Source organism: Dietzia cinnamea NBRC 102147 (assembly GCF_001571065.1).
GTDB lineage: Bacteria > Actinomycetota > Actinomycetes > Mycobacteriales > Mycobacteriaceae > Dietzia > Dietzia cinnamea.
In genome coordinates this window covers 1-57,671 of record NZ_BCSW01000004.1, presented here as the reverse complement: position 1 = coordinate 57,671, position 57,671 = coordinate 1, and the positions used below count along the sequence as shown (strand labels likewise).

44 protein-coding genes and 2 pseudogenes (1 of these 46 running past the window's edge) are annotated in these 57,671 nt (G+C 71.5%); 24 read left to right on the top strand and 22 right to left on the bottom strand.

What is annotated here, in order from left to right; all coding sequences use genetic code 11:
* Nucleotides 1–2,260 carry the 5' end (the start) of a glutamate synthase large subunit gene (gene gltB / locus DCI01S_RS02820; RefSeq protein WP_061227843.1) on the bottom strand. 2,342 nt of this gene lie to the left of the window's left edge, so the window shows 2,260 of its 4,602 coding nt (coding positions 1–2,260); it begins with the start codon at nucleotides 2,258–2,260; its stop codon lies off the left edge, out of view.
* Between the two features lie 263 nt (nucleotides 2,261–2,523).
* On the bottom strand, nucleotides 2,524–3,576 hold the full coding sequence (locus tag DCI01S_RS02815) for a hypothetical protein (protein WP_156482531.1): 1,053 nt from the start codon (nucleotides 3,574–3,576) through the stop codon (nucleotides 2,524–2,526).
* A gap of 128 nt (nucleotides 3,577–3,704) precedes the next feature.
* On the opposite strand from DCI01S_RS02815, the gene DCI01S_RS02810 reads away from it, so the two are divergent.
* Nucleotides 3,705–5,045, top strand: a complete 1,341-nt coding sequence (locus tag DCI01S_RS02810; protein ID WP_082767613.1) for a DUF4921 family protein — start codon at nucleotides 3,705–3,707, stop codon at nucleotides 5,043–5,045.
* A 42-nt stretch (nucleotides 5,046–5,087) separates the two neighbouring features.
* On the opposite strand, the gene DCI01S_RS02805 is transcribed toward DCI01S_RS02810, so the two are convergent.
* Together DCI01S_RS02805 and DCI01S_RS02800 are read right to left on the bottom strand one after the other, a co-directional pair.
* A complete protein-coding gene (locus tag DCI01S_RS02805; protein ID WP_244881629.1) occupies nucleotides 5,088–5,684 on the bottom strand; it encodes a thioredoxin domain-containing protein in 597 nt (198 codons plus the stop codon).
* Nucleotides 5,681–6,142: a hypothetical protein gene (locus DCI01S_RS02800; RefSeq protein WP_156482530.1), complete on the bottom strand. Its 462-nt coding sequence runs from the start codon at nucleotides 6,140–6,142 to the stop codon at nucleotides 5,681–5,683. The genes DCI01S_RS02805 and DCI01S_RS02800 overlap by 4 nt, the downstream gene beginning before the upstream one ends.
* 223 nt (nucleotides 6,143–6,365) lie before the next feature.
* Here DCI01S_RS02800 and DCI01S_RS02795 point away from each other — a divergent pair, with 223 nt between their 5' ends.
* The 3 genes from DCI01S_RS02795 to DCI01S_RS02785 all read left to right on the top strand — a co-directional run bounded on the left by DCI01S_RS02795 (nucleotide 6,366) and on the right by DCI01S_RS02785 (nucleotide 9,836).
* Nucleotides 6,366–6,944, top strand: coding sequence for a hypothetical protein (locus tag DCI01S_RS02795; protein ID WP_061227839.1), 579 nt, complete (start codon nucleotides 6,366–6,368; stop codon nucleotides 6,942–6,944).
* 122 nt (nucleotides 6,945–7,066) lie between these two features.
* Nucleotides 7,067–8,188: a glycerate kinase gene (locus DCI01S_RS02790; protein ID WP_061227838.1), complete on the top strand. Its 1,122-nt coding sequence runs from the start codon at nucleotides 7,067–7,069 to the stop codon at nucleotides 8,186–8,188.
* 70 nt (nucleotides 8,189–8,258) lie between these two features.
* The gene (locus tag DCI01S_RS02785; RefSeq protein WP_061227837.1) at nucleotides 8,259–9,836 is read left to right on the top strand and encodes an FMN-binding glutamate synthase family protein; all 1,578 of its coding nucleotides are present in this window, start codon (nucleotides 8,259–8,261) and stop codon (nucleotides 9,834–9,836) included.
* A gap of 58 nt (nucleotides 9,837–9,894) precedes the next feature.
* On the opposite strand, the gene DCI01S_RS02780 is transcribed toward DCI01S_RS02785, so the two are convergent.
* From DCI01S_RS02780 to DCI01S_RS02765, 4 genes and pseudogenes are all read right to left on the bottom strand, one after another.
* A complete protein-coding gene (locus DCI01S_RS02780; protein WP_061227836.1) occupies nucleotides 9,895–10,527 on the bottom strand; it encodes an HD domain-containing protein in 633 nt (210 codons plus the stop codon).
* Nucleotides 10,528–10,601: 74 nt separating this feature from the next.
* Nucleotides 10,602–11,150, bottom strand: coding sequence for a DUF779 domain-containing protein (locus tag DCI01S_RS02775; protein ID WP_082767612.1), 549 nt, complete (start codon nucleotides 11,148–11,150; stop codon nucleotides 10,602–10,604).
* Nucleotides 11,150–12,674 (bottom strand): annotated as a pseudogene (exaC, locus tag DCI01S_RS02770) (acetaldehyde dehydrogenase ExaC). The gene DCI01S_RS02775 and the pseudogene exaC overlap by 1 nt, the downstream one beginning before the upstream one ends.
* A 150-nt stretch (nucleotides 12,675–12,824) precedes the next feature.
* The gene (locus tag DCI01S_RS02765) at nucleotides 12,825–14,012 is read right to left on the bottom strand and encodes a GAF domain-containing protein (protein WP_156482529.1); all 1,188 of its coding nucleotides are present in this window, start codon (nucleotides 14,010–14,012) and stop codon (nucleotides 12,825–12,827) included.
* A 136-nt stretch (nucleotides 14,013–14,148) separates the two neighbouring features.
* On the opposite strand from DCI01S_RS02765, the gene DCI01S_RS02760 reads away from it, so the two are divergent.
* Complete coding sequence (locus tag DCI01S_RS02760) at nucleotides 14,149–15,939, top strand: AMP-dependent synthetase/ligase (RefSeq protein ID WP_061227834.1); 1,791 nt, start codon at nucleotides 14,149–14,151, stop codon at nucleotides 15,937–15,939.
* Nucleotides 15,940–16,000: 61 nt separating this feature from the next.
* Here DCI01S_RS02760 and DCI01S_RS02755 read toward each other — a convergent pair whose 3' ends face one another.
* Nucleotides 16,001–17,809 (bottom strand): AMP-dependent synthetase/ligase, encoded by a 1,809-nt coding sequence (locus DCI01S_RS02755; RefSeq protein WP_061227833.1) that lies wholly within the window; start codon nucleotides 17,807–17,809, stop codon nucleotides 16,001–16,003.
* 173 nt (nucleotides 17,810–17,982) lie between these two features.
* Between DCI01S_RS02755 and cysK the strand changes: the two genes are divergently transcribed.
* The 4 genes from cysK (at nucleotide 17,983) to fdhD (ending at nucleotide 21,722) form a co-directional block, all read left to right on the top strand.
* Entirely contained in the window at nucleotides 17,983–18,918 is a 936-nt protein-coding gene (gene cysK / locus DCI01S_RS02750; RefSeq protein WP_007629536.1) for a cysteine synthase A, read from the top strand.
* 23 nt (nucleotides 18,919–18,941) lie between these two features.
* On the top strand, nucleotides 18,942–19,526 hold the full coding sequence (gene epsC / locus DCI01S_RS02745) for a serine O-acetyltransferase EpsC (protein ID WP_109148625.1): 585 nt from the start codon (nucleotides 18,942–18,944) through the stop codon (nucleotides 19,524–19,526).
* 83 nt (nucleotides 19,527–19,609) lie between these two features.
* On the top strand, nucleotides 19,610–20,953 hold the full coding sequence (locus DCI01S_RS02740; RefSeq protein ID WP_061227831.1) for a glycosyltransferase 87 family protein: 1,344 nt from the start codon (nucleotides 19,610–19,612) through the stop codon (nucleotides 20,951–20,953).
* Nucleotides 20,901–21,722, top strand: coding sequence for a formate dehydrogenase accessory sulfurtransferase FdhD (gene fdhD / locus DCI01S_RS02735; RefSeq protein WP_082767611.1), 822 nt, complete (start codon nucleotides 20,901–20,903; stop codon nucleotides 21,720–21,722). Before DCI01S_RS02740 ends, fdhD begins: the two co-directional genes overlap by 53 nt.
* Here the strand turns inward: fdhD and DCI01S_RS02730 are convergent.
* On the bottom strand, nucleotides 21,667–23,325 hold the full coding sequence (locus DCI01S_RS02730) for an MFS transporter (protein ID WP_244881628.1): 1,659 nt from the start codon (nucleotides 23,323–23,325) through the stop codon (nucleotides 21,667–21,669). The two genes, fdhD and DCI01S_RS02730, sit on opposite strands and share 56 nt — an antisense overlap.
* Nucleotides 23,326–23,426: 101 nt before the next feature.
* Between DCI01S_RS02730 and DCI01S_RS02725 the strand changes: the two genes are divergently transcribed.
* Nucleotides 23,427–24,014 (top strand): TetR/AcrR family transcriptional regulator, encoded by a 588-nt coding sequence (locus DCI01S_RS02725; protein WP_109148624.1) that lies wholly within the window; start codon nucleotides 23,427–23,429, stop codon nucleotides 24,012–24,014.
* The gene (locus tag DCI01S_RS02720; protein ID WP_061227828.1) at nucleotides 24,011–25,876 is read left to right on the top strand and encodes an NTP transferase domain-containing protein; all 1,866 of its coding nucleotides are present in this window, start codon (nucleotides 24,011–24,013) and stop codon (nucleotides 25,874–25,876) included. The genes DCI01S_RS02725 and DCI01S_RS02720 overlap by 4 nt, the downstream gene beginning before the upstream one ends.
* A gap of 89 nt (nucleotides 25,877–25,965) precedes the next feature.
* Here the strand turns inward: DCI01S_RS02720 and DCI01S_RS17480 are convergent, their stop codons facing one another.
* On the bottom strand, nucleotides 25,966–26,103 hold the full coding sequence (locus DCI01S_RS17480; RefSeq protein WP_165928478.1) for a hypothetical protein: 138 nt from the start codon (nucleotides 26,101–26,103) through the stop codon (nucleotides 25,966–25,968).
* A 486-nt stretch (nucleotides 26,104–26,589) separates the two neighbouring features.
* On the opposite strand from DCI01S_RS17480, the gene DCI01S_RS02715 reads away from it, so the two are divergent.
* The 7 genes from DCI01S_RS02715 to narI all read left to right on the top strand — a co-directional run bounded on the left by DCI01S_RS02715 (nucleotide 26,590) and on the right by narI (nucleotide 37,014).
* Complete coding sequence (locus DCI01S_RS02715; RefSeq protein WP_007627491.1) at nucleotides 26,590–27,048, top strand: RrF2 family transcriptional regulator; 459 nt, start codon at nucleotides 26,590–26,592, stop codon at nucleotides 27,046–27,048.
* Nucleotides 27,049–27,180: 132 nt separating this feature from the next.
* The gene (locus DCI01S_RS02710) at nucleotides 27,181–28,461 is read left to right on the top strand and encodes a globin domain-containing protein (RefSeq protein WP_061227827.1); all 1,281 of its coding nucleotides are present in this window, start codon (nucleotides 27,181–27,183) and stop codon (nucleotides 28,459–28,461) included.
* A 329-nt stretch (nucleotides 28,462–28,790) separates the two neighbouring features.
* Nucleotides 28,791–30,113, top strand: coding sequence for an MFS transporter (locus tag DCI01S_RS02705; protein WP_082767610.1), 1,323 nt, complete (start codon nucleotides 28,791–28,793; stop codon nucleotides 30,111–30,113).
* On the top strand, nucleotides 30,110–33,880 hold the full coding sequence (locus DCI01S_RS02700) for a nitrate reductase subunit alpha (protein WP_061227826.1): 3,771 nt from the start codon (nucleotides 30,110–30,112) through the stop codon (nucleotides 33,878–33,880). Before DCI01S_RS02705 ends, DCI01S_RS02700 begins: the two co-directional genes overlap by 4 nt.
* Nucleotides 33,880–35,532: a nitrate reductase subunit beta gene (narH, locus tag DCI01S_RS02695; protein ID WP_061227825.1), complete on the top strand. Its 1,653-nt coding sequence runs from the start codon at nucleotides 33,880–33,882 to the stop codon at nucleotides 35,530–35,532. The genes DCI01S_RS02700 and narH overlap by 1 nt, the downstream gene beginning before the upstream one ends.
* Nucleotides 35,533–35,536: 4 nt before the next feature.
* Complete coding sequence (gene narJ, locus DCI01S_RS02690; RefSeq protein WP_007627481.1) at nucleotides 35,537–36,244, top strand: nitrate reductase molybdenum cofactor assembly chaperone; 708 nt, start codon at nucleotides 35,537–35,539, stop codon at nucleotides 36,242–36,244.
* Nucleotides 36,241–37,014: a respiratory nitrate reductase subunit gamma gene (gene narI / locus DCI01S_RS02685; RefSeq protein WP_061227824.1), complete on the top strand. Its 774-nt coding sequence runs from the start codon at nucleotides 36,241–36,243 to the stop codon at nucleotides 37,012–37,014. Before narJ ends, narI begins: the two co-directional genes overlap by 4 nt.
* Nucleotides 37,015–37,337: 323 nt before the next feature.
* Here narI and DCI01S_RS02680 read toward each other — a convergent pair whose 3' ends face one another.
* The 6 genes from DCI01S_RS02680 to DCI01S_RS02655 all read right to left on the bottom strand — a co-directional run bounded on the left by DCI01S_RS02680 (nucleotide 37,338) and on the right by DCI01S_RS02655 (nucleotide 44,714).
* Nucleotides 37,338–38,315: a VOC family protein gene (locus DCI01S_RS02680; RefSeq protein WP_244881627.1), complete on the bottom strand. Its 978-nt coding sequence runs from the start codon at nucleotides 38,313–38,315 to the stop codon at nucleotides 37,338–37,340.
* A gap of 71 nt (nucleotides 38,316–38,386) precedes the next feature.
* Nucleotides 38,387–41,038: a multicopper oxidase domain-containing protein gene (locus tag DCI01S_RS02675; protein ID WP_244881626.1), complete on the bottom strand. Its 2,652-nt coding sequence runs from the start codon at nucleotides 41,036–41,038 to the stop codon at nucleotides 38,387–38,389.
* Nucleotides 41,039–41,092: 54 nt separating this feature from the next.
* Nucleotides 41,093–41,899, bottom strand: a complete 807-nt coding sequence (locus DCI01S_RS02670) for a molybdate ABC transporter substrate-binding protein (RefSeq protein ID WP_061227821.1) — start codon at nucleotides 41,897–41,899, stop codon at nucleotides 41,093–41,095.
* Nucleotides 41,900–41,902: 3 nt separating this feature from the next.
* Complete coding sequence (locus DCI01S_RS02665; RefSeq protein ID WP_244881625.1) at nucleotides 41,903–42,184, bottom strand: ubiquitin family protein; 282 nt, start codon at nucleotides 42,182–42,184, stop codon at nucleotides 41,903–41,905.
* 31 nt (nucleotides 42,185–42,215) lie between these two features.
* The gene (gene moaA, locus DCI01S_RS02660; RefSeq protein ID WP_061227819.1) at nucleotides 42,216–43,286 is read right to left on the bottom strand and encodes a GTP 3',8-cyclase MoaA; all 1,071 of its coding nucleotides are present in this window, start codon (nucleotides 43,284–43,286) and stop codon (nucleotides 42,216–42,218) included.
* A gap of 54 nt (nucleotides 43,287–43,340) precedes the next feature.
* On the bottom strand, nucleotides 43,341–44,714 hold the full coding sequence (locus tag DCI01S_RS02655; protein WP_061227895.1) for a uracil-xanthine permease family protein: 1,374 nt from the start codon (nucleotides 44,712–44,714) through the stop codon (nucleotides 43,341–43,343).
* Nucleotides 44,715–44,853: 139 nt separating this feature from the next.
* Between DCI01S_RS02655 and DCI01S_RS02650 the strand changes: the two genes are divergently transcribed.
* The 3 genes from DCI01S_RS02650 (at nucleotide 44,854) to poxB (ending at nucleotide 48,734) form a co-directional block, all read left to right on the top strand.
* Nucleotides 44,854–46,119, top strand: coding sequence for a molybdopterin molybdotransferase MoeA (locus DCI01S_RS02650; protein ID WP_082767609.1), 1,266 nt, complete (start codon nucleotides 44,854–44,856; stop codon nucleotides 46,117–46,119).
* 116 nt (nucleotides 46,120–46,235) lie between these two features.
* The gene (locus DCI01S_RS02645) at nucleotides 46,236–46,847 is read left to right on the top strand and encodes a hypothetical protein (RefSeq protein ID WP_156482528.1); all 612 of its coding nucleotides are present in this window, start codon (nucleotides 46,236–46,238) and stop codon (nucleotides 46,845–46,847) included.
* A gap of 165 nt (nucleotides 46,848–47,012) precedes the next feature.
* Nucleotides 47,013–48,734, top strand: a complete 1,722-nt coding sequence (gene poxB / locus DCI01S_RS02640; protein WP_061227817.1) for a ubiquinone-dependent pyruvate dehydrogenase — start codon at nucleotides 47,013–47,015, stop codon at nucleotides 48,732–48,734.
* Nucleotides 48,735–48,837: 103 nt separating this feature from the next.
* Here poxB and DCI01S_RS02635 read toward each other — a convergent pair whose 3' ends face one another.
* From DCI01S_RS02635 to DCI01S_RS02625, 3 genes are read right to left on the bottom strand one after another with little or no spacing between them, the layout of a single operon-like run.
* A complete protein-coding gene (locus DCI01S_RS02635) occupies nucleotides 48,838–49,509 on the bottom strand; it encodes a TenA family protein (protein ID WP_061227816.1) in 672 nt (223 codons plus the stop codon).
* A gap of 12 nt (nucleotides 49,510–49,521) precedes the next feature.
* A complete protein-coding gene (locus tag DCI01S_RS02630; RefSeq protein WP_061227815.1) occupies nucleotides 49,522–50,127 on the bottom strand; it encodes a class I SAM-dependent methyltransferase in 606 nt (201 codons plus the stop codon).
* A complete protein-coding gene (locus tag DCI01S_RS02625; protein ID WP_061227814.1) occupies nucleotides 50,124–51,182 on the bottom strand; it encodes a helix-turn-helix transcriptional regulator in 1,059 nt (352 codons plus the stop codon). The genes DCI01S_RS02630 and DCI01S_RS02625 overlap by 4 nt, the downstream gene beginning before the upstream one ends.
* A 102-nt stretch (nucleotides 51,183–51,284) precedes the next feature.
* Here DCI01S_RS02625 and DCI01S_RS02620 point away from each other — a divergent pair, with 102 nt between their 5' ends.
* Entirely contained in the window at nucleotides 51,285–53,534 is a 2,250-nt protein-coding gene (locus tag DCI01S_RS02620) for a fatty acid desaturase (RefSeq protein ID WP_061227813.1), read from the top strand.
* A 1-nt stretch (nucleotide 53,535) separates the two neighbouring features.
* On the opposite strand, the gene DCI01S_RS02615 is transcribed toward DCI01S_RS02620, so the two are convergent.
* Complete coding sequence (locus DCI01S_RS02615) at nucleotides 53,536–54,624, bottom strand: NADH:flavin oxidoreductase/NADH oxidase (RefSeq protein ID WP_061227812.1); 1,089 nt, start codon at nucleotides 54,622–54,624, stop codon at nucleotides 53,536–53,538.
* A gap of 70 nt (nucleotides 54,625–54,694) precedes the next feature.
* Nucleotides 54,695–55,918 (bottom strand): annotated as a pseudogene (locus tag DCI01S_RS02610) (NAD(P)/FAD-dependent oxidoreductase).
* A 108-nt stretch (nucleotides 55,919–56,026) separates the two neighbouring features.
* On the opposite strand from DCI01S_RS02610, the gene moaCB reads away from it, so the two are divergent.
* Entirely contained in the window at nucleotides 56,027–57,076 is a 1,050-nt protein-coding gene (gene moaCB, locus DCI01S_RS02605; protein WP_061227893.1) for a bifunctional molybdenum cofactor biosynthesis protein MoaC/MoaB, read from the top strand.
* Nucleotides 57,076–57,600: a molybdenum cofactor biosynthesis protein MoaE gene (locus DCI01S_RS02600; protein WP_232303218.1), complete on the top strand. Its 525-nt coding sequence runs from the start codon at nucleotides 57,076–57,078 to the stop codon at nucleotides 57,598–57,600. Before moaCB ends, DCI01S_RS02600 begins: the two co-directional genes overlap by 1 nt.
* Nucleotides 57,601–57,671 lie beyond the last annotated feature (71 nt).

Here is a 57,671-nt window from a genome sequence, read left to right as displayed (position 1 = left end):
ACTGCGCGCCGGTGTACGAGGCGAGGGTGGAGATACCCATCTTGGACATCACCTTGAGAACGCCCTTGGCGGCGGCCTTCCGGTAGTTGTCGCAGGCCGCGGCGGTGTCGACCCCGATGAGGTCGCCGTTCTTGACCAGCTCGTCGATCGACTCGAACGCCATGTACGGGTTGATCGCGTTGGCGCCGTACCCGAACAGCACGGCCATGTGGTGGACCTCGCGGGCGTCACCGGACTCGACCACCAGGCTGACGCGGGTGCGGGTCTTCTCGCGCACCAGGTGGTGGTGCACCGCCGAGGTGAGGAGCAGCGAGGGGATGGGCGCGTTGCGCTCGTCGGACTCGCGATCGGAGAGCACGATGAGGGTCGCGCCGGCCTGGATGGCCTCGGATACCTCTCGGCGGATGCGCTCCAGCGCGATCCGCAGGCCGCGGCCGCCGTGGGCGACGTTGTAGAGCCCGCGGACGACCACCGACCGCAGGTTCGGGCGGGAATCCCCGGCCTCCAGCAGCGTGGCGAGGTCGGAGTTGCCGAGGATCGGGTTGGCGACCTTGACCTGACGGCATGAACCGGGACCCGGGTTGATGAGGTCACCCTCGGGACCGAGGGTCACACCGTAGCTGGTGACGAGTTCCTCGCGGATGGCGTCGAGCGGCGGGTTGGTCACCTGCGCGAAGCGCTGGGCGAAGTAGTCGAACAGCATCCGCGCACGCTGGGACAGCACCGGTAGCGGGGTGTCCGTGCCCATCGACCCGATCGCCTCGGCACCGCTCCCGGCCATCGGGGAGACGAGGATGCGCAGTTCCTCCTCGGTATATCCGAAGACGCGCTGACGCAACACCACACGCTCGTGAGCCATGTAGGGCTGCTCGACCCGGGGCAGGTCTTCGAGCCTGACCAGGCCCTCGTCGAGCCACTGCTTGTACGGGTGCTCGGCGGCCAGCTGCGACTTGATCTCCTCGTCGTCGATGATCCGCCCCTCGGCGGTGTCGACGAGGAACATGCGACCGGGCTGCAGGCGGGTCTTGGTGACGACCTTGTCCTGCGGGATGTCGAGCACACCCACCTCGGACGCCATCACGACGAGGCCGTCGTCGGTCACCCAGATGCGGGAGGGGCGCAGGCCGTTGCGGTCCAGTACGGCGCCGATCACGGTGCCGTCGGTGAACGTGATGGACGCCGGGCCGTCCCAGGCCTCCATGAGTGAGGCGTGGTACTCGTAGAAGGCCCGCTTGGCCGGGTCCATGGTCTCGTGGCGTTCCCACGCCTCGGGGACCATCATGAGCACGGCGTGCGGTAGGGGCCGGCCGGCCAGGGTCAGCAACTCCAGCGCCTCGTCGAAGCGCGCGGTGTCCGACCCTCCCGGGGTGCAGATCGGCAGCGCCGCGGGCAGGTCCTCGATGCGGTCGCTGGTCATGAGCGCCTCGCGGGCCCGCATCCAGTTCTCGTTGCCACGCGCGGTGTTGATCTCACCGTTGTGCGCGACGTAGCGGAACGGGTGGGCCAGCGGCCATGCGGGGAACGTGTTGGTGGAGAAGCGCGAGTGGACGATGCCCAACGCGGACTCGACGCGCTCGTCCTGCAGGTCCAGATAGAAGTCGGGGAGCTGCTTCTCGGTGAGCATGCCCTTGTAGACGAAGGTGCGCGGGCTCAGCGACGGGAAGTACACCGTCTCGGAACCCAGGTCGCCCTTGCCGGCGCCCTTCGAACCGAGCTCGTGCTCGCAACGCTTGCGCACCACGAAGCACTTACGCTCGAGCGCCAGGCCGGTCAGGAGCTCCCCGCCCGCGCCCGCGGCCTTGACGAAGATCTGGTTGATGGTGGGCTGCGCGTCACGTGAGATCGCGCCGACCGTCGAGTCGTCAACAGGGACCTCGCGCCAGCCGATCACGGTCACCCCCTGCTCGGCGGCGATCCGCTCGACCATCCGCATGGCGTCCATCGCCAGCATCCGGGATTGGGGGAGAAAACAAAGGCCGGTTGCATATGCACCGGCCTCAGGTAGTTCTACGTTCTGCTCCTCACGCATCACCTCGCGGAGGAACAAGTCCGGTACCTGGATCAACAAGCCCGTGCCGTCGCCGGTGTTGGCCTCGGCACCCACGGCGCCGCGGTGCTCGAGGTTCACCAGCGCGGCGATCGCCTTCTCGACGATGTCCCGGGACTGGCGTCCGTACATGTCCACCACGAACGCGACACCACACGAGTCGTGTTCGTATTCAGGGCGGTACAGGCTTCTGGGGCCGGGAGTCGTCATCATGTGTTCGCCTTCGCTTGTCGACGGGCGGACTCCGTGGTGGCTGGAGCACCCGTACTCAGAGGACCGAGGTCCTCCGGCCCGGAAATAATATGGGGAAGGGGGGCACATCACACAACTCGGAAAAGTCAAGCCTGCGACCTTGACGTGGGAAGGCGATTCCACCTTGTGAGATTTCTCTCAGCACAGTGCCCGTCGACCGCAAACGACACCGCAGTCCCCGCCCCCCGCGTGAGCGGCTGAGGCCGGGACTCCTCTCAGGCTCCTCACCGAATGAACGGCAGGGGTGGCAGCGACACCCCGTCCGGAAGGAACACCTGGTAATCACCCAGGGAGCCGGTGGTGACCACGACCGCGTTCACCCCGACCGGGACCCCCGCCACGTCGGCGCCCACGCCGGGTTCACCGCCGCGCCCATTGGGCACCGACGGCCCGGGCGCGGGGGGAGCCTCTCCCACGATCGCGCCGGCGGCGACCGGCGCCGGGGTTCCGGGGAGCGGCGGGAGGGCGATCCCCAGATTGGCCGCGGCCTGGACGATCATCGGCCCGGCCGCGACCGACCCACCGATCGCGGCGACAGGAACCAGGAGCGGGAGCGAGCCGACCGCCGAACCCCCCGGCAGGGATCCGAGTGGCAGTGATCCCGTCGCCGAGCCGAGCGGCGCGAGAGATGCCGTCAGCGACCCCAGGGGCGCGAGCGACCCCGCGGCGGATCCTGGCTCCAGAGAGCCGGAAGGAAGCGAACCCGACGACAGGGAACCCTCCCCGGAGCCCGCTCCCAACCCCATCTGCGAACCCATGGACACCATGACAAGCAGGCTCACCAACGACCCTGCCTCCATAGACCCCGGGGCCGCCGAGCCGGGCTCCGAGGACTCCGGATCCAGCGACCCCGGATCCAGTGAGCCCGGCTCGAGCGACCCCTCGGCCGAGCCTTCCGCCGAGTCCGGATCCAGCGAGCCGGGACCGGAGGGCCCGGGCGACGAGCCCGGATCCTGAGAACTCGGGCCCAGCGAGCCCGGGTCCAGTGAGCCCGGCTCGAGGGATCCCCCGACCGAGCCGATCGGCGGCAGGGACCCGGCGCCGAGCGAGTCCGGGCCCAGCGAGCCCGGGTCGAGCGAACCCGGGCTCAGCGACCCTGCGTCCACAGCGCCGTCCGAGCCGAGTGCGAGTTCGACGTCGAGGGCGAGCTCGGCGGCGAACTCGGCGGAGCCGGTCTGGGCGTGCGAGACGGCGGCCGCCCCGGCGATCGTCAGGGCGGCGGCGCCGCCCACGGCTGCCAGTCGCAGTGGCAGTGGCAGTGGGTGATGTGAACTCATGGACGCTCTCGATTCCCCCGTGGCTCCGCATCGCACGGAAGCCGCTGATGAGCTATAGCCCACCCTCACGATACTGTTATCCAGGTCACAGTTCCACCGCTAAATCAGATCCCTCTAGGCTCACGCGGGTGACCACCACCTCCCCACACGGCGGCCCGACCGCGCTGCTGCGGCGCATGGCCGACGGCACCGTCAAGCAGGTGAACCCCTTCACCGACACCCAGGTGTGGACGGTCCCCGGCCGGGCGCACCGACCGATCGAGCACGCGCCCGGCAGCGTCGTCGCGGTGGACCCGACCGAGCCGGAGGCGCACTGCGCGTTCTGCACGACGCGCCTGCGCGAGACCACCCCGGAGAAGGCGCGCCTCGTCCGCGAGGGGGACGCCTGGGCCGTCCTCGACGAGGTCCCGGCCGACCGGCTCGACGCCACCACGCCCGAGTTCCGCCTGATCGGCAACCTCTTCGAGATCGTCTCCCTCGACTACTGGAGGTCGGTGCACGGCTACCGGATCCCCGATCGCGCCGCCGCCCACCAGGCCGCCTATCTCGCGTCCCCGGCCGGCGCCGAGCACGTCCGGGCCCTGGTGCGCACCCGCATCGCCGCCGCACAGGGCGACCCGGCGGTCGCCGACGCCATGGACACCGCCGCCCTCGCAGAGCACTCGGAGAGCTTCTTCGGCGGCTGCCACGACGTGGTGGTCGCGCGCCGCCACCTCGTCGACGGCGCCACCTCCAGCGACCGCCACGCGTCGTCGGGGGAGCTGACGCCGGAGGAGCATGAGCAGTACGTCGCCTTCACGGTCCGTGCCATGCGGGGGCTGTACCGCGACAATCCGCATGCCGCGTACGTGTCGGTGTTCCAGAACTGGCTCGCGCCGGCCGGCGCGTCGTTCGCGCACCTGCACAAGCAGCTCGTGGCGATCGACGAGGTGCCCGCCAAGACCTCCCGGGAGATGGCGGCGCTCGCCCGCGAACCAAATCTCTACAACACGGCCGGCATCGATCACGCGGCGGCCGAGGGGCTGGTGCTGGCGGCCAACGAGCACGCCGTCGCGGTGGTCGGGGTCGGTCACCGCCACCCGGCCCTGGTGGTCTACTCCAGGTCGGCGGCCGGCCGGCCGTGGGAGCACTCGGCGGCCGAGCTGCGCGGGGTCTCCGATCTACTGCACGCCTGCCACGCCGCGACGGGTCCGCTGGTGCCGTCCAACGAGGAGTGGCACACCCTGCCGCCGGGCTCGGCGGGGGACGGCGCGGCGATGCCGTGGCGGATCGTGCTCAAGTGGCGCATCTCGACGCCGGCCGGGTTCGAGGGCGCGACCGGGATCCACGTCAACACGATCGACCCGTGGGGCCTGCGCGACCGGGTGGCCCCGCGCCTGGCGGGGCTCCGCGCGGACGGCCGCATCGCGGACATGGCGTTGGGGGCCGAGTGCGGGGACGTGCGGGGGGCGCTGCGCTACGCGCGGTGACGACGACGAGGTGCGCCCGGCCCGGCCGGCGGGCGTGGCCGGTCAGTGGCCGCGGGAGCCGGTCCTGCGGGGCGCCCCGATCGCGGGGGTGGTGGCGGGCGCGGCGACGGCGCAGATCTTCGTGATCGGGGTGATCGCCTGAGTGGGGGTGATCGGCGCGGCGGTCGCCTCACGGATCCCCGGCACGGATGCGGGGATCACCACGGGCGCCGTCAGGGTCGGATCGAGCACCACGGCGGTGGGCGTCTCCTCGGAGCCGCCGTTGATCGTGCAACACAGCTCGTGCGCGTCCTCGTCGCGCCAGATGTTGACCCAGTGGACCTTGAGGCCCTCGCGGCTGGCCCGGCGGCGCAGCGCCGCCGAGTAAGGGCAGCCCGGCCGCCACAGCACCACGACCGCGTGCCCGGCGGAGGCCAGGGCGCGCACGGCCTGCAACGACTCGTGCCCCGTGGCGCGCAGCGGCGAGTTCCACAGCGCCACGAACAGCGTCCCGACGAGGACCACGGCCGCCAGCAGCGCACCGTGGCCGAAGCCGACGAGTGTCCACGCGATCGCACAGCCCAGCGCCATGACGGCGGCGGGGCCGAACCAGCGGCCGGGGACGAGCTCCCGCCCGGCCCGTGCGAAGGGGTGGGTCACGCGCACGACCATACGCCCCTCGTTTCGGTGCGTGGGGCCCGCTTCCCCAGAATTGTGATCTGGCAACGACTCTGCTCGCAGGCCCGGGGCAGCGGTCCCGGTTCGCGTTCCGCCCACCGGCGGACGAGCATCTCGGCGTAGACCGCCCCGACCGCCTCCTCCGAATACCTGTCGCTCTTCCGGCCCGTCTGCTCCCGCACCACGTCAGCGCGCACCACGTCCGAGCGCCGCACCCTCGCGCGCAGCAGAGAGTCGCCTGTTCGGCGCGACGGCGCCGCGTCGTAGCCGGAGGCCTCCCGGTAGGCCGCGAGAAGGACGACGGCGAGATCCCAGCCCCCGACGCGAGCCGCCTGACCTTTGTGAGCCTCGTCACCCCAGAGGAAGATGAGCGCGCCGTGCGTCTCCACCACGACGGGCGGGCCCCGCGGCGGCGGACCGGCGGCTGCGGAAGCGTCCATGCGCCCGGCCCAGGCAGGCATGACGCGCGACACACCGATCGCGCAGATGCCGCGTGGGAAGCAAAAAGTGTCCCGGTGACCGAGTTGTTACCTCAAGGGACGCTCAGGTTGTCGACCTCTTGCGGAACTCCCGTGCGCTTGTAGGGTCGCCGACGCACCCCGCTCCGACCGGGGTGTCCGCGATGAGATTCATCGGGGTCGATGCAGATCGGAGAGTTCCTCTATGACGAACACCCACCGCAAGACCACCAACCGCACCACCGCGAAGATCGCCGCCGTCGGCGCGTTCGGCATCGGTGCCGCCATCGCGTTCCCGGGCCTCGCCGCCGCGGAGGACGCCGGCACCCCCACGGATCCCACCGCCAGCCTGGCCGAGGCCACCGGCGAGGACGGCAGCCTCGAGGGCGCCCTCGGCACGGACATCGGTGTCGATCTGGGCAGCCTGAGCTTCAACCTCAACCTCGACGCCGAGACGCCCAACCCGGGCTCGATCGAGTTCGGCAGCCTCGGGGTCTCCCCGAACACCGGCAGCGACGCCATCGACGGCGGCGGCCCTGCCGCGGACTCCGGCTCCGCCGGCGAGGCCGATGACACCGCCACCGATGAGACCACCCCCGGTTCGCTCGGCTCGGGCGATGAGTCCACGGACGACACCGCGGCCACCGACGACGAGTCCGGGACCGGCTCGCTGAGCGGCTCGCTCGCCGGCCTGAGCTCCGGCGCCGAGGATGACGCCGCCGACGAGACCGGCGAGGCCGGCGTCACCGCCGACGTCGGCCTCGCCGCCGGCTCGCTGGGCTGATAACCCCCGGCTGAGACACGCGGCGCAGCGGATGCGCCTTCCTGGCCCGGGATCGCGACCCTCCCCCGTCGCGACCCCGGGCCGTCGTGTGTCGCCGGACACTCATAGGGGATGATGCAGGCGTGACGATCGTCGTGGCCTGCGGGGCCTTCAAGGGCTCACTCACCGCTATCGAGGCGTGCCGTCACGCGGCGGAGGGCGCTCGGCGGGCGCACCCCGAGATCGACGTGGTCGAGCGCCCGGTCGCCGACGGCGGGGGCGGCAGCCTGGAGGTGATGGTCGCCGGCGGCGCGCGCCCCGTGCCCGTCACCGTGTCCGGGCCCACGGGCGAGACGGTGGAGACGTCCTTCGCCGCCATCGATCCGGACACCGCGTTCGTCGAGATGGCCGACGCCTGCGGCCTGCTCCGCCTGCCCGGCGGGGAGCCGCGTCCCCTGGAGGCGTCGAGCCGCGGGGTCGGCGAGGTCATGCTGGCCGCGCTCCGATCCGGCCGCGGCAACATCCACCTGGGCATCGGCGGCAGCGCCTCCACCGACGGCGGCACCGGGATGCTCTCCGCCCTGGGCGCGCGGTTCCTCGACGCCTCCGGTGCCGAGCTACCCGACGGCGGCGGCGCGTTGATCCACCTGGACCGCGTGGACCTCGACGGTCTCGACCCGGCCGTCCGGGCCGCCAGGATCCTCGTGGCCTGCGACGTCGACAACCCGCTGCTCGGCCCGCTGGGCGCGGCCCGCGTCTACGGCCCGCAGAAGGGCGCCACCGACGAACAGCTGGACGAGCTCGAGGCCGGCCTCGCCCGGCTCGTCGAGGTCCTGCGCGCCCAGGGGCTCGACGTGGACCCCGACGCCCCGGGCTCCGGCGCTGCCGGCGGTGTGGGCTTCGCCGCCCGCGAGCTGCTCGGCGCCTCCCTGGATCCCGGCTTCGAGGTGCTGGGCACGCTCACCGGCCTGGAGGACATGCTCTCCGCCGCCGACCTCGTGGTGACCGGCGAGGGGCGACTGGACGACCAGACCATGCACGGCAAGACCCCGATGGGCGTGGCCGCCCTCTGCCGGTCACACGCGGTGCCGGTGGTCGCGGTCTGCGGCCGCCTGGATCTCGAGGCCGACCGGGTCGCCGAGGCCGGGTTCGCCGCCGCCGCCGCCTTGACCGAACGCGAGCCGGACCTCGAGCGGTCGATCGCCAACGCGGGCCCGCTGCTCGAAGACGTCGCCGCCGACGTCATCTCGCGCATCCTGCCCTGACGCCGGCGGCGCCCGGTCGGCATGATGGGGGCAGCCCCCGGCCCACCACCCCGCCCCCTTGGAGGTCGACATGCGCAAATGGCTCCTCGGAGCGCCACTGGCCGCTCTCGCCGCGGTCGCGGCCACCGATCTGCGCCAGACCCGCTACCCGGTCCTGCGGACCTTCCCCGTCCTCGGCCACGCCCGGATGGCGCTGACCGCCATCGGCCCCGAGCTTCGGCAGTACATCGTCGCGGGAAACGACGAAGAACGCCCGTTCACCCGCGACCAGCGCGACTGGGTGTACGAGTCCGCCGAGGCCCGGGCGACCACGTTCGGCTTCGGCACGGACAACGACATCGAGTTCCTCGAGGGCTACCCGATCGTCAAACAGCGCACCTTCAGCGACGTCACGCTGTCAGCCGGGCCGCACGCCGGGCAGCAACTCCCGCTCCCTCCCGCCAAGGTGCTCGGCGCAGCCCGGGGTCGCGCCCGTGCGTACCGACCGGAGTCGCTGGTCAGCATCTCGGCGATGAGCTACGGTGCGCTCTCCGCCCCGGCGGTGGAGTCGCTCAACCGCGGCGCCGCCCTCTCGGGGGCCCTGCACAACACCGGTGAGGGCGGGCTGAGCCCGTACCACCAGAACGGCGCTGACCTGGTCTTCCAGATCGGAACCGCGTATTTCGGGGTCCGGGACGACGACGGCCGCTTCGACATCGACAAGCTGGTGGCCCTCGCCGAGAAGCACCCGATCCGGGCCATCGAGATCAAGCTCAGCCAGGGCGCCAAACCGGGGCTCGGCGGGCTCCTGCCGGCAGCCAAGATCACCGAGGAGGTCGCCGCGATCCGCGGGATCCCGCTGGGCGAGGACTGCGCGAGCCCCTCCCGCCACACCGCGTTCCACGACGTCGACTCGATGCTGGACCTGGTGGAGGAGATCGCGGACCGCACCGGACTACCCGTCGGCATCAAATCGGCGGTCGGCGACATGGGCTTCTGGGAGGATCTCGCCACCGCGATGGTCCCGCGCGACCGTGGCGTCGACTTCATCACGATCGACGGCGGAGAGGGCGGTACCGGAGCGGGCCCGCTCGTGTTCACCGATGCCGTGTCCCTGCCCTTCCGCCTGGGCTTCCCGCGCGTCTACTCGGTCTTCGCCGAGGCCGGGCTGGCCGACGACGTCATGTTCATCGGGTCCGGCAAGTTGGGTATCCCGGAGAACGCGGTGGTCGCGCTGGCGCTGGGAGTCGACATGATCAACGTGGCCCGCGAGCCGATGCTGTCGGTGGGGTGCATCCAGGCGCAGAAATGTCACACCGGCGGATGCCCTACGGGGGTCGCCACCCAGAATCCCTGGCTGGTCCGCGGTGTCGATCCCACGACGATGGCGGTGCGGTGTTCGAACTACATCCGGTCACTGCGCCGCGAGCTCGTCAAGGTCGCCGGCGCGGTCGGGGTCCCGCATCCCGGCCTCATCGGGCCGACCGACGTCGAGCTCGCCCGCGGGACCCGGGACGCGCACACGCTGGCCGACGTCTACGGGTACCGGGACGGCTGGGGACTGCCGGGCGAGGACGATGCCCGCGCCATCACCGAGTTCATGGTCGCCTCCGGCGTCGCGGAGTACACGGCCGCGGTCACGCCACCCGGCATCGGTCCGCGCGACTGACCGACCGTGCGCGACTGACACCGACCGCACCAGCGGCCGGCCGGGGTCGCGGCGCCGCTCAGCTCTCGGACACGCCCGCGCGCAGGAGCCCCAGCTCGCGGTTGAGGTTGGCGTGGGCCTTCTTCTCCCACAGATCGCGGCCCGCCCGCGTGAGGAACACCGAGCGACGGTCGAGCAACCCCTCCAACGCGCCGATCCGCCCGGCCACGAACCGCTCGCCCGGCACGTGGGCGTACTCGTGGCGGACGTCGCGGGCGTAGGTGTCATACGTGTCGGGGTCGGCGCCGAGCACGGCGAGGTCGGCGTCGGAGAGGACCGCGCCGTTGAGGTCCCCCGGCTCGACGCGGTGCCCGCCCATGAGGCGGACCAGCCGCGCGACCTCGGCGGCCGGAGCGGAGGGTTCGAGAACGCGCTCGGCCAGCGCCGCGGACTTCTCGGTGTTCTCCGAGCCGGCGGGGTCGAACACCGCGGCGTGTAGCCAGGCGGCCAGGCGGACCTCGGTGCCGTCGAACGACTCCCCGTCGGCCTCGAGCGCGTCGATCGCCCGCAGGTCGGCCCGCAGGTGCGTCTCGTTGTGGTACCGCCGCTGCGGCTCGTTCCAGCGTCGCAGCAGGTCAGCACGCAGCTCGGCGGTGAGGAACTCGACGGTGGCGTCGAGGGGGTCAGCGGAGGCCGTGCGGTCCGTGTCCATGGTCGGACTCTACCGCCGTGGCCGCTCCTGGCAGGCCGGATCGGCCGGTCCCGGCCGTGGACGCCGGCCCGCCCCTACGCCCCCGGGTCCGCCCCCGTCGCCGGCGGGAACTCCTCGAGGGCGGCGAGTTCGCGCTCGTCGAACGTGCGGGCCCGCGACAGGAACCGCTTCCCGGTCGGGTTCTCGAGACTGAACCCCGAGCCCCTGCCCGGGACCGCGTCCAGCACCAGTTGTGTGTGCTTCCAGGTGTCGAACTGTGGGCCCGAGATCCAGACGCGCACCCGGGTCGACGACGACGACGAGCTCAGGCGCGCCTCGTCTTCGTCTCCCGCCGGTACGTCCCGGGCGCCCGGCGCCAGGTCCACCTCCCCCACGAGGACATCCCGCTGACCCACGCGGAACTCCCCGTCCGGGTAGCACATGGGCGCCGAACCGTCGCAGCACCCGCCGGACTGGTGGAACATCACCGGCCCGTGGCGCTCGACCAGCTCGCGGATCAGCTGCGCGGCCGGCTCGGTGACCACGACGCGCGCCGGCAGCGCGGCCGGCGCCCCCTCGGGCGGGAGGGCCCGTGCCGCGATGCGCACGCTCCCGCCCGAGGGCAATCCGCACACGTCGTCCATCAGAAGAAGCCCTGCGGCTTACCCGAGTAGCTCACGAGCAGGCACTTGGTCTGCTGGTAGTGGTCGAGCATCATCCGGTGGTTCTCGCGCCCGATGCCGGACTGCTTGTACCCGCCGAACGCCGCGTGGGCCGGGTACTGGTGATAGGTGTTGGTCCACACCCGGCCGGCCTGGATGGTGCGGCCGGCCCGGTAGGCGGTGGTGCCGTTGCGCGACCACACACCGGCGCCGAGACCGTAGAGGGTGTCGTTGGCGATCATCATGGCGTCGTCGAAATCGGTGAACGAGCTCAGGGAGAGCACCGGGCCGAAGATCTCCTCCTGGAACAGGCGCATCTTGTTGTGGCCGCGGAAGACCGTCGGCTCCACGTAGAAGCCGCCGGCGAGATCGCCGTCGAGCTCGGCGCGTCCGCCGCCGGTGAGCACGTCCGCGCCCTCCTGCTTGCCGATGTCGATGTAGGACAGGATCTTCTCGAGCTGGTCGGTCGAGGCCTGGGCGCCCATCATCGTCTCGGTGTCGAGCGGATTTCCGGTCTTGATCTGCCTGACCCGGTCGATCGCGAGGTCGGTGAAGTCATCGATGATCGACTTCTGCACCAGCGCACGCGAGGGGCAGGTGCATATCTCGCCCTGGTTGAGGCCGAACATGGCGAAGCCCTCGAGCGCGGACTGAAGGAAGTCGTCATCGGCGTCCATGACGTCCTCGAAGAAGATGTTGGGGCTCTTGCCGCCGAGTTCGAGGGTCACCGGGATGAGGTTCTCGGACGCGTACTGCATGATCAGCCGGCCCGTGGTGGTCTCGCCGGTGAAGGCCACCTTGCGGATGCGCGGGTTGGACGCGAGCGGCTTGCCCGCCTCGGTGCCGAAGCCGTTGACCACGTTGATCACGCCCGGCGGCAGCAGGTCGCCGATGATCGACATCAGGAACAGGATCGATGCCGGGGTCTGCTCCGCCGGCTTGAGCACCACGCAGTTACCGGCGGCCAGGGCCGGGGCCAGCTTCCAGACCGCCATGAGGATCGGAAAGTTCCACGGGATGATCTGGCCGACCACGCCGAGCGGCTCCTGGAAGTGGTAGGCGACGGTATCCCCGTTGATCTCGGAGATGCCGCCCTCCTGGGCGCGGATCGCGCCGGCGAAGTAGCGGAAGTGGTCGATCGCCAGCGGGATGTCGGCCGCCAGACACTCGCGGATCGCCTTGCCGTTGTCCCACGACTCGGCGAGCGCGATCTTCTCGAGGTTCTCCTCCATGCGATCGGCGATCCGGAGCAGCACCAGCGACCGCTCCGTGGCGGAGCTCGCACCCCACGCCGGCGCAGCGGCCCAGGCCGCGTCCAGCGCGGCCTCGATGTCCTCGGCCGTCCCGCGGCCCACCTCGCAGAACACCTGGCCGGTGATGGGGGGTGACGTTCTCGAAGTACTCGCCCTTGACCGGCGCGACCCACTCGCCACCGATGTAGTGGTCGTAGCGGCTCTCGTAGGACATCACCGCGTCGGCGGAACCGGGCTGGGAGTAGACGGTCATGTCTGGCACCTCTCGTCTGCGCGCGCCGACCCCTGCGGTCGGCGACTGTGATGCAGAACACTATCGACGGGAGGGTTGCACGGACGTTGCACGCCGCGCGGCGAGGCAGGGGCGGCGAGGGAGGGACCGGGGGCGACGACGACGAGGCGCTCAGGCCCCCAGCCGGTCGTCCAACACCCGGTGCACGGAGCGGGCCGAGGACCGCGCCGCCGGGGAGAGGTCGGGCAGCGACCCCAGGGTCCGCCAGGCGTCGGGGTCCTCGCGCCCGGGGCCGGCGGTCCAGGCGCGCAGGGCCCGCACCGATCCCGCGCCCAACGCGGCGGCGCGGACCCGGGCGTGCAGCTCTTCCCGCAGGTCGGCGACACCCGGCGCGAAGGAGGTCGGCAAGAGCGGACCGGGGTAGGCCGCCACCGCGGCGTCCACGTCGACGTCGAGCATGGCGACCACCCGGTCGGCATCGGTCTCCACGACCCCCGGTGCCAGGCGGTACGGCCGGGAGCCGATGACGTCCGGCCCCAGGGCGCGGCGCAGTCTCGACATCTCGGCGCGGACGCTGACGGCGTCGAGCCTCCCCTCGCCGAGGAGCCCGGCCAGCGCTCCGCCGGACAGCCCACCGGGGTGGGCGGCGAGCAGGACGAGGATCTCGGCGTGACGACCGGTGAGCGGGCCGTGGTCGGCGAGCACCGGACGGGCGGTGCCGAGGACCTCGAGTAGGCGCGGCGCGGTCGCCGCCGCCACCGCCGGCCCGGGCAGGAGCACGCCGGCCGGGGTCGACCGCAGCTCGGCCTCGGCGAGCAGCGCGGTGGCACCGACCAGGGCGAGCACCTCGTCCGAGGCCGCGGTGTCGTGACCGGTCACGTCGATACCGCCGATCACCCGCCCCGTCACCGGGTCGTGGACCGGCGCGGCCGAGCAGCTCCACGAGTGGGCGGGCGCGAGGAAGTGCTCCGCACCACGCACCCGCACGGGGACGTCGTGCCGCAGCGCGAGGCCCGGCGCGTTCGCCCCCACCGCGTCGTCGCTCCACAGCGCTCCCGGCACGAACGCCATCCGCTCCGCCCGCGTCCGCACGCCGCGGTCCCCGTACAGCCACAGGAGCCGGCCGTCGGCGTCGGCGACCGCCACGAGGTGGCCGCTGGTCATGACCCCGGATACCAGCACCTTCTCGACGACGGGCAGCACCGCCGCCATCCGGTGCGCGGCCAGGTGCGCGGACAGGTCGGGGCCCTGCAGGTCGACCGGCGGATCCGCCCGATCCGGGTCGATCCCCCGTCGCCTGCTCCGCTCCCAGGACTGCGCGACGATCGCGCTGGCCACTGTTGACCTCCCCGCCGACATGACGCCAGTGTAACGACCGTCACAGAACATGACGTCACCCTCATAAACGAACCCAAATAACAGGTGCTTGCCACAGGGGGCGGCGACCCCTCTACAATCGTCAGTGATTCAGGCCACACATGATTTAAGGACCGAGATGACGACCGAGTTCGCCACCCCGCCAGCCGCCAAACCCTTCCCTGTCGAGAACCTGTCGAGACTCGTGTTCAAGAACGCACAGGAGGCGCCGAACGACGTCGCCGTGCTGCGCCTGGTCGGCGGCGACTGGAAGGAGGTCACCTGCGCCCAGTACCTGGAGGAGGTCAAGGGCGTGGCCAAGGGCCTCATCGCCCGGGGCGTGAAGCCCGGCGACCGACTGGCGATCATGAGCCACACCCGCTACGAGTGGTCGCTCATCGCCTGGGCGGCCTGGGTCGCCGGCGCGGTCACCGTGCCGATCTACGAGACGTCCTCGTCCGCGCAGTGCGACTGGATCCTCACCAACTCGGACGCGACCGTCGCGGTCGTCGAGGACCTCGAGTTGCGCGAGGTGCTCACCGCCGGCACCGACTGGTCCGGTGACATCCTCGTGATCGAGAACGACCTCGTCGCCCAGCTCACCGAGGCCGGCGCCGACGTCTCGGACGCCGACCTCGAGAAGGCCTCGCTCGTCGCCGGCCACGAGGACCCCTGCGCGATCATCTACACCTCCGGCACGACAGGCAACCCCAAGGGCTGCGAGATCGTGCACGGCGGGTTCGGCGGCGTCGTCGTGTCGGTCGAGGAGCAACTCCAGGACGCGTTCGTGCCCAACAGTCGGACCCTCATCTTCCTGCCCCTGGCCCACGTCCTCGCCCGCATCCTGGAGGTGGCCTGCTTCTACAAGCGCGTGGCCGTGGCGCACGAGCCGGACACCACCAAGGTCATCGAGCGCCTCGGCGAGATCCACCCCACCTTCCTGGTGTCGGTGCCGCGCGTGCTGGAGAAGGTCTACAACTCCGCCGCGGCAAAGGCCGAGAACGCCGGCGGCGCCAAGGCCAAGATCTTCAAGGCCGCCGTCCAGACGGCCATCGACTACTCCAAGGCCCTCGAGAACGGCGGTCGGCCGTCGGCCGCGCTGAAGGTCAAGCAGAAGCTCTACTCGAAGCTCGTCTACTCGAAGCTGCACGACGCTCTGGGCGGCGAATGCGACCGCATCATCTCGGGCGGTGGGCCGCTGGGCGCCCGCCTGGGCCACTTCTTCCGCGGCGCCGGGTTCGACCTGCTCGAGGGCTATGGCCTGACCGAATCCTCGGGCGTGCTCACCGTCAACCCGACCAACCGGGCCAAGATCGGCACCGTCGGCACGCCGATCCCGGGCGTCACCATCCGCATCGCCGAGGACGGCGAGGTCCTGGCCAAGGCCAAGACGCTGTTCAAGGGCTACTGGCGAAACCCGGAGGCGACCGCCGCCGCGTGGACCGGCGAGTGGTACCACACCGGCGACATCGGCGAGCTCGACTCCGACGGCTACCTCTCCATCACGGGTCGCAAGAAGGACCTGATCGTCACCGCCGGCGGGAAGAACGTCTCGCCCTCGCAGCTCGAGGACCTGCTCACCTCTGACCCGCTGATCAGCCAGGCCGTCGTGGTGGGCGACAACCGCAGCTACATCGCGGCGCTCGTCACGATCGACCCGGAGACGTTCCCCGCGTGGCGGGACAGGCACGGCAAGACCGGCGAGGTCTCGGACCTGCTGCAGGACGGCGAGCTGGTCGGCGCGGTCCAGGACGCGGTGGACCGGGCCAACAAGTCGGTCTCCCGCGCGGAATCCATCCGCAAGTTCAAGATCCTCGCGGCCGAGTTCTCCGTCGAGTCCGGCGAACTCACCCCCACCCTCAAGCTCAAGCGCAACGTCGTGCACGACCGGTTCGGCAGCGAGATCGAGTCGCTGTACACCGACGCCTGATCCACCGATCGTGGGAGCGCCCGGGCCCGGACGGGTTCCGGGCGCTCTCGTTTCGGCACGATCAGGCGTACATGTCCTCGATCTGCTCGGCGTAGCGCTCGGCCACCACGTGCCGCTTGACCTTCAGGGTCGCGGTCAGCTCCCCCGACTCCTCGGTGAAGTCCCGGGGCAGGACGGTGAACTTCTTGACGCCTTCGGCCTGCGAGACCTGCCGGTTGGCATCGTCCACGGCGAACTGGATCTCGGCCTGCAGTGCGGGGTCGGTCACCAGGTCCTCGGCCGGCTTGCCTCCGTGGCCGTTCTCCGCGGCCCATGCCTCGAGCTCGTTCTCGTCGACCGTGATCAGCGCGGAGACGAACTTGCGGCCCTCGCCGATCAGCACCGCGTGGCCGACCAGCCGGTGCGCGCGGATCGCATCCTCGATCTGCCCCGGCGAGACGTTCTTACCGCCGGCGGTGACGATGATCTCCTTGGACCGGCCGGAGATCGTCAGGTATCCGTCCGCGTCGAGCGAACCGAGGTCGCCGGTGTTGAACCAGCCGTCCACGACGGCCTCGGCGGTCGCCTCGGGGTTGTTCCAGTAGCGGTCGAAGATGATGTCGCCGGCCAACTCCACCTCGCCGGCGTCGTTGATACGCACGCTGGTTCCGGCCACCGGGCGGCCGACGGTGCCGATGCGCTGGCAGCCGGGCCCGTTGACGGTGGCGGCGGCGGTGCTCTCGGTCAGGCCGTAGCCCTCGTAGACGGGCACGCCGACTCCGCGGAAAAAGTGCGAGATGCGGTCGGGCAGGGCGCCGCCGCCGGAGATGGCGTACTCGCACCGGCCGCCGAGCGCCTCGCGTATGGACTTGTAGACGAGCAGGTCGAGCGCCTTGTACTGGACGGTGTGCAGGAGCGAGGGTCGACGCTCGTCGTCCAGTCCGTCATTGCCGCGCCGCACGCTGTCCTCGATGGCGATCGCCTCGGCGCGTTCGAAGATGCCCCTCTGCACCGCGCCCTTGGCGGCGGCCTTCGTGGCGATCCCGTCGCGGACCTTCTCGAAGACGCGTGGGACCCCGAGGATCATGTGCGGCCGGAAATCGGCGAAGCGCGGGAGGAGGGTGGCGGTGTCGTCCCAGAAGCCGACGGTCGCGTCACCCAGGTAGACGGTGTAGGTCACGGCGCGGGCGAGCACGTGGGCCAGCGGCAGGAACATCAGCGACTTCTTGCCAGCCTGCGCCATGGACCCGATGGGGTGATCGAGCAGCGCGTGGCACTCCGCCAGGAGGTTGCGGTGGGTGATCACGCAGCCCTTGGGCCGCCCGGTGGTGCCGGAGGTGTAGATGATCGACGCGGGGGCGTCCACCCGGAGGGTGTCCAGCGCGGCGTCGAGGGTGGCGGGCTCGACGGCCTCGCCGTCGGCCTCGAGGGTCTCCACGGCGCCGTCGTCGAGGTAGAGGATCCGGGTGCAGGTGTCCGGGACCGCGGTATCTCCGACGACGACGACGTGGTCGTCGTTCTCGGCCACGAGGACCTTGGCGGCGGAGTCTTCGAGGATCCATTCGAGCTGGCCCGCGGAGGACGAGGGGTAGATCGGCACGGTGATGGCTCCGGCGGTCCAGACCGCGAGGTCGACGAGGACCCATTCGAGGCGGGTGCCGGCCATGAGCGCCACCCGGTCCCCGGGCTCGACGCCGGAGGCGATGAGCCCGGCGGCGATCGCGTCGACCCGCTCGCGCAGCTCGGCGCTCGAGAGCCCCTGCCACTTCTCGCCGGTGTGGTACTCGAACGGGGTGGCCCGCGGGTTCGTGGTGGCCCGTCCCCGCGCCACCACCGGGATGAGGTCGGCCTCGGTGAAGGTTCGGGTGGACGGGACGGAGATCTCGCGCATGCCGGATGCGGCCTTTCGGACGACGAAGAAATGGAGCGCAGTCGATTATCGGCCCGCCGGTCGCCCGTGGCAATCGCGGCGGCGAATCCGGAGGACCCCCTCGTGCCGGGTTGCGATATCACGTAGACTACGCAATAGACAGACCTGTTCATTCTTCAGAACGGAACCCCCACATGGCGCAGATCTACTCCGACATCAGCGAGACCATCGGCAAGACCCCGCTGGTCCGCCTCAACTCCCTGACCGAGGGACTGCAGGCCACCGTCCTGGCAAAGCTCGAGTCCGCGAACCCGGCAGCCAGCGTCAAGGACCGCATCGGCGCGGCCATCATCGACGACGCGGTGGCGTCGGGCGGCCTCAAGCCCGGTGGCACGATCGTCGAGGGCACGTCCGGCAACACCGGTATCGCGCTGTCCATGGTCGCGGCGGCCCGCGGTTTCAAGGCCGTCATCGTCATGCCCGACACCATGTCGGTCGAGCGCCGCGCCGTGATGCGCGCCTACGGTGCCGAGCTCATCCTCACCCCGGGCTCCGAGGGGATGAAGGGCGCGGTGGCCAAGGCCGAGGAGATCGCCGCGACGCGTGAGAACGCCGTCCTGGCCCGCCAGTTCGCCAATCCCGCCAACGTGGACGTCCACCGCCGCACCACCGGACCCGAGATCTGGGAGGACACGGACGGCGACATCGACGTGTTCGTGGCCGGCATCGGCACCGGCGGCACCATCTCCGGCGCGGGCAACTACCTGCGCTCGCAGAAGTCGGACCTGCACATCGTCGCCGTCGAGCCCAAGGACTCGCCGCTGCTGACCGAGGGCAAGGCCGGACCGCACAAGATCCAGGGCCTGGGCGCCAACTTCGTGCCCGAGATCCTCGACCGGGAGATCTACGACGAGGTCATCGACGTCACCCTCGAGGACTCATTGGAGATCGCCAAGCGACTCGGCAAGGAGGAGGGCATCCTCGCCGGCATCTCCTCGGGAGCCAACGTGTGGGCCGCCCTCGAGATCGCCAAGCGTCCCGAGAACGCCGGTAAGACCATCGTCGTCATCGTGTGCGACTACGGCGAGCGCTACGTCTCGACCATGCTGTTCGAGGACTACCGCGACTGATGACGCCGACGTCCGATCGCCCGGTGGGGTTCTGGCGCACGCTGCGCGAGGACCTCGCCGCGGCGCGCGCCCATGACCCCGCCGCCCGGGGCGACGTCGAGAACGCCGTCGTCTATTCCGGCCTCCACGCCATCTGGTTCCACAGGCTCTCGCACCGGCTGTGGAACGCCGGCGGCGTCGGTCGCACCGCCGGGCGCGTCCTGTCCCAGTTCGCCCGGTTCCTCACGGGGATCGAGATCCACCCCGGCGCCACCATCGGGCGGCGGTTCTTCATCGACCACGGGATGGGCGTCGTCATCGGCGAGACCGCCGAGATCGGCGACGACTGCATGATCTACCACGGCGTGACCCTCGGCGGCGTCTCGCTCAAGCAGGTCAAGCGGCATCCGACGCTCGGGGACCGCGTGACGGTGGGTACCGGGGCCAAGATCCTGGGTCCCGTGGAGATCGGGGACGACTCGTCGGTGGGCGCCAACGCCGTCGTCGTCAAGAGCGCCCCCGCCAACTCGATCATCGTGGGTATCCCCGGTCAGGCCCGCCCGTCCGAGTCGAGCAAGGAGGAGCTGCGCGACGCGCAGTTCTACATCGACCCGGCCATCTACATCTAGCCGCGGCCCGCGCGGCGGGGCACCACCCGGCGGCGGCGCGCGAGGGAGGGCCGCGAGCCAGGCCTCGGCTAGGCTCTGCCACTGTGCGAGTGCTTCCCACCACCTACTGGCTGCGCGGACCACTGGCCCTGCTGGCGCTGGGGTCGGTGGTCATGGTCCTGCGTGCACCCGACGAACGGACGCCGTGGTGGGGCATCACCCAGAGCTTCCTGGACGTTCACGTGTACCGGTGGGGCGCCGAGGCCGCCCGGTCCGGCACGCCCCTCTACGAGGGCCTGCTGTGGGGACCCAACGCCCGCTTCTTCGCGGAGATGCCGTTCACCTACCCGCCGTTCTCGGCGTTGCTCTTCCAGCCGCTGCCGCTGCTCTCCGAAGCACTGATGATGGCCGGCTGGACGGTGCTCACCCTGGGGTTGTTGTACCTGGTCATCCGGATGTCGTTCCGTGCGCTCGACTACGCCCCCGACACCGTCACCAGGCAGGTGTCCCTGTGCCTGGCCCTGATCAGCCTGTCGCTCGAGCCGGTCCGCACCACCGTCTGGCTGGGCCAGATCAACATCATCCTGCTGACCCTCGTCCTCGCCGACCATCTCCTGTCCCGGATCGGGCCGTACCACCGTTTCGCCCGGTGGCGCCACGCCGCCGGTATCGGCAGCGGACTCGCGGCGGGGATCAAACTGACGCCCGCGTTCTTCTGGGCGCACTGGGTCGTCACCGGGCGGTGGCGCCTCGCCCTGGTCTCCGTGGCCACGTTCCTCGCGACGGTGGCGGTCGGGTTCCTCGCGATCCCCTCGGACGCCGCCCGCTACTGGTCGGGCACGGTCTTCGAGTCCGGCCGCATCGCCCAGGACTCGGTGGTGTCCAACCAGTCGCTACGCGGGGTCGTCGCCCGGATACTCGGCGTCGACGCCGCCCCCACCGCCGCCTGGCTGGCCCTGGCGGCGATCGCCGCGGGGGTCGGGCTGGCGATGGCGGCCCTGCTGCACCGGGCCGGCCACCAGCTCCTGGCGTTGACGCTGTCCGGGATGACGATGTCCGTGGTGTCGCCGTTCTCGTGGGGCCACCACTGGGTCTGGTTCGTGCCCCTGCTGGTCATCGCCGTGCACCACGCGATCGCCGGCCGTCGCTGGTACCTCTGGCTCCTGCCGCCGCTGCTCTGGGCCGCCACCGCCGCCTGGGTGCAGAGCTTCCCCAACCCCGACTTCCCCGACGACCGGTGGGTGGCGATCGGGTTGTTCATGCTCGGGGGCGACATCCCCCCGGTGGTGTTCGGGGTGATCACCAACATCTACCCGCTGGTCTGGCTGGTCACGGTGGTGCTGACGGCGCTGCTGCTCCGACGCTCACGCTCGGACGGCGCTAGGCTGCGCGGATATGGGACGACGGACGACTCGTCACCGGGCGCAGCGGGTTCTGGCCGGGGGTGACGCACGGCGGGAGGTGACGACCCTCGCCGTCGAGGAGCCGCTCGAGATCCGGGTTGGCGGCCAGCCGTTCGTCGTCACGATGCGCACCCCGGGCGACGACATGGACCTCGCCGCCGGGCACCTGGTCTCCGAGGGGGCGGTCTGGCATCGCGATCACCTTCCCGAGATCTGCTATTGCACCACCGTCAGCGGTCGGGCCGAACAGGACTACAACACCCTCACGGTGACCCTCTCGCCGGACATCCCGACACCCCGGTCCGCTCGGGCCACCACGATGAGCAGCGCCTGCGGGGTGTGCGGCGTGGACTCGATCGACGAGGTGCGGCGCTCGACCCACTTCCCGGCCGAGCCGGTGGAGGTTCTCGTCGACGCCGAGGTGCTGCTGACGCTGCCCGAGCGACTCCTCCGCCACCAGCGCCTGTTCGGCAAGACGGGTGGGGTCCACGCGGCGGGGCTGTTCTCCGCCACCGGCGAGCTGCTGTGCCTGCGCGAGGACGTGGGCAGGCACAACGCCGTGGACAAGGTCGTGGGCTGGGCGCTGCGCGAGGGCCGGTTGCCGCTGCGGGGAACAGTCCTCCAGGTGTCGGGCCGGGCGTCGTTCGAGCTCGTGCAGAAGGCGTCGATGGCCGGTATCCCGGTGATGTCGGCGGTGAGCGCACCGTCCTCGCTCGCCGTGGACCTGGCGGAGGAGGCCGGGGTGACCCTCGTCGGGTTCAGCCGGGGCGACCGGGCGACGGTGTACGCCCATTCCGAGCGCATCCGGGACTGAGCGCGCCGCCCGCGGGCCCGCTGTGTCGGCCGGCCGGTGGTCGAGCATCGTCACCAGGAACCGTCGCGCGTCGCGGGTCGCCGGCGGCCTCGGCGCGCTCGCCGTACGGCACGTACCCGCGGCCGGGTGCGACGACCAGCAGGACCAGCGCGGCTCCCGCGGTGACGAGCCCCAGCGCGAGCAGGGCGTCGGCGATGCCCGAGGCGAAGATCTCGGCCGCGGCGTCGACGATCGGCTGCGCCACGGGGCCGGCGACCTCGCCGAACTCCACCGCGCCGGCGAAAGATCCGGCCACCGCCTCGCGGGCGGGCTCGGGGACGCCCGGCAGGACTGCGCCGATGTCGGCGGCGTACCGGCCGGCGAGGATGCTGCCGGAGATCGCGATGCCGATCGCGGCCCCCACCTCGCGCATGGCGTCGTTGACCGCCGCGGCCACGCCCTGCTCGTCGGCGGGGATGTCCGAGACGATCGCGGACGTCGCGGGCGCGGTTGACAGGCCCAGGCCGACACTGGCGGTGACCATCGGCCACAGGATGTCCCAGTAGCTCGAGTCGACGCCCAGCCGCGAGAGGAAGATCATCCCGGTGGCGATCGCGCCCACACCCACCACCGACACCGCCCGCAGTCCGACCCCCGCGATGAGCTTGGGCGAGAGCAGGGAGAACACCATGACGGGCACGACCATGGGCGCCAGCGACAGGGACGCCCCGATCGCGTCGTAGCCCTTGACCAGCTGCAGGTACTGCACGATGAGCAGGAAGAACCCGAAGATCGTGAGGAACTGCATCCCCACGGCCACCGAGCCGGCCGAGAAGCCGCGGCGCCGGAAGTAGCGCACGTCGAGGATCGGGTCGTCGGCTCGGAGTTCGACCAGCACGAAGGCGGCCAGGCTCACGGCGGAGGTGATGAGGGCGACGACGACGGGGACCTCCGAGAAGCTCGTGTGCGCTCCCTCGATGAGCCCGAACACCACCCCTCCGACGGCCAGTGCGGAGAACACGGCGCCAGCGACGTCCGGCCGACCACGCCGGGACGCGACGGACTCACCGATCGTGAACGCGGCCACCAGCACCACCAGGCCCAGGACCGCGTAGACGGCGAAGATCGACTTCCAGGACCACACCTGCAGCATGAGCCCGGAGCCGATCAGTCCGACGATCCCACCGATGCCGGCGAAGCCCGCCCAGGTACCGACGGCGGTCCCGCGGCGCTCGGGCGGGAAGCTCGCGGTCAGCAGCGAGAGCGTCGACGGCATGACGAACGCAGCGCCCACGCCGGCGACCGCCCGCAGGATGATGAGCCAGAGCGGCGAGTCGAGCCACAGAGGCAGCGCGGAGGACAGGGTGAACAGGGCCAGCCCCACGATGAGGGTGGCGCGGCGCCCGAAGCGGTCGCCCAGCGCGCCGGCGGTGAGCACGAGCGCGGCCAGCGCGAGCGTGTAGGCGTCGACGATCCACGTGAGCTCGGCCTGGGTGGCGCCGATGGCCACGGCGAGTTCGGGCAGCGACGTGTACAGCGCGGACATGGTGGCCACGACCAGCGAGACCGCGACGACGTTGACGAACAGCAGCCAGCGGCGTCGTCCGGTGGACAGTTCCAGCACGGAGCCTCCCGGGGAGCGGTACGGAAAACGATACCGGCGGTATCGTTCGTCCGCCACCGTAACGCACGACCCTCCCGGCGCGGCGGGCCACAATGGAGGTCATGCCCATCCCGACCGACCCCCGCCGTGCCCGATCACGGGACAAGCTCCTCGACGCCGCGGCGGACCTCCTCGTCTCAGGCGGCGCGGCGGCGGTGACGGTCGAGGCGGTCACCCGGCTGTCCGGGGTCGCGCGGACCACGCTGTACCGCAACTTCCCGTCGACGGACTCGCTCATCGCGGCCGCGTTCCGCCGATTGCTGCCCGCCCCGGAGCCGCCGCCGACGGACCTCCCGCTGCGCGAGCAGCTGCTGCACCTGTGCGCGTCGATGACCCGCCTCATCCAGGACGCGCCCCTGCAGCAGTCGATGCTGGGATGGCTGGCGATGGGCCGCGGCGCCTCGGAGGACGACGAGGTCGGCCAGCTCCGACGCGGGGTCGTGGACTCCTACACGGCGCCGCTGCACGCGGCGCTCTCCGCCGCGGAGGCCGACGGCACCCTCGTCCCCGGCGACCGTGACCTCGCGGTGGCGCAGCTCGCCGGACCGGTGGTGCTGGCGCGGATGATCGGCCTGCGCGCGTTCACCCCGGCCGACGTCGAGCGGCTGGTCGACGACTTCCTCCGCGGCCGACTGGCGGACCGGGCGTGACCTCCGTCGGAGCGATCGTGCTGGCCGGCGGGCGCGCGAGCCGCCTCGGCGGCGTGGACAAGGCCCGGGTCGCCGTGGCGGGGCGGCCGATGATCGAGAGTGTCGTCGGCGCCGCCCGGGCCGTGGCCGGGTCCGTCATCACCGTGGGCCCCGGTGGTGACACCCGTGAGGACCCGCCCCACTCCGGGCCGGTCGCCGCGATCACCGCGGGGCTGGCGGGACTGCCGGGGACGGTGGAGCTCGTCGTCGTCGTCGCCTGTGACCTCCCCGATCTCGACGCCGCCACCCTCCGCGCCCTCCTCGCCGCGCTGCGCCGCCCCGCCGCCTCGACCACCGGCGCGGGCGAGGTCAGCGTCCCGCGCGCAGCGCTCGCAGTGGACGCCGCCGGGCACGACCAGTTCCTCCTGGCCGCGTGGGACCGCCGCGCCCTCGCCGCGCGCCTGGCCGCCCTGGAGGCCGCCGGCGGCGTGGGCGGGCGCGCCGTCCGGACCCTGTACGACGACGAGGAGGTGGTCCGCGTCCCCGTCGGCGCTCCCGCGCGGGACGTCGACACGTGGGCCGACCTGGCCGGACGCGGACCCGTGGCCCTCACTCACGTCGGGGCCGTCCTGCGGGCGGGGCTGCCACCACTGCCGGCGGTCGGGCGCCCGCCCCTCGACGCGGTGGGGGCGGTTCTCGCGGCGCCGCTGATCGCGGCGGACCCGATGCCGAGGGGGCCGGTCTCGGCAATGGACGGCTACGCGCTGGCCGGGCCCGGGCCGTGGCGGCTGACCGGGGCCGCCCGCCGCGCCGGGGACGGCTCCCCCGCCTCCCTGGCCGCGGGGACGGCGGCGCGGATCGCGACGGGCGCGCTCGCCCCGCACGGCACCGACCGCGTGCTGCGGCACGAACTGGTCGAGGTTCGCGGCCCGGGCGGCGCAGAGGTTTCCGGCACGGCGGTGCCCGGCGACGCCGCGGTCCCGGGCGACCCTGTCATCACCGCGTCGGCCGGCGCCGACGGGGTCGACGACCTGCGTCCGGTCGGCGAGGACTGGCCGGCCGGGCACGCGCTGGCCGCGGCCGACACGGTGCTCGACGCGGCACTGGCCTCCGCGGCCGTGTCAGCAGGTGTCGAGCGGGTGTCCGTGCGCGGCCCGGTGCGGGCGACGGTGGTGACCACGGGGGACGAGGTCCTGCCCGCGGACACGCCTTCTCCCCTGCCGTCGGGGCGGATCCGCGACACCGTGGGGCCGCTGCTGAGCGGGCCCGCCGGGGTCCTGGCGCGGGCGGGGTTCGGGGCGGTGGACCCGCCGCGCCACTGCCCGGACACGGCCGAGGCGGTCGACGATCTGCTCGGTGGTTCCGATTCCGGTTCGGACGTGCTGGTGTTGGTGGGCGCGACCGGCCGGGGCGTGGCCGATCACCTGCGGCCGGCGCTCGAGCGGCTGGGGGCGCGCGTCGTGATCGACGGGGTCCGCGTCCGGCCCGGCGGCTCCCAACTCGTCGCGGAGCTGCCCGACGGGCGCGTTCTGCTGGCGCTGCCCGGAAATCCACTTGCGGCGGTGTGCGCGGCCGCCACCACGGGTCGGGCCCTGGTCGACGCGCTCACCGGCCGGCAGCGCACGCCGGTGACCGCCGAACTGGCGGGGCTGGCGGGGCTGGCCGACGTGGCGAATCCGAACCGCGCGCGGATCCTGCCCGCCTGGCCCGTCGGCACCGGGGGTTGGCGGCTCGCCGACCGCGTCCGCACCGCCCATCTCGCCGATCTCGCGGGCGCCCCCGCACTCGCCGTGGTACCCGAGGGCGGGAACGCGGGGACGGTTGCGAGCTCAGGGGCGGGCTCGGGCTCGGGCGGCCGTGTGGAGCTCGTCGACTGGATCTGACACCGGGCGGGCGGGCGCGGGCGCGGGGCGGCGCGGGGCGGGCGCGGGCCGGGTCCGCGCCGCCCTCAGCGTCGTCGTCAGCCTCGTCGTCAGCGTCGCCGGTTGCGCATCTTCCCGACGAACTCGCGGGCCTTGCGCTGATTCTCCGGCTTCGAGGCCTCGCGTTTGACCACCTGGACGGCCTTGAGCGCGACTCCGCTCCGCAGTGCGTTCCGTAGCAATCCCATAGTGCACCCTCAATCGATCGGCGGTGGAGCAAGTCTACCGCCGCGCGGTGGTCCCGGCCTCCGGTCGCGGGCTCCGCGGAAGCCCCATGCCTCCGCCCCGCCGGGCGGGCGGGCCGGCGGGCGGGCCGGCGGGCGGGCCGTCGTCACGAGGGGCGTCCCACGCAGCCGCTCGTCCGCATGGCGTCTCGCACGCACCGCGGGGTGGGCGAGACGCCATGCCGAGGGGCGGCTGCAGATCTGGCGGGCAAGCATAGGAGCGAGACGCCAGGGAGAGGAGCGGCTGCGCGGGTTGCGCGATGCAGGCCCGGGGGCGGGAAGCCGAGCCCGGGAGCGAGACGCCAGGGAGAGGAGCGGCTGCCGCGTGAGTGCGCTCCCCGCGGGCGTTGCCGCAGGTGGGACGGGCAGCAAATGACCAGCTCAATACGTATTTGAGATCACCCGCGACAAATGCACTGCAACAAGTCGCAATATGGCACGCTCGGCGTTGTGCAGTTGTCCCGGTCTTCCGATCTCGCGCTCCGCGCCCTCATGCGTCTCGCCGTCGCCGACGAACGCGAGGAGCGGATGACCGCTGCGGTGATCGCCGAATCGGTCGAGGCCTCTGTGAGCCACGTGGCCAAGATCGTCTCCCGCCTGGTCGAGTTGGGCCTGGCGGAGTCGCGGCGCGGCCGCGGCGGCGGGCTGGTCATCACCGAACTCGGCCGGCACGAGTCGGTCGGGCGGCTGCTGCGCCGACTGGAGGGCCCGGGCGAGGTTGTCCAGTGTGAGGGCCCGACGCCCTGCCCGCTCGCGGGCAACTGCGGACTCCGACGCGCGCTGGTGGACGCCCGCGAGGCGTTCTTCGCCACCCTCGACCCGCTGACGGTCGACGGGATCGTCCGCACGCCCACCCGCCAGGTGTCGCTCAGCCTCGGCGCCCGCCCCCGGACCGGCCCGGGACCCTGACCGCCCGGTCGGTGACACCCGCCGACCCTCGTCCTCCACCCACACGCAGTCCGACCCACCTGGGGCTCGGACGGCCGCGTCGCGCCCCGACACGTCCGTCGCTGTCCCGGCGCTCTCGCAGAAGGAGTACCCGTGACCACCTCGATCACCACCCTGGAGTCGATCCTCGCGCATCCCCGCGAGCTGTCCGACGAGCACGCCGCCGTGGTCCGCGAGACCCTGCCCGTGATCGGCGCCCACATCGACGAGATCACGCCGGTCTTCTACCGGACGATGTTCGCCGACAATCCGGAGCTGCTGCGCGACACGTTCAACCGCGGCAACCAGAAGCTCGGTGCGCAGCAGCGCGCGCTCGCCGCGTCCATCGCCACGTTCGCCACCCTGCTGGTGGACGGCCGGAGCCCGGTGGACATGCTCTCGCGGATCGGCCACAAGCACGCGAGCCTGGGCATCACGCCCGACCAGTACCAGGTGGTCCACGACTACCTCTTCGGCGCGATCGTCGAGGTCCTGGGCGAGGCGATCACGCCGGAGGTCGCAGCGGCGTGGGACGAGGTCTACTGGATCATGGCCGCCGTCCTGGTGGACTTCGAGAAGGCCCTCTATGCCGAGGCGCAGGTCGAGCCGGGTGACGTGTTCCGCACCGCCACCGTGCTCGCCCGCGAGGACGTCACGGACTCGGTGGCCGTGTTCACCCTCGGCGGGCCCGACGGCGAGCCCCTGCCCGACTTCCGTCCCGGCCAGTACACCTCGGTCGGCGTGGTCCTGCCCGACGGCGCCCGCCAGCTGCGCCAGTACTCCCTGTCCACCGCCCCGGGCGACGGCACGTGGCGGATCGGCGTCCGCCGGGTCGACGCGGACGGCGATGCCTCCCCTGCCGGCGAGGTCTCCGGATGGCTGCACGCCAACGCGACCGTCGGCACCACGATCCAGGTCACCCTCCCGTTCGGCGATCTGGTCCTAGACGCCGCCGGGATCGGGGAGGGCCACGAGGCCGCCCCGATCGTGCTCTGCTCGGCGGGGATCGGCATCACGCCCATGCTCGGCATGATCGCCCACCTGGCGGCGACCGAGGACACCCGTAGGGTGCTCGTCCTGCACGCCGACCGGAGCCCGGCCGATCACGTGCTCGCCGACGAGGTCGCCGGTGAGACCGCGATGCTCGCGGACGCCGAGGTCCACACGTGGTACGAGCAGGCCGCCGACGCCGGCACCGATGTCGTTTCGGGCCCGGGCACGGTCCACCGCGGCTTCATGGATCTGTCGCCGGTCCCCCTCCCCGAGGGCGCACATGTCTTCCTCTGCGGTTCCACCGGCTTCCTCCAGTCCGTCCGCCGACAATTCCTCGACGGCGGCGTGCCCGAGGATCGCCTCCACGCCGAGCTGTTCGCGCCCAACGACTGGCTGGTCTGATCCCGCCGCCGTGGGTCCGGTGCGTCGCCGTCCGGGCCCACGGTCGATTTACTGTCGCGAATTAGCGGAGATATCAACCAATTGGGGTGGCCAATTACCTTTTCGCCCCTTATCCCGAGACATTATCTGCGGTTATTCAGGGCGTTTTCTCCGCGCCAATTCCCTTAAAAACTCTAAATACTCAACGCGGAGTGTATTTAGCCGATAACAAAGTGCCCCAAGGCGCGAGAAGCACCAACCGCGCGACCTACGGTTACACACACTCAGGTTCGGGCCCGCCCACAACCGAGCGGACCCGCCGCACGAGAATCAACGCGAAAGGACCTCCGGTGCCCTCAGGCCCGAACTCCCCACAGACAGGGTCCGCGTCTCCGCAGCCGGCGGGCCCACAGCCCGCGGCCGGCCGGCCCCAGTCCCCGGCCACGCCCGACCCGAAGCAGGCGAACATCGCTCTCGCCCTGTGTTTCTCGGGCTTCCTCCTCACCTTCTGGGCGTGGGCGCTCATGGGCCCGCTCGGGGCGACCTACAAGGACCAGCTCGGGCTCAGCTCGTTCCAGCAGTCGCTCGTGGTGGCCCTGCCCGTGGTGGTCGGGTCGCTCGGCCGCATCCCCGTCGGGGCGCTCACCGACCGTCTGGGCGGTCGTACAATGTTTCCGCTGATCGCCGCGCTGACGATCATCCCCACCCTCTTCGTCGGGTTCGTCGACAGCAGCTACGTCGCCCTCCTCATCGGCGGGTTCTTCCTGGGGATCGGCGGCACCTCCTTCGCCGTCGGCGTCCCCACCGTCAACTCCTGGTTCCCGCCGCACCGGCGCGGCACGGCCATCGGCATCTTCGGTGCCGGCATGGGCGGGACGGCGATCGCGGCCTTCACCACCCTGCGACTCCGCGACGCCTTCGGCGACCAGGCGCCGTTCATCCTGGTCGCGGTCCTGCTCGCCGTGTACGCCGTCATCGCCCGGGCACTGCTGAAGAACTCGCCGGCGTGGGCCCCGGCCCAGGGCAACTGGGTGGTCAAGGCCGCCCGGACGCTCGCCCGCCCGGTCACCCTCAAACTCGCCTGGCTGTACGCGATGGGCTTCGGCGGGTTCGTGGCGTTCTCCGTGTACCTGCCCACCTACCTGCACAACTTCTACGAGTTGGACATGGAGGACGCGGCCCTGCGCACCGCGGTGTTCGTCGTGATCGCGGTGGCCTGCCGGCCCCTCGGCGGCGCGCTGGCCGACAGGTTCCCCGGCGCGTGGGTGCTCATCGTCAGCTACATCGTCACCGGGCTGATGGCCGCCGCCGCGACCGAGCGCATGCCCCTCATCAACACGGAGGGCGGCACCCTCTACCCGCTCGGCACGGTGGTGTTCCTGTTCATGGGCGCGTCCCTCGGCGTCGCCTCGGGCGCCGTCTTCGCCCTGGTGGCCGAGCTCGTCGAGCCGTCGGCCGTCGGGTCGGTGACCGGCATCGTCGGCGCGGTCGGCGGTCTGGGCGGCTTCGTCCCACCCCTGCTCCTCGGCTACTTCTGGACCGCCCACGGCAACTACCGCATCGGTCTGCTCCTGCTGTTCGTGCTCTCCGCGGCCACCGCGGTGCTCACGTGGCTGTGGTTCCTCCGCTCCGGCCGTAGCGCCTCCCCCGCGACTGAAAGGACGTCGGCATGACCAGCGTCGACTCGCCCAGCTCGTCGTCGTCACCCTCGGACGGCGGGAACGCTCCCGCCGGTTCCGGGCGGCTCGACGGCCCCGTCACCGACGCCATCCTCCGCACCGGGCGGTTCTTCCGCCGCGGCGAGGCCTCGGAGGACCTCCGCACGGTCACCCACACCGGCGGCCGCGACGCCGACGTGTTCTACCGCGACCGCTGGAGCCACGACAAGGTGGTCCGCTCCACCCACGGTGTCAACTGCACGGGTTCCTGCTCGTGGAAGGTGTACGTCAAGGAGGGGATCATCACGTGGGAGGCCCAGCAGACGGACTACCCGGACATCGGTGACGATCTGCCGGCCTACGAGCCCCGCGGCTGCCCGCGCGGCGCGGCGTTCTCCTGGTACACCTACTCCCCCACCCGCGTGCGCTACCCGTACGTGCGCGGCGTGCTCATGCAGATGTGGCGCACCGCCCGGGCCGTGCACTCCGACCCGGTGGACGCGTGGGCGTCGATCGTCGAGGACCCCGTCCTCAGCGCCCACTACAAGGCCGCGCGCGGCAAGGGCGGGCTCGTCCGTTGCCGCTGGGAGGACGCCCTGGAGATGGCGGCCGCCGCGCACGTGTACACCGCCAAGACCGTGGGCCCCGACCGCGTCGCCGGGTTCTCCCCGATCCCCGCCATGTCCATGGCCTCGTTCGGCGCCGGCGCCCGCTTCATGCAGCTCTTCGGCGGCTCCATGCTCTCCTTCTACGACTGGTACGCCGACCTGCCCGTGGCCTCTCCGCAGGTGTTCGGCGACCAGACCGACGTCCCGGAGTCCGCGGACTGGTTCAACTCCACCTACCTGGTGATGTGGGGCTCCAACGTCCCCGTCACCCGCACGCCGGACGCCCATTTCATGGCCGAGGCCCGCTACAAGGGCCAGAAGGTCGTGGTGGTCTCCCCCGACTACGCGGACAACACCAAGTTCGCCGACGAGTGGATCCACCCGCACCCCGGGACGGACGGCGCGCTGGCGATGTCGATGGTCCACGTGGTGCTCACCGAGTTCTACGCCCGTCGAGACACCCCCGAGTTCACCTCGTACGCCAAGACCTACACCGACCTGCCGTTCCTCGTCACCCTGCGCACCCGCGCCGACGGCACCGTGGTGCCGGACAAGTTCCTCACCGCCGACGCCGTGCGCCTCGACGTGGACCCGGGCGAGAACGCCGCCAGCAAGACCGTGATGCTCGACGCGGTGACCGACCGCGTGGTGGTGCCGAACGGCACGCTCGGCGACCGTTTCGGCGAGCAGGGCAAGGGCCGCTGGAATCTCGACCTGGGCGAGATCGACCCGGTCCTGAGCCTGCACTCCCCGGGCGGGGACACCGCCGAGATCGTCCTGCCGCGCTTCGACACGCCGCGCGGCGAGGCCGACACCGTCACGCGCGGCGTGCCGGTCCGCACCGTAGTACTGGACGACGACGACGAGGTCATCGTCACGACCGTGTTCGATCTCATGATGGCGCAGTTCGGCGTGGCCCGGGAGGGCCTGCCCGGTGACTGGCCGACCGGATACGACGACCCCGCCCCGTACACCCCGGCGTGGCAGGAGGAGCACACCGGCGTACCCGCCGCCCAGGCCGAGCGCTTCGGCCGCGAGTTCGCGCAGAATGCGCTGGACTCGGGCGGCCGCTCGATGATCCTCATGGGCGCCGGCACCAACCACTGGTTCCACTCCGACCTCATCTACCGGGCCTTTCTGTCCCTGACCATCCTGACCGGCTGCCAGGGCGTCAACGGCGGCGGCTGGGCGCACTACGTGGGCCAGGAGAAGGTCCGCCCGCTCACCGGGTTCCAGCAGGTCGCGAACGCGCTGGACTGGTCGCGCCCGCCGCGCCAGATGATCTCCACGGCCTTCTTCTACCTGCACACCGGGCAGTGGAAGTACGACGCGTACGCGGCCGACGTGCTCACCTCCCCGACCGGCGACGGCCGCTTCGACGGCATGAGCACCCCGGACCTGGTGGCCATGTCCGCGCGGTTGGGCTGGATGCCCTCGTACCCGACCTTCTCCCGCAACCCGCTCGACCTGGGCGACGAGGCCGCCGCGGCGGGCGTCCCCGCCGGCGAGTACGTGGTGGACCGCATCAAGGCCGGCGACATGCGGTTCGCGGCCGAGGACCCCGACGGCCCCGGCAACGCGCCCAAGATCCTCACCGTGTGGCGGTCCAACCTCATCGGGTCCTCCGCCAAGGGCGACGAGTACTTCCTCAAGCACCTCCTGGGCACCGACAGCTCCCTGCGCGCCGATCAGGCGCCCGAGGGGCACCGCGGCCGCGACATGGTGTGGCGCGAGGAGGGCGACGCGACCCCGGACGGCAAGCTCGACCTGCTCATGACGCTGGACTTCCGGATGACGTCGACCACGCTGTTCTCCGACCTCGTGCTGCCGGCGGCCACCTGGTATGAGAAGCACGACCTGTCCTCGACCGACATGCACCCGTTCGTGCACTCGTTCAACGCCGCGATCAACCCGCCGTGGGAGACCCGCAGCGACTTCGACACGTTCAAGATGCTCGCCGAGAAGGTCTCCGAGCTCAGCCACGGCCACCTCGACGCGCGGACCGACGTGGTGGCGGTACCGCTCGGTCACGACACCCCGGACGCGATGGCCAACCCCCGCGGCACGGTCGCCGACTGGAAGGACGGCTCGTGCGAGCCGGTGCCGGGCAAGAACTTCCCCAAGATCGCCACGGTCGAGCGCGACTACCGGCTGATCGGCGAGAAGTTCGGCTCCCTGGGCCCGCTCGCCGAGTCCGCCGGCATGCCGGTCAAGGGCCTCAACCTCAAGCCCACCGAGGAGATCGCTGCCCTGCTGCGACACAACGGCGAGACGCGCACGGGCGTCGGCCGGGGCCGCCCGCGGCTCGACACCGACATCCGGATGTGCGAGGCCATCCTGTCCCTGTCCGGCACCACCAACGGTCGCCTGGCCACCCAGGGCTTCGAACAGCTCGAGGAGCGCACGGGCCGTGAGCTCGCCGACCTGTCCCGCGGCGAGGAGGGCAAACGCATCACGTTCTCCGACACCCAGTCTCGGCCGCAGCCGGTGATCACCTCGCCCGAGTGGTCGGGGTCCGAGCACGGGGGGCGCCGCTACAGCGCGTTCGTCATCAACACCGAGCGGCTCAAACCGTGGCACACGCTCACCGGCCGGATGCAGTTCTTCATGGACCACGACTGGATGGCCGAGATGGGCGAGCAGCTGCCCGTGTACCGGCCACCGCTCAACATGCACGAGCTGTACGGCGAGCCCAGGCTCGGCCACGACGGCGGAGCCGAGCTCACCGTGCGGTACCTGACCCCGCACAACAAGTGGTCTATCCACTCCGAGTACCAGGACAACCTGCTCATGCTCAGCCTCGGCCGTGGAGGACCGATGGTGTGGATGAGCGACGCCGACGCCGCGCTCATCGGCGTCAAAGACAACGACTGGATCGAGGCGGTCAACCGCAACGGCGTGATCGTGGCGCGCGCCGTGGTCTCGCACCGCATGCCGGCGGGCACCGTGTACATGCACCACGCCCAGGACCGCACGATCGACGTCCCGCTGTCCGAGACCGACGGCAAGCGCGGCGGTATCCACAACTCGGCGACCCGGATCATGGTCAAACCCAGTCACCTGATCGGCGGGTACGCCCACTTCAGCTACGCGTGGAACTACATCGGTCCCACGGGTAACCAGCGCGACGAGGTGACGGTCATCCGCCGTCGCTCCCAGGAGGTGCAGTACTGATGCGGGTCATGGCACAGATGGCGATGGTGATGAACCTCGACAAGTGCATCGGGTGCCACACCTGCTCGGTGACGTGCAAGCAGGCGTGGACCAACCGCGCCGGCACCGAGTACGTGTGGTGGAACAACGTCGAGACCCGGCCCGGCCTCGGGTACCCGCGCACCTACGAGGACCAGGAGCGCTGGAAGGGCGGCTGGGAGCTGGACCGGAGGGGGCGCCTGCGGCTCAAGGCCGGCGGGCGGGCCAAGAAGCTCATGCAGATCTTCTCCAGCCCCACGATGCCGTCGATCGACGACTACTACGAGCCGTGGACGTACGACTACGACACGCTGGTCTCCGCACCGCTGCAGCAGCACACCCCGGTCGCGCGCCCGTACTCGCTCATCAGCGGCGAGCCCATGAAGATCTCGTGGTCGGCCAACTGGGACGACAACCTGGGCGGCTCCCCCGAGCACCTGGCGAACGACCCGATCGTCAAGAAGGTCGGCACCGAGGTCAAGGCCGAGTACGAGCAGACGTTCATGTTCTACCTGCCGCGGATCTGCGAGCACTGCCTCAACCCGTCCTGCGCGGCCTCGTGCCCCTCCGGCGCGATCTACAAGCGCGTCGAGGACGGCGTGGTGCTGGTGGACCAGGACAAGTGCCGTGGGTGGCGCCAGTGCATCACCGGCTGCCCGTACAAGAAGGTGTACTTCAACCACCGCACGGGTAAGGCCGAAAAATGTACGTTCTGCTTCCCCCGCATCGAGGTGGGCATCCCGACCGTCTGCTCGGAGACCTGCGTCGGCCGGCTGCGCTACATCGGCCTGGTGCTCTATGACGCCGACAAGGTGGCCGAGGCCGCGTCCACCCCGGACGAGAAGGACCTGCTCGCCGCCCAACGCGCGTGTTTCCTCGATCCCGACGACCCCGAGGTGATCGCCGCCGCGCGCGCCGAGGGCATCCCCGAGGACTGGCTGGACGCCGCCCGCCGCTCCCCGATCCGCCGGCTCATCCACGACTACGAGGTGGCTCTTCCGCTGCATCCGGAGTACCGGACCATGCCCATGGTCTGGTACATCCCGCCGCTGTCCCCGGTGATCGACCGGATCTCCGCCGACGGTGGCGACGGCGAGGACCCCGACATCCTGTTCTCCGCGATCGACCGGCTCCGCATCCCGCTGGAGTACCTCGCCGAGCTGTTCAGCGCGGGCGACGTGGACGTGGTGCAGGGTGTGCTCAACCGGCTGGCCGCCATGCGCACCTACATGCGCGACATCAACCTCGGGCGCGAGCCGCGCGGCGAGCTCTGCGAGGCCGTCGGCATGACGGAGGAGGAGATGTACGAGATGTACCGCCTCCTCGCCCTGGCGCACTACGAGGAGCGGTACGTCATCCCCACCGCGCACCAGGAACAGGCCCACGACCTCGAGGAGCTCGTCACCGAGTGCAGCCTCGACTTCGACGGCGGCCCCGGCATGGGCGGCTCCGGCCCGTTCGGCGAGGGCTCGGGCGACCACAACGTGCCGATCGCCGTGGAGAACTTCCACGCTCTGCGCGACCGGCAGACCGCCGACACCGCCGCCTCCCCGGAGGGCAAGGACCGGCGGATCAACCTGCTCAACTGGGACGGCAACGGGCGCGCGGGCGGCCTGTTCCCGGGAAAGAGGTAGACCGGTGGCCGCAGACTTCTTCACCGGCGACCTGTTCGCCCGCGTCCGCCAGGCCGTTCGACCGGGACGTACGCCCGTCGTGGGCCGCGGTGCGCCCACCGACCGCGCCCTCTACCAGGCGGCCTCGCTGCTGCTGGACTACCCGACCACCGAACTCGTGGAGCAGGTGCCCACCGTGCGGGCCCTGGTCGCCGAGCTCGGCGGCCCGGCCCGGTCCCTGCTCCCGCTGCTCGACAGGCTCGAGAGCGAACCGCTGACCGACCTCCAGACCGAGTACGTCGAGACCTTCGACATGCGCCGGCGCTGCTGCCTGTACCTGACGTACTACCAGCACGGCGACACCCGCAAGCGCGGTTCCGCCCTGCTCGCCTTCGTCACCGCTTACAAGCTCGCCGGCGCCGTGATGTCGGCCCACGAACTGCCCGACCATCTGGGCGTCGTCCTGGAGTTCGGCGCCCAGCACGACCTCGACCGCTGCCGCGGCCTGCTCGTGAACCACCGGCCGGGCCTCGAGCTGCTGCGCATCTCGCTCACCGATCGCCGGTCGGAATGGGCCGGGGTCGTCTCGGCCGTCACCGCCACCCTCCCGCCGATCGACGGCGAGGGCCACGAGGCGGTTCGCAAGCTCATCGCCCAGGGCCCGCCCGACGAGGACGTCGGCCTCGAGGCGTTCACCTCATCGTCCTACCTGGAGAGCGGGGCCCACCCATGACCGATGTGACCTGGATCGACGTGTTCCTGTGGGTCGTCCTGCCGTATGTGTGCCTGGCGATCTTCGTCGTGGGCCACTGGTGGCGGTACCGGTATGACAAGTTCGGCTGGACCACCCGGTCCTCGCAGCTGTACGAGTCCCGCCTGCTTCGCTGGGGAAGCCCGCTGTTCCACTTCGGCTTGCTGTTCGTGATCGGCGGGCACATCATCGGCCTGGTGATCCCCAAGTCGTGGACCGAGGCGGTGGGCATCTCGCAGGAGGCCTACCACTGGCTGGCGGTGGTGATCGGCGCGATCGCCGGCTTCTGCACGGTCGTCGGGCTGATCATCCTCATCTACCGCCGCCGCACCGTCGGGCCGGTGTTCTCGGCGACGACGCTCAACGACAAGGTGATGTACGTCTTCCTCGCGCTGACGATCTTCCTCGGCATGAGCAACACGATCATCGGCAACATCATCAGCCATTACGACTACCGTGAGGACCTGGCCGTGTGGTTCCGCGGCATCTTCTGGTTCCAGCCGGACCCCGCCCTCATGACCGACGCGCCGTTCAGCTTCAAGGCGCACGCGATCGTGGCGTTCCTGCTGTTCGCGATCTGGCCGTTCACCCGGCTCGTCCACGTGTTCTCCGCGCCCGTCGGGTACCTGTGGCGGCCGTACGTGGTCTACCGCTCGCGGCCGACCGACCAGTTCGGCAACCGCCACTACCGGCGCGGCTGGTCCCGCGAGGACGTGGCGGACGTCAGCCGGACCGTCGGCACGAAGCGGTAGCCGACGACGCAGCCCGCCGGGCACGCACCGCGGCACACGCGGCACGGATCGGCTCCGCACAGCCGCCCGCCGGCATGGCGTCTCGCGCGCACCGCGGGGCGGGCCAGACGCCATGCCGAGGGGCAGCTGCGGATTCGGCGGGCGGGCCCGGGAGCGAGACGCCATCGCCGGGAGCGGCTGCGAGGGTTCCACGACGCACGCGCACGAGCGAGACGCCAAGCACGGGAGCGAGACGCCAGGCGCAGGGGCGGCTGCGGGTTCGGCGGGCATGCGCAGGGGCGGATGCCGAATCCACCGCGCGGGCGAACGCAGCGCCTACCGTGTCAGCTTTCCGCGACCGCGCCAGCCGCCCCGACCTGGATGAGCGTGCCCCACGGGTCGTCGACCCGCAGAACGGCGCCGTCGTGGCGGGCCCGGAACCCGTGGTCGGTCAGGCGCTGCTGGAGTGCGTCGACGTCGTCGGCGGTCGGCAGGTCGATGTTCACCTGCCCCAGCCCGAGGGCGGCCGCGCGCGGGCCCGCCCCGGCGGTGCCCCACGTGTTGACGGCGATGTGGTGGTGGTACCCACCGGCGGCGATGAACAGGGCCGAGCCGACATCGCTCATCACCTCGAATCCGAGGGCGTCCACGTAGAAGTCGCGGGCCACACCGATGTCGCCGACCTGCAGGTGGACGTGGCCGAGCGTCGCGCCCGGCGGGCTCGCGGACGTCTCGGGCAGGTGGGTGCGCAGGAACGCGGTGGGATCCAGCGGATTGGTGGCCACCTTGAGCAGACCGTGCGACTCGGTGGCCCAGGTCTCCCGGGGCCGGTCCGCGTACAGCTCGACGCCGTTGCCCTCCGGGTCGTCGAAGTAGAACGCCTGGCTGTACAGGTGGTCCGAGCTACCGGTGAACGACCGGGGCGCGTTCCGGGCGACCGAGGCGACGGCGGCGGCCAGCGACGCCTCGTCGTCGAACAGCACGGCGGTGTGGAACAGACCCGCTTCGCCGGACTTCCGCGGCGGCAGGTCGGGCATCCGGCGCATCCGCACGAGCGGGAGGCCCGCGCGGCCGAGCACCGCGGTCTCGCCCGAATGCTCGAGCACCTCCAGGGTCACGCCCTCGGAGTAGAAGCCGATCATCGCGTCCAGGTCACGGACCAGCAGCTCCACGGCTCCCATGCGGGTGTCCGGCGCGAGGAGGTCGTCGGCGGGCCGCTCGACGAGGCTGCGGGGGTCGGGGTTCTGGACGTAGACGGGCATGGCGCTCTCCTGGATCGTCGGGTCGATCAGTCGGTCGATACTATTTGATGTGTCATCCATACCAAGCGGAGCGGGCCGTCGTCTATTCCGTGACGCATCAAGTGCCCCCGGTCAGGACCGGTCAGGACCGATCAGTCACTCACGTCGAGAAAGCCCGTCGCGCCCTTCTCCGCGTCAGCGAACGAGTGGTCCACGAAGACGTAGCGGCCGGGCTCGGCGGGGGTCATCTCGACGAACCCTCCCTGCGACGGCGCCACGTCCAGCGCCTGCGCCCCGCCGCCGCTCCCGCCGAACGCGTCGCGACCGTCGCGCAGCCGATACGCCCCCTCCTTGTACACGGTGTCGAACTGCCCACCCACGACGTGGAAACTCGTGCCATCGCTCGGACCCGCCGCGACCACCCAGATCCGGACGGTTTCGCCCACCCGCGCGGTGAGCGGGTCCCGCCGGTACTGCGTGGCGTGGCCGTTGAACATCACCAGGTCGGGCCGGCGGGCGGCGATCTTGTCCATGTCGAACGGCTCGTCGTCGCCGCCCAGATACGCCTCCGACTGCACCAGGACGTACTCGCGGTCGACCTCCGGCAATTCCGGCGGGTCCACGATGAGCGCCCCGAACATCCCCGCCGCCACGTGCCCGCTCATCGGCGCGGTGGCGCAGTGGTACAGCCACGCCCCCGCCCGCTTCACGGTGAACCGGTACTCCAGCTCCCCGCCGGGCGGGATCGTGCGCATGACCTCGTCGGGGCGCACGTCACCGGCGTGGAAGTCGATCGAGTGGCCGATCGTCCCCTCGTTGCGGAAGGTCACGACGAACGTGTCCCCGACCCGGCCGCGCAGCGTCGGCGCGGGCAGCCCACCGTTGTAGGTCCACACCGGCCGCACCACCCCGGGCGCCAGCTCGTCGGTGGTCTCCCTGACCGTGAGGGTGATCCGGTGCTCACGGCCCGGCGGCGCGGGCGGGAGGACGGGGTCACGGGTCTCGACATCGTCCGATGGCGGGGAGAGGACGTCGATCGCGTCGGTCGGCGACGCCGCACCACCGACGCCACCGCTGGTCCCGCCACCAGCCGGATCACCCCCCTCGACCTGCACATCGAAGGTCATGCCCATCGCCTTGTGCCCGGCGATCGTGCACCATCCCTCGACCGGGCGGCCCACCACGCCGACGTCCACCCGCGCCGTCTCACCCGGCTCCACTCTGCCGGTCCCGACCCCGTTGGCCAGGTAAAGGTCGTGAACCGTCGTCTCGTCGTCGTTCCTCAGCTCGATCACCAACCGGTCACCGACGGGGACGGTCACGGTGCTCGGCTCGAACCTCATCCCCACCGCGACCACCTCGACGGTCGTGGTGTTCCCGCTCGGGGTGACCGCGGCCGATCCGTCGGTGCGGCGCAGCGGGGAGGACGGGTCGACGGCGAGGACGGTCCCCGTCGCGAGGGCCGCCACCAGCAGCGCCGCCAGCGCACCGATGAGGTTCCGGCGCCGGCCGGGGGCGATCTCCGCGCGGGCCGTGTCCGCCGTGACCCGGGCGGGCTTCTCCCCGGCCTCCCGCGCCGCTGCGGCCGCGCGGATCACCCGCAACTGCGCGCGGACGGCCCGGATCATCACCGGCAGGAACAGGACGAAGCCACCGAACGCCAGCAGCGAGCCGACGACCCGCGTCCAGCTCGTGCCGCCGGGCGCGAGGAAGACGATCAGCCCGGCGTTGACCAGGACCAGACGGAACGCCGCGAGGCGGTTCATCTCGACCATCCCCGCGCGCACGGCCGCCGGCCCCCCGCGCATCACGGTGGGCATGAGGAAACTCATGGCGCCGAACAGGATCTGGGCGGCGGCGCCGGCGAGCAGCGGGGCGGTCACGTCGCCCAGGTCGGCCATCCGGCCGGTGGCGACGAGCCACGTGGCCCACCCCAGCGCGATCGGCAGCCACACCAACCCGCAGGCGATGCTCATCGAGGCGAACTCCCGCGGCGGCGCACTCCGTGCGGCGCGGACGAGGTACACCAGGTGCCACAGCACGGCCAGCAGGTACACACCCAATGCCACGGCGATCACCGGCTCCACCCCGGCGAGCGAGGCCCCCGCCGCCGCGACGACGGCCGCCGCCATGACGGCCAGGGAACGGGTCGCCGCGGTGTCCTGGCCCCGCGCCATCGGGGTGCGCAGGACCGTGGCCCAGAAGGTGACCAGCGTGGTGAGGACCGTGATGCCGACGAATCCCAGGACGTTGACGGCGAGGTGGAACGCCCGCAGGCGCACGCCCCACTCCTCGCCGACGCCGACCCCCATGGCCGCGCCCGCGACGGCCCCGGCCGGCAGGAACGCCGCCGCGACCGCGTAATACCGAACGATCGGCCGGAACCGGGTCGGGGCGGCCGCGCGGATCTGCCGTACGAGATCCACCACGTACCAGGCGACCGCTCCGCCGACGACCGTCGCGCCGGCGACGATCGCGATCGGCCACGCCCCGATCATCCCCGCGACCAACGCCACGATCCCCGCGTTGAGGATCATGATCCTGCGCACCTGGACCGCCCTCGACCCCTCCACGGGCCGCTGGTGCAGCAGCGTCTCGGTGAAGTGTTGGCCCCAGACGAGGATCGAGTTGGTGAGCAGGCCCAGCGTGAAGACGTGGATGACCGTCCACGTGGACGCGGGCACCCACCGGTGCACCACGCCCAGCACCACCAGCGCGATTATCCACAGTTGCACCGGCCGGGTCGCCCGCCGATGCCACGATCCCGTCCGCCGGGACGGGGAGCGGGGCGCGGGACTGCTCATACCGCCGAGTCTAGGCCTGATCAAATACCTCCCCGACGTGGGCATTTTCCCCGCTCACTGCGGCAGCGGGGCCAGTCCGGAGTTCTCGAGGGCGCGCCGGCCCCGATCGGAGACGACCAGCTCCAGGAAGTCGTCCGTCGCCGCGCGCTTGCCCTCCGAGTCGGCCCCCAGCTCGCCGCTCGCGACCCTGGCCACGGAGTACCGCGTGGTCCCCGCCGCCTGGGTTAGCTCGCGGTCCCGCTGGTGGGCCTCGACCTGTGCGACCCAACCGTGCGAGGCGGCGACGTCGGTCCGGTAGACGATGCCCACGTCGATGTCGTTGTCGGCCAGGCGCGCGGCGAGGGCGCGCGAGCCCGAGTCGCGTTCGACCCCCGCCGGCTCGACGCCCGCCGCGGACAGCAGCGATTCCGCGGCCTTCCCGCACGGCACGTCCATCGCGCACAGCCCGACCCGCAGGTCCGGGCGTTCGAGGTCGCGTAGCCCCGTGATCCCCCGCGGGTTCCCGGACGGCACGGCCACCACGACGTGGTTGCGGGCGAAGACGCGGGGATCGACCGCCACTCCGGCGTCCACCACCTGCTGCATGGCGTCCTCGCTCGCGGAGGCGAAGACGTTGATGTCGTCCCGCCCGGGCAGCCCGGCGGCGATCGTGTCCGACCGGCCCAGCTCGAGGCTGACGGTGACCCCGGGATGCTCGTCCTCGAAGAGGTCGATCATCTCCGTGAACGCCGCGGACAACGACGGGGCGGCCGCGACACCGAGGGTCATGGTCTCGTCCTCGGGATCCTTCGGCGCGCAGGCACCGACCACCGTGCACGCCATGGCGACCGTCAGCGCACTGACCCCCCGGCTCCGGTTCATCGCTCAGCCGCCGGCGAACGGGGGCAGAACATCGACGGCGGAGACGCCGTCGATCGAGGTCTTCGGATCCCGGGTGGTCTCGTCGCCCACCAGGAAGGAGGACACCGTCACGATGCTGGCCAGCGGCTCACCGTGCCGCTCGCACACCTCGCGCGCCAGCTCCCCGACGGTCGTGGCGTGGGTGTGCAGTCGCTCACTGGCGGTACCGGCGGCGTCCTCCGCCGCAGCGTAGTAGCCCACGGTGATCACCCGCGGCGCTCGTCCCACATCCGGTGTGCTGCTCACATGATCAACCCTATCGCCCGGCACTGACACGTCAACCACCGATGGCTCCCATCGACCGCCGCGGCCTGTGGAAGGCCGTACCGCCGATCCCGTGCCCGGCCTGCTTGCCCCACATCGCGCCCCGCCAGACCTCGGCGACCTCGTCGTCCGGGGCGCCCGAGCGCAGCACGCCGAGTACGTCGGTCTCGTCGTCACTGAACAGGCACGACCGCACCGTGCCCTCGGCGGTGAGGCGGGTGCGGTCACAGGCCGCGCAGAAATTGCGGGTCACGGTCGCGATCACCCCGACCGTCGCGGGCGCGCGCCCGACCGTGTGGCCGGCGACCCGCCACAGCTCGGCCGGCGCGGACGGATCCTCGCGCCCCGCCGGGACCAGCTCGAACCGGGTCCGCAGCGAGTCCAGCACGTCGGCGGCGGTGACCATCTCCGCGCGTGACCAGGTGGCCTCGGCGTCGAGGGGCATCTCCTCGATGAACCGCAGCTGCACGCCCTCGGCCAGCGCCCACTCCAGCAGGTCGGGCGCGCCGTGCAGGGTCGCGCGCAGGGGCACCGCGTTGACCTTGACCGGATCCAGCCCGGCCTCGACGGCGGCCCGCACACCGCGCAGGACCGAGGGCAGCCGGTCGCGGCGGGTCAGTTCGGCGAACTCGGCGCGGTCGACCGTGTCCAGCGAGATGTTGATGCGGTTCAGCCCGGCCTCGACGAGCCGACCGACGCGGTGCTCGAGGCCGACCCCGTTGGAGGTCATGGCGATGGGCAGGTCCGGGCAGGCCGCACGGGTGCCGGCGATGATGCGCTCGAGGTCGGACCTCATGAGCGGCTCGCCGCCGGTGAAGCGGACCTCGTGCACCCCGAGCTCGCGGTGCGCCAGCGTCACCAGCCGGACCACCTCCTCGGCGGTCATCCGCGCGGCGTCGGGGATCGGCGGCAGGCCCTCCTCGGGCATGCAGTACGTGCAGCGCAGGGAGCACTTCTCGGTGAGCGAGACCCGCAGGTCGCGGGCGACGCGGCCGAAGGAGTCGACGAGCAGCGGCGTCGCGGGGCGCGGGTGCGGGCCCGCTCCCGGTGTGCGGCGGGTGTCCGGGACGGTCACGTCGCCCACCTCCCCTCTGCGGTGTCTGTGGTCCCGAGTGTAGGGGCCCACGCCGCTCGCCGCTCACTCGTCCTCCGACCGCCGTTCCAGCGCGGTGACGTCCGGGGTGGGCCCCAGCAGCGTGAGTTCGTGCACCTCGTCGCGCTCGGCCTGGCCGCGCAGCTGCGGGGCGATCGCCCGTCCCAGGTGGTACCCCAGGACGACCACCAGCGTACCCAGGGCGATGCCGCCGAGCTGGAAGTCGTCGGTGATCTGCAGGGTCGTGCCGCCGATCGCGATCACCACACCCGCCGCGACCGGCACGAGGTTCAACGGATTGCCGAAGTCGACCCGGTTCTCCTTCCAGATCTTCGCGCCGAGCAGGCCGATCATCCCGTAGAGCACCACCGTGATCCCGCCCAGCACACCGCCCGGGGTCGCGGAGATCACCGCACCCAGCTTGGGGGAACACCCCAGCACGATCGCGGTCAGCGCGGCCACCACGTAGGCGGCCGTCGAGTACACCTTGGTCGCTGCCATCACGCCGATGTTCTCGGCGTACGTCGTCGTCGCCGACCCGCCGAACGAGGTGGCCAGCACGGTCCCCGCACCGTCCGCGGCGAGGGCACGGCCCATCAGACCGTCGGTCTCGGTGCGCGTGATCTCGCCGATCGCCTTGACGTGCCCCGCGTTCTCGGCGATCAGCGCGATCACGCCGGGCACCACCAGCAGTACGAACGCCAGCGAGAAGTCGGGGGCGTGGATACCCACCACGCCGGCGGCCTCGTCGGTCATCGGCGGCAGCCCGATCCACGGCGCGTCCCACACGCCCGACCAGTCCACGCGGAGGTGTTCGGTCACCTCACCGGCGGTGGCACTGAACGAGGTGATGGGCCCGGTGAGCACGTCCAGCACCCAGGACAGGACGTAGCCGAAGATCAGCGCGAGGAAGATCGCGATGCGCCCCGCGAAGCCCTTGAGCCCGACGGTCATCCCGATCAGCACGATCATCACCGCCAATGCGACCCACTGGTCCTGCGGCCAGTACGTCTCCGCCACGACGGGAGCGAGGTTGAAGCCGAGCAGCATCACCACGGCGCCGGTGACGACCGGCGGCAGCACGGCCGTCACCACCCGGCCGCCCACGAAGTGCACCACCAGGCCCACCACCAGCAGCGCCGCGCCGGCCACGAGCATCGCACCGGTTACCTCGGCGCTCGTGCCGCCCTGCGCCCGGATCGCGGCCACCGCGCCGACGAACGCCACCGAGGTGCCGAGATAGCTGGGCACCTGTCCCTTGACCACGGCGAGGAACAACAGGGTGCACACGCCGGAGAAGAGGATCGCCAGCTGCGGGTTGAGCCCCATGATGATGGGGAAGACGAACGTCGCGCCGAACATCGACACCACGTGCTGGGCGCCGATCCCGATGGTCCGCGGCCAGCTCAGCCGCTCCATGGGGGCGACCACCTCGCCGGGACTGATGTTCCTGCCGTCGCCGTGTACCGACCAGAGACCCACTTCTTCCCCACTCTCGCTGCGTCCGGCCTCACCCGTGCGGGCCGTAGGCACAGTACAACGCGGTTACCGTGGGGACATGAGTTCCCCGCCCGTCCGCTCGCCCCGCCCGTCGGGCCACCCGTCCCCCGCCGAGTACCGCGAGCTCCTGCGCACGCACCTGACGCCGATGTTGGAGCGGGCAGCCCGGAGTACCCACCTGCCGCTGTCGGCGTGTGCGGAGTCGGTGCTGGCGCGGGAGCTGCGGGCGTCGGTGGACCTGCCGCTGTTCGTGAACTCGCAGATGGACGGGTACGCGGTGCGGTCGGCGGACGTCGCGGGGGCGGGGCCCGACTCGCCGGCGCGGCTGCGGGTGGTGGGGTCCGTGCACGCCGGTGACGGTCCGGGGCCGGGGGTCGACGACGACGAGGCCTGCAAAGTGATGACCGGTGCGCCCGTGCCCGAGGGTGCGGATTGTGTGGTGCCGGTCGAGGACACGAGGGTGAGCGACACCGACCCCACTGCGGTGCTGGTGGTGGCGCCGCGGTCGCCGGGCGAGTTCATCCGACGCCCGGGCGACGACGTCCGCGCCGGCGACGTGGTGATCCCGGCGGGCGTGCAGCTCCGGGCGCGTCACCTGGCGGCGGCGGCCTCCCTCGGGGAGTCGGCGCTGGACGTGCGGCCGCGGCCCCGGGTCGGGGTGGTGGCCACGGGTTCCGAGCTGGTCGCGCCCGGGCGGCCGCTGGGGCCGGGGCAGATCTGGGAGTCCAACTCGTTGACCCTGACGGCCGCGCTCAAGGCCTGCGGCTGCGATGTGACGGCCACGCTGACCAGCAGCGACGACCGCGACGAGTTCTCCGCCGCCCTCGATTCCGCGGTCTCCGGCGCGGACCTGGTGGTGACCGTGGGTGCGGTGTCGATGGGTGATGCCGAGGTGGTGCGGCAGGTGCTCGACGGACGCGACGGTTCGCGTTTCGCGCCGATCGCCATGCAACCCGGGGGACCGCAGGGGATCTCGACATGGCGGGACACGCCCGTCGTGTGCCTGCCGGGTAATCCTGTGAGCGCGCTGGTGTCGTTCGTGGTGCTGCTGCGACCGGTCATCCTCGAGGCGGTGGGGCGGTCGCCTGTCCAACCGGTGCGGGCCCGGCTCTCGCGCGACGTCACCTCCCCCGCAGGGAAGGTCCAGTTCCTGCGGGCGGCGCTCGGCCCTGACTCCGGTGCTGGCATCCCCGTCGTCGAGCCGGTCTCCGGTTCCGGCTCACACCTGGTCGCCTCGATGGCGCGCGCTGACGTGCTGGTGGAGATCCCCGCCGACGTGACCTCGCTGGCCGCCGGGACCGAGGTCGACGCGGTGGCGCTGTAGCCGCCGATGCCCGCGGGCAGGCGACAGATCTGAGACCAGAAGGCACGTGACCGAGCACGCCTTTTTGCATCTACCCGATCGTCGGCATGGCGCTGACCACGGCCACGGTCGCGGTGATGACCCAGATGACAGGCTCGACCCCGATCTGGCAGATCATGGGCATGCTGCTGTTCTTCGGCGCCGGCCTGGGCCTGGTCATGCAGGTGATCGTGCTGGCGGTTCAGAACGCGGTCGACCCGCGCGAGGTGGGCGTGGCCACGAGCTCGAACAACTACTTCCGCGAGATCGGTGCGGCGATCGGCACCGCCTGGTTCGGTTCGCTGTTCACGGGTCGGCTGATCGACAACCTCACCGACACGGTGGCCGCCAACCCGGAGCAGGCGATCGCCTCGGGGTTGAACCCGGGCGCCGTCACGCCGGCCTTCGTGGCGAACCTCCCCGAGCCGCTGAACCAGGGGATCGTGGACTCCTATGCGGATGCGTTGGCTCCCGCGCTCTGGTTCGTGGTGCCGGTCCTCGCCGTCGCCCTTCTCTTCGCGTTCTTCCTCCCCCAGGTCACCCTCAGCACCGAGGCCGGCATGATCGCGCGCGGCGAGGCCGTGTGGGATGACGGCAGGGGCGAGGTCGTCGAGATTGACGGAGAAGACGTTCCCCGGGTCGACGACGACAACGCCACCACCGCGACCGCGCCCACCCCGGGAGACCCGCCCGCCCCGGCGCACGGCTGACCCCACCCGGACACCCCCGCCTCACCCGTGACCGCCAGCGACATTCCGGCTCCTGACCCGGAGCGCGATCGGTACCCGGTCGCACTGAAGGGTCGTAGGGTCGGGGGTGGCCGAAGGGCCGGCCCGGCCCTTCGGCGACGAGTTCACCACCAGTCGGAGGCATACATGCCCACACGTACCACGGTCGCTCGACACATCATCGACACGCTCCACGCCTCGGGGGTCCAGCGGGTCTACGGACTTCCCGGCGACTCGCTGAACGGCGTCACGGACGCGATCCGGCAGACCGATGGCGTGGACTGGGTGATCACCCGGCACGAGGAGGCGGCCGCGTTCGCCGCCTCCGCAGAGGCCGCGCTGACGGGGAACCTCACGGTGTGCGCCGGTTCCTGTGGGCCCGGCAACCTGCACCTGATCAACGGCCTGTTCGACGCCCAGCGTTCCGGGGTCCCGGTCCTCGCGCTGGCCGCGCACATCCCGTCAGAGGAGATCGGGACGGGATATTTTCAGGAGACCCATCCACAGGAGCTGTTCCGCGAGTGCAGCGTCTATGCGGAGCACGTCTCGTCAGCCGAGCAGGCGCCGCGGCTGCTGAGGATCGCTATGCGTGCGGCCATCGAGAAGCGCGGGGTGGCCGTACTCGTCCTGCCCGGCGACGTGGCGCTCGAGGAGATCACCGCCGAGGCGGCCGCCATCCGCCCCACAGTCAGTGCGGTGGTCCCGGCAGAGGAGGATCTCGCTCGCGCCGTCCGTGCCCTCGACGGCTGCGAGGACGTGACGATCCTCGCAGGCGCCGGCTGCGCGGGCGCCCATGACGAACTGCTGCAGATCGCGGAGATGCTCAAGGCGCCGATCGTCCACGCGATGCGTGGCAAGGAATGGGTGGAGCACGACAATCCCTACGACGTGGGAATGACCGGTCTGCTCGGGTTCTCCTCGGGCTACCGCGCCATGATGGCCGCCGAGACCCTGCTGGTTCTGGGCTCCGACCTGCCGTATCAGCAGTTCTACCCGGACGCCACGGTGATCCAGGTCGACATCCGGGGCGATCGGATCGGTCGACGCACGCCTGTCGAGGTACCGCTGGTCGGCGGTGTCGGGGAGACGATACGGGCGCTGCTCCCCAGGCTGCGCACGCACACGGGCCGCAAACATCTCGACGGTGCCACGAAGCACTACGCCAAGACGCGGCGCACGCTGGACGATCTCGCCACGCCGTCCAAGCGGACCATCCACCCGCAGTATCTGACGCGGTTGATCGACGAGGCGGCAGACGACGACGCGGTGTTCCTGCCGGACGTCGGCAGCCCTGTGATCTGGGCGGCCCGCTATCTGACGATGAACGGGCGCCGACGGATCGTCGGGTCGTTCACCCACGGGTCCATGGCCAACGCCCTGCCGCAGGCGATCGGCGCCCAGGCCGCCTCACCCGGCCGACAGGTGATCGCGCTCGCGGGCGACGGTGGGCTCTCCATGCTGATGGGCGAGCTGCTCACGCTCGTCGAGCACGACCTGCCGGTCAAGGTGGTGGTGTTCAACAACGCCTCGTACAACTTCGTGGAGGTGGAGATGAAGGCCGACGGCTTCGTGAACTTCGGCACCGACCTGTCCAACCCCGACTTCTCGAAGGTCGCGGAGGCCTGCGGGCTCGCGGGCTTCCGGGCGGACAAGTCCAAGGATCTGGCCGGGACCGTCAAGCGGTTCCTCGCCCACGACGGGCCCGCCCTGCTCGAGGTGGAGGTGGAACGCCAGGAGCTCACGATCCCGCCGTCCATCAGCGCCGCCCAGGCCAAGGGATTCACGCTCTACTCGCTGCGCACCGTACTGTCCGGCCGCGGTGACGAGCTGGTGGACCTGGCCAAGGCGAACCTGCGGCAGTTGTTCTGAGCCCCTGCCCAGGGCCCCTCGCCGCCGCGTGGTCTCGCCGATTCACACATCCCCGGGGCGGGTCCAGGTACCACCGTGATCTGCGACCACGCGGCGGCGATGCCTACTCGGCGCTGTCGAGAGCCTGCTGCCAGAAGTCGATCTCCAGGCGGGTGGCCGTGCGGAACACGTCGGTGAGCTCGTCCAGCCGACGGTCCGAGAGCCCACCCGCAGCCAGGGCATCGAGCTGGGCGATCGCGGCGCGGGAGGCGGCGGTGAACTCCTCGCCGGAGTACTCGCCGATCCACTCGCGGTACGGGTGCCCGCCACCCTGTCCGCCGTGCTCGGCCAGCCGCGGCTGCAGCCTGGCGCCGATCTCGGCGTAGCCGATCGTGCACGGGGCCAGCGCAACGCTCAGGTCGAGCAGGTCCCCGGCCATCCCCGAGTCCAGGACGTAGCGGGTGTAGGCGACGGTGGCCTGCTTCTCCGCGGCGGCCTCGAGTTCGGCGCGCGGGATGCCCCAGCGCTCGGTGAGCGTCAGGTGCAGCTCGGTCTCGTTGAGGATCGCGCCGGTCGCGGCGTGCGCGGCCTTGAGGTCAGCAAGCGTGCGGCTCTTGTACGTCGCCAGGGCGTTGGCGCGGGTGAACTGGACGAGGAAGTGGAAGTCCTGGACCAGGTAGTCCTGGAAGACCGGCAGCGGCAGGGTGCCGGCGCCGAGCTGCTCGACGAAGTCGTGCCGGGTGTAGGCGTCCCATTCGTCGCGGCAGCGGGTCTTCAGGGTCTCGAACAGGCTCAACTCGGGTCTCCTTCAGTGCTCGGTCGACAGGCGGGCGACGATCGCGCCGTGTGGCCGGTGCCCGGGCCCTGTCCTGGTGTACGTCTCGATCACCTCGAAGTGTGCCACCCGCAGCCGCTCGGCCAGCGCTCCGATCGACCAGCGGTATGCAGGGGCCACCGCGTGGTCGAAGCGCTCGACCAGCTCGCCGTAGAAGAACCCCACCAGCAGGTGCCCGCCGGGCCGCAGGACCCGGGCGAACTCCGCGAGCGGTACACCGATCCCCTCCGGTTCGTGGTGGATGAGTGAGTACCAGGCGAGGACTCCGGACATGCTCGCATCCCCGAGCGGCAGCGCCTCCAGGTCGGCCTGCTCAAAACAACACCCGAGGTGGGCGGCGCGGGCATGATCCACGAACTCGCTGACGCCGTCGACGCCGCGGACGTCCACTCCCGCTTCAGCCAGGTGCGCTGTCCAGTGCCCGGGCCCGCACCCGGCGTCGAGGACCGGGCCGCCCACCTGACACGCCCAGCGGGTCACCAACTCGCGGTCGGCCGGGTGGACGGTCGAGATAGCCCCGATGTGTTCGATGTACTCCCCCGCCCGCCGCGCGTAGGCCTCGCGCACCTCCCTCGTCACAGGCCCCGCTCCCGGAGCCGGCTCGGCGACACGCCCTCCCAGCGGGTGAACGACCTGGTGAACGTCGCGGTCTCCGAGTATCCGAGCTCGCGCGCCACCTCGGACACCGCCGCGCCCTGGGCGAGCAGTTCCAGCGCCCTGCCGTGCCGCACCTCGTCGACCAGCCGCCGGAACGACGTCCCCTCCGCGGCCAGCCTCCGCCGGAGCGTGCGCTCGTCGACGTGCAGGTCAGCGGCCAGGTCAGCCATGGACGGCCAGTCACCCCGCTCGTGCCGCAGCCGGCTACGCACCTGCCCGGCCACACCGACGCGGGCCAGCCGGGCATCCAGCACCTCCCGGCACTGCTGCTCGAACAGCCGCGCGGTGTTCTCATCCGCCTGCGGCAGCCGCTCGTCCAGGCGTGCGCGCGGGATGACCAGCCGGTTGGTCGCGCACCGGGAAACCACGGCCGCCGGCTCGAGCCGCCACGCCTCCGCCAGCAGCGCGGCGCTCGCGGGCCCGAGCGTGGTCTCGATCCCGACCAGCTGCAGGTCGATCTGCGCGCCACGAAACGCCACCGCCAGCCCGGCCAGGTCCCGTTCCACCACGAAGGCGCGCACATCGGGCGGGATCGCGTCGTCGGCGGCGACCGCGTACACGACCCCGTCGCCCTCCTCCAGCGCGAACCGCAGGTGCGTCGGCGACAGCGCGAGGTACGGGATCGCCCGCTCGAGCGCCGCGCGCACGGTGGGCCCGGCAAGCATCATGAATCCGATCACGCCGGTCCGACCGATGGTCGAATACGCCCCGATGCCGGCTCCCAGCCCGGGCAGGTCCCCGAGCTCGGCCAACAGATTGCGGATCACCGCGAACTCTTGATGTGCCCAGATCTGCGCGTTCTCATCCGCGAGATCGGGCGGGTGAATTCCGGTGCCGGCGAGGCACCTCGTCGTCGTCATCCCCTGCGCCACGGCGCCTTCCACCATGATCCGCACGCCCTCCGTGCCGCGCGGCACGGCCCACACGGGCGATCCCGGCGACGACCGCGACGACGACAACGACGGCCTCACAGTCATCGCCCGAAACTACCAACCCACCCACCCGATTGTCCGAAAGTGCCAACTTCCCGACCGAAAGCGCCATTCCGCCGGCGCGGATGCGTGGCTACGGTCACAGTCATGACCCTCGCCGGCTCCCCTGACACCGCCACCGACACCGGGCTCGCGGCCGAGCTCGGCGCCCTCTACATCCGCGCCAAGACCGCGGTCGGCGCCGAGGACCTGGCGCACATCCGCAACGTCACCGCCTACGGTGAAGCGATCGACGCCCGCCGCCGCGAACTGCTGCGCGAGGGTGGCCCCCGCGCTATCCGCCGCGCCACCGCACTGGAGATGGCGTACCGCCTCATGCAGTTCTCCGAACTCGGCCACAACATCATCCACGGCAGCTACGACCACCTGCCGGACTGCGGCGAGTACCACTCCGACCGCTACCACTGGGACTTCAACGTCGACACCGACCAGTGGAAGACCATGCACCACGTGGGCCACCACCCCAACACCAACATCGTCGGCAAGGACCACGACCTGGGGTACAGCCTGTTCCGCGGCAGCGCCGGCCAGGACTGGTACGGCCACCACCTCGGCCAGGTCGCGATGATCTCGACCCTGGCCGCGATGGCCCCGATCGCGGCGCCGTTCTTCCTGGCGAACATCGCGCGCAAGGTCGAGGGACACTGGCTCTTCAGCTCATACATGCTGCGGTCCCCCGCCCGGATCGCCGGCCGCGACGCCCGGCGTCGGTTCGTCGACGAGCCGTTCCGTTCGGGATGGAAGCCGCTGCAGACCCTCGCCGCGAACTACCTCGGCGGGGTGACCGGCTACATGTCGGTGCTGTTCCTGGTGTTCATCGAGCACCACGCCGGCGAGCTCGAGCTGTTCACCGACCCCGGCCCCGACGAGACCGCCGACCAGTACTACGAGCGTCAGATCCGCGCGACCCGCAACTTCCTGCCCAGCGCGCAGATGGACGACGCCCTCGCGCGGCTGCTCGAGGAGGAGGTGCCGTTCGAGAACCGGCCCGATCTGCGCATCTTCTACGGCGGGCTGGACACGCACGTCGAGCACCACCTGTTCCCCGATCTGCCGCCGTCGATGCAGCGCAAGATCGCGCCGGAGGTCCGCGAGATCGCCGCGCGCCACGGGCTGCCGTACCACGAGACGCCGCTTCTGGAGACCGTGCCGCTCATCGCCAAGACGCTCACCGGACTGTCGGTGCCGTTCGGCGAGCGCGAGTTCTCTCGGCCCCGCGACCTGCTGCGCGACCCGGCTTCGCTCGTTCGCCGCGTCGCGGCCGGGCTGCGCTACCGGCAACTGCCCGAGTCGCCCTACCTCGACAAGCCGCAGTTCCACAACGTGCCGGCGCGGGTCGTGGCGGTCACGCCTGTCGCGGACGGGCAAGCCCTGTCAGTGCGCCTGGCCCGCCCGCGCGGGTGGGAGGACGTGCGGTGGGACGCCGGCGCGTACGTGTCGGTGCGCCAGATGGTCGACGACGACGAGCTGGTCCGCCAGTACAGCCTGGTCCACGACTCGGTCGGGCAGGCCGGGCCGTCCGACCTGGAGTTCTGCGTCAAGCGCGTGGCTGACGGCCGCGTCTCCAACCGGCTGAACGACACCCTGAAGCCGGGGGCCTACGTGACCCTGGTAGGTGTGCCGCAGTCGACCGGTGACTTCGCGCTGCCGGCAGAGCCTGAAACCACTCACCCGGCCCCCACCCTGCACATCGCGGGCGGCGTGGGCATCACCCCGATCATCGCGCTGCTGCGCCGCCTCGCCCGCGACGCCGGCCCCCACGTCGACGCGACGGTCCTGTACTTCAACCGCGACGAACGCTCGATCATCTTCGAGCCGGAGCTTCGTGAGCTGGCCCGCGACGCCGGGATCACGCTGCACCTGTTCACCGACGCCCCGGCCACCCGCGACGACCTTCGCACCGGACGCCTCGGCCCGGAGCTGCTGACCGAGCTGGTGCCGGATCTGGCCGAGCGCGAGACCTACGTCTGCGCCCCGGCGGCGGTGATCGACCTGGCCCGCGGGTGGCTGCGGGGGCTGGGACAGCCCGCCGAGCGCTTCCACGCCGAGTCGTTCACCGCGCCCGAGCTGGATCGGCCCGCCGACGACGGCAGCCGTTACACCGTCAGTTTCGCCCGCACCGGGACGTCTGTGGAGATCGACGGCGGCACCACACTGCTGGAGGCGGCCGGGCGCGCCGGGATCCCGGTGCCCACCGGCTGCGAGCGGGGCCTGTGCAAGGCGTGCGTCACCACTAAGCTCGTCGGCACCACCAGCGCCGAGCAGCCCGGTGTGCAGCAGGAGCGGATCACGGTCTGCAACTCGCTGGCCTCCTCGGACATCGAGCTGGATCTGTAGCTCAGTCCCACTTCCCCCGCGTGTACTGCGGCGGGTACGGGGCGTCGCGCCAGTCCAGGCCCAGCTCGGCGGCGGCCCGCTGCGGCCAGGCCGGCTCGCGCAGGGCGACGCGGCCCAGGAACACCACGTCGGCGCGGCCGTCGACCAGCAGGCTCTCGGCGTACTCCGGGTCGCTGATCAGCCCCACCGCCCCGGCCAGCACCGCACCCGACGCGCGGACCTCCTCGGTCAGCGGCACCTGGTAGCCCTGCTGGAGCGGCACGGGCGGCCGGTCGGGGGTGTTGGCGGCGGAGGAGACATCGACCAGGTCCACGCCGTGGTCGGCCAGTCGGCCCGCCAGCCAGCGCGAGTCCCCCGGAGTCCAGCCGCCCTCGACCCAGTCCGTCGCCGAGATGCGGACGAACAGGGGCTTGCCGCCCGGCCACACCTGCCGGACTGCGTCACAGACCTCGAGAAGCAATCGGGCCCGGTTGTCCCGTGAGCCGCCGTAGGCGTCGGTCCGCTCGTTGGACAGCGGCGAGAGGAACTCGTGGAGGAGGTACCCGTGGGCGGCGTGGATCTCCACCACGTCGAACCCGGCCTCGTCGGCGCGCCGGGCGGCCTCGGCGAACGCGGTGACCACCTCACGGATCCCGGCGACGTCCAGCGCCTCGGGGGTGGCCATGTCGCCGAACGGGATCGCCGACGGCGCCACGGTGGGCCAGCCACCCTCGGACACAGGCATCGACCCGGAGGGTTGCCCGGGGAACGCCTTGTAGGTCGACGCCTTGCGCCCGGCGTGCGCCAGTTGGATTCCCATCGCCGCGCCCTGGGAGTGGACGAACTCCACGATGGGCGCCCACGCGTCCCGCTGCCGGTCGTTCCACAGTCCGGCGTCCTCGGGGCTGATGCGCCCCTCCGGCACGACGGCTGAGGCCTCGGCGAGGATCAGGCCGAACCCGCCCTGCGCCCGCGCGCCGAGGTGGACCAGGTGCCACGGCGTCGGCACGCCGTCGCGGTCCTCGCACGAGTACTGGCACATCGGTGACAGCCACGCCCGGTTACGGATCTCGAGGTCTCGGATGCGGATCGGTTCGAAGAGCAACGCCATTCCCGCGATTAAACCCCCACCCGTACCACCGCGCCGCCGGGCCCCGGTCCGCGGTGACCGGGCCGGGCGCTCATCGCAGCGGGTCGAACGGCCCGAGCACCGGGTCGACCTGCCCGGTGACGATCTGCTTCGCGAGCAGTCTCCCGGTGGCGGGACCGAGCACGATCCCCCACATCCCGTGGCCGCCGGCGACGTACACCCCGCGACCCGCGGTGGCGCCCACCAGCGGCAGTCCGTCAGGCGTCACGGGCCGGGAGCCGACCCACTCGTCCCGCCTGTCGTCGAGGTCCACGCCCCGGAACACCCCGTCGACCTGAGTGAGCATCGCCCGGATTCGCCTGTCCCGGGGCGGCTCGTCGGGTCCGAGGAACTCCATCGTTCCGGCGATCCGGAGCCGCCCCTGATACGGGGTGCACGCGATGCGCTGCGCCGGCAGGTAGACGGGGTGCGGTATCGGCTCCTCGACGCCCACCGAGAACGAGTAACCCCGGCCCGCCTGGACTCGCGTCCTCACCCCGAGCGGGCGGGCGAGCTGTGGCATCCAGGCGCCGGTGGCGATGACGACCGAGTCAGCGCTGAGCTGCTCCCCCGTCGCGAGGACGACCCCGGGGGCGCGTCCGGGCCTCACCTCGGTGACGGCGTCCCCGGTGAGCAGCCGGGCGCCGCGCGCGCGGACCGCGTCGCCGAGCGCGTTCACGAAGGGTCCCGGTTCGATGAAGCGCTGGCCGTTCATCCGGTAGGCCGCCGTGACCTCCTCCGAGAGGATCGGCGCGAGCGCTCGGGCGGCGTCGAGCCGCTCCACCTCCACCTCCATCCCGTGGCCGCGAACCCACTCGAGTTCGTCGAGGAATGACGTGGCCGACGCGTGGTCGGTGAACCCGACCACGAAGGGGCCCTCTCACGTCCGGGCCGCGACCCCACCGTCCGTCAGCTGGTCGAACGCCTCCAGAGCGAGGGCGTTGATCGGGGCCAGGCCGGCCATGGTCCGATGCCAGGCCCGCATCGTCCCGTGTGCGAGGAAACGCGCCAGGAACCCCCACAGTCCGGGGTCGACCCGGAGTGGCACGTGCAGCGCGGCATCCGGGTCGAGCAACGCCTTCAGCCCGTACGTCCACACACTCGGATCCGCCAGCGGCAGGGTCAGGGCCGGGGAGAGGTAGCCGGCGTTCCCCCACGAGGAACCCGCGGCCACCCCCTCTCGATCGACCACCGTGACCTCGACACCGTGTTCCTGCAGATGCCAGGCCGTCGACAGCCCCACCATCCCCGCTCCGATGACGATCGCCGTCTCCATCTCCCCGCCTCCTCCACCGGACACACTGCGATACCTCCAGCATGCCCGCCGGAGGTGCTCCCCCGATCCGATCGGCCGCACCCGGCGCCGCGGACTAGCGTGGAGGTCATGGCAGACTCGCATCGCTCCCTCTCCGGCCTCACTCACCTCGACTCGGAGGGCCGCGTGCGGATGGTCGACGTCGGCGACAAGGCCGTGACGACGCGCACCGCCACCGCCGAGGGGGTCTTCCGCACGCGCCCGGACGTGGTGACGATGGTCGCGGGCGACGCGCTCGGCAAGGCGGATGTCCTGGCCACCGCGCGCCTGGCCGGCATCGGGGCCGCCAAGAAGACGTCGGAGCTCATCCCGCTGTGCCACCAGATCCCGCTGGACTCGGTGAAGGTGCACTTCGACCTCGACGACGAGTCCGGCGAGATCCTCGTCCGCGCCACCGCCAAGACGACCGGTCGGACGGGCGTGGAGATGGAGGCGCTCACCGCCGTGTCGATCGCGGGGCTCACGCTGCACGACATGGTCAAGGCGGTCGACCCGCTCGCCACCATGGACGGTGTCCGCCTCGCCGCCAAGTCGGGCGGCAAACGCGGTGACTGGAGGCGGGAAGACCACGGCACCGAACCGAGTGGTGGGATCGACGACGACGACGAGGGCGGCCGCTCGAACTCCGGGCCCGCTGCTCTCGAGGTCGGCCGGACCGGCGTCGTCGTCGTCTCCTCCACGGCCGCCGCCCGCGGCGACCGCACCGATACCACCGGGCCCGCCATCGAGGCCTGGCTGCGTGAGCGCGGCTTCTCGCCGGTGGAGGTGCACGTCGTGGCCGATGCGGATGTGGCCACCGCGGTCACCGAGCACGTGCGCCGCTCGCCGGCGGTCCTGCTCACCACCGGCGGCACGGGGGTCGCGCCCGACGACCGCACGCCCGAGGCGACGGCGCCGCACCTGACACTCGAGCTGCCGGGGGTCGCGGAGGCGATGCGGGCCCGCGGGCTGGCGGCGACGCCCACCGCCGCGATGAGTCGTGGTCTCGCCGGGTTCGCCGGGCGCACGTTGGTGGCGAACCTGCCCGGGTCGTCGGGCGGGGTCAGCGACGGGCTGGCGGTGCTGGACGAGTTGCTCGAGCACCTGCTGGACGTTCACGCCCACGGTGGTGGTCACTGATGTCGGCCCCGACCCCGGCCTCGGGACAGCCCTCCGGGCCGAACTCCGAGCCGCACCCCGCGCCGCTGGCCCGGATCACCGACGAGCGGATCGAGCCCCGCGAGGTCGAGCAGGCCGTGTGGAGCTCGGCGGATGGCGCGATGGTGACGTTCTCCGGGATCGTGCGGGATCACGACGCCGGTCGCGCCGATGTCGAGCACATCGAGTACTCCGCTCACCCTGTCGCGCAGGATGTGCTGGCCCGGCTCTGCGCGGAGGTGGCCCGCGAGCACAGCGGCCCCGCCGACGCCGACGGTCGGCCCGTCGATCCGCAGCGCGTGACGCGCGTGGGCGCGGTGCACCGGGTGGGCGTGTTGACGGTGGGTGAGGTCGCGGTGGTCGCGGTGGCGGTGGCGCCGCATCGGGCGGAGGCGTTCACGGCGTGTTCGGACCTCATCGAGCGCCTCAAGCACGAGGTGCCGATCTGGAAACGCCAGCGCTTCTCCGACGGCTTGTCGGAGTGGGTGGGCGTCGGCGACTGCTGAGTAGCCCCGGCGGCGCGCCGCCGCAGGGTTTCAGGCGGGGCTGGGCGTCAGGCGGGGCGGGTGTGGGGGCT

What these genes read in the sequence shown, in the direction of transcription:
- DCI01S_RS02815 (WP_156482531.1), bottom strand. Translation starts at nt 3,576, where the DNA reads ATGAGTTCACATCACCCACTGCCACTGCCACTGCGACTGGCAGCCGTG.
- DCI01S_RS02800 (WP_156482530.1), bottom strand. Translation starts at nt 6,142, where the DNA reads ATGGACGCTTCCGCAGCCGCCGGTCCGCCGCCGCGGGGCCCGCCCGTC.
- DCI01S_RS02795 (WP_061227839.1), top strand. Translation starts at nt 6,366, where the DNA reads ATGACGAACACCCACCGCAAGACCACCAACCGCACCACCGCGAAGATC.
- DCI01S_RS02785 (WP_061227837.1), top strand. Translation starts at nt 8,259, where the DNA reads ATGCGCAAATGGCTCCTCGGAGCGCCACTGGCCGCTCTCGCCGCGGTC.
- DCI01S_RS02780 (WP_061227836.1), bottom strand. Translation starts at nt 10,527, where the DNA reads ATGGACACGGACCGCACGGCCTCCGCTGACCCCCTCGACGCCACCGTC.
- DCI01S_RS02775 (WP_082767612.1), bottom strand. Translation starts at nt 11,150, where the DNA reads ATGGACGACGTGTGCGGATTGCCCTCGGGCGGGAGCGTGCGCATCGCG.
- DCI01S_RS02765 (WP_156482529.1), bottom strand. Translation starts at nt 14,012, where the DNA reads ATGTCGGCGGGGAGGTCAACAGTGGCCAGCGCGATCGTCGCGCAGTCC.
- DCI01S_RS02760 (WP_061227834.1), top strand. Translation starts at nt 14,149, where the DNA reads ATGACGACCGAGTTCGCCACCCCGCCAGCCGCCAAACCCTTCCCTGTC.
- DCI01S_RS02755 (WP_061227833.1), bottom strand. Translation starts at nt 17,809, where the DNA reads ATGCGCGAGATCTCCGTCCCGTCCACCCGAACCTTCACCGAGGCCGAC.
- cysK (WP_007629536.1), top strand. Translation starts at nt 17,983, where the DNA reads ATGGCGCAGATCTACTCCGACATCAGCGAGACCATCGGCAAGACCCCG.
- fdhD (WP_082767611.1), top strand. Translation starts at nt 20,901, where the DNA reads ATGGGACGACGGACGACTCGTCACCGGGCGCAGCGGGTTCTGGCCGGG.
- DCI01S_RS02725 (WP_109148624.1), top strand. Translation starts at nt 23,427, where the DNA reads ATGCCCATCCCGACCGACCCCCGCCGTGCCCGATCACGGGACAAGCTC.
- DCI01S_RS17480 (WP_165928478.1), bottom strand. Translation starts at nt 26,103, where the DNA reads ATGGGATTGCTACGGAACGCACTGCGGAGCGGAGTCGCGCTCAAGGCC.
- DCI01S_RS02700 (WP_061227826.1), top strand. Translation starts at nt 30,110, where the DNA reads ATGACCAGCGTCGACTCGCCCAGCTCGTCGTCGTCACCCTCGGACGGC.
- narH (WP_061227825.1), top strand. Translation starts at nt 33,880, where the DNA reads ATGCGGGTCATGGCACAGATGGCGATGGTGATGAACCTCGACAAGTGC.
- narI (WP_061227824.1), top strand. Translation starts at nt 36,241, where the DNA reads ATGACCGATGTGACCTGGATCGACGTGTTCCTGTGGGTCGTCCTGCCG.
- DCI01S_RS02680 (WP_244881627.1), bottom strand. Translation starts at nt 38,315, where the DNA reads ATGGATGACACATCAAATAGTATCGACCGACTGATCGACCCGACGATC.
- DCI01S_RS02675 (WP_244881626.1), bottom strand. Translation starts at nt 41,038, where the DNA reads ATGAGCAGTCCCGCGCCCCGCTCCCCGTCCCGGCGGACGGGATCGTGG.
- DCI01S_RS02670 (WP_061227821.1), bottom strand. Translation starts at nt 41,899, where the DNA reads ATGAACCGGAGCCGGGGGGTCAGTGCGCTGACGGTCGCCATGGCGTGC.
- DCI01S_RS02655 (WP_061227895.1), bottom strand. Translation starts at nt 44,714, where the DNA reads ATGGAGCGGCTGAGCTGGCCGCGGACCATCGGGATCGGCGCCCAGCAC.
- DCI01S_RS02650 (WP_082767609.1), top strand. Translation starts at nt 44,854, where the DNA reads ATGAGTTCCCCGCCCGTCCGCTCGCCCCGCCCGTCGGGCCACCCGTCC.
- DCI01S_RS02645 (WP_156482528.1), top strand. Translation starts at nt 46,236, where the DNA reads ATGACCCAGATGACAGGCTCGACCCCGATCTGGCAGATCATGGGCATG.
- poxB (WP_061227817.1), top strand. Translation starts at nt 47,013, where the DNA reads ATGCCCACACGTACCACGGTCGCTCGACACATCATCGACACGCTCCAC.
- DCI01S_RS02625 (WP_061227814.1), bottom strand. Translation starts at nt 51,182, where the DNA reads ATGACTGTGAGGCCGTCGTTGTCGTCGTCGCGGTCGTCGCCGGGATCG.
- DCI01S_RS02620 (WP_061227813.1), top strand. Translation starts at nt 51,285, where the DNA reads ATGACCCTCGCCGGCTCCCCTGACACCGCCACCGACACCGGGCTCGCG.
- DCI01S_RS02615 (WP_061227812.1), bottom strand. Translation starts at nt 54,624, where the DNA reads ATGGCGTTGCTCTTCGAACCGATCCGCATCCGAGACCTCGAGATCCGT.
- moaCB (WP_061227893.1), top strand. Translation starts at nt 56,027, where the DNA reads ATGGCAGACTCGCATCGCTCCCTCTCCGGCCTCACTCACCTCGACTCG.
- DCI01S_RS02600 (WP_232303218.1), top strand. Translation starts at nt 57,076, where the DNA reads ATGTCGGCCCCGACCCCGGCCTCGGGACAGCCCTCCGGGCCGAACTCC.